The organism is Rheinheimera texasensis DSM 17496, from assembly GCF_000711985.1.
Taxonomy (GTDB): domain Bacteria; phylum Pseudomonadota; class Gammaproteobacteria; order Enterobacterales; family Alteromonadaceae; genus Pararheinheimera; species Pararheinheimera texasensis.
Genome location: NZ_KL544005.1, coordinates 834,356 through 892,026, shown reverse-complemented (window position 1 = coordinate 892,026; position 57,671 = coordinate 834,356). Strand labels below are relative to the sequence as shown.

The following is a 57,671-nucleotide window of genomic DNA, read 5'->3' as shown; positions in this document are numbered from 1 at the left end:
TGACGGAGTTTGACCTCGATGCGGCGCTGTCGCGAAAGCCAAAACTGATTCTGGTCGACGAGCTGGCGCACACCAATATTCCCGGTAGCCGGCACAAGCGGCGTTATCAGGATATCGCCGAATTGCTGGCGGCCGGCATCGATGTTTATACCACGATGAATATCCAGCATGTCGCCAGCCTCAACGATCTGGTGTTGCAGGTCAGTGGTGTGCGGGTGCGTGAAACTGTGCCGGACCAGTTTATCGACAGCGCGCGGCAGCTGGTATTTGTCGATTTGGAACCGGCGCATTTATTGGAGCGGCTGGCGCAGGGCAAAGTCTATCTCGGCGAATTCGCCGAGCAGGCGCAGCAGCAGTTTTTCCAGCTAGAAACCTTAACCGCGCTGCGGGAAATGGCGATCAAGCTGGTGATGCACCATGTCGACAGCCAGCTGAAAACCGAACAGCAAGCCAAAGCTACATGTCAGGACTACACCATCGCTGACAAATTGTTGGTACTGATCTCAAGCCGGCGCGACCACGAATACTTAATTCGTATTGGCCGGCGCGTGGCGGAAAAACGCCAGGTGCCCTGGGTGGTGGTTTGGGTCGACACCGGTGCCATGCAATATCAGGCACAGCAACAACGGCTGCAGGCCGCTTTTGCCTTAGCGCGGGAACTCGGTGCCAGCACCGATGTGCTGCGCGGCCCTTCAACTTTGCAAACCATCGGGCCTTATATCACCGAGCAGCGCATCAATGCGGTGTTGGTTGGTGCCGGTACGCCGCGCTGGTGGCAGCCATGGCGCCAACCTTTGTATCAGCAGCTGGTCAACAGCGGCTTGCCGCTGGAAGTGTCGGTATATCGGGCCGATGCGCAAGGCAGTGCTGAATTACCAATGCCCACCAGCCCTTTTGGTCAGACCGCCGGTTATGGCGTGGGCCTGCTGTTGATGGCGCTCGCCAGCAGTGTCGCTATTCTGCTGCACCGGGTTTTGGATAACGACAATCTGGTGCTGATTTATGTATTGGCGGTGGTGGCTTGTGGCCTGAAATACGGCGCGCGGCCGGCGATTTTCACTGCGGTTTTATCGTTTTTCAGCTTTAACTTTTTCCTGACTGCACCTTATTTCAGTTTTAACGTCAACAAAAGCGACGACATCGCCACGCTGATTTTTCTGCTGGTGATTGGCATGATTTGCGGGCCCGCCGCGTCGAAAATCCGTCAGCAGCTTTTGCTGCTGAAGGCTGCCAATCGTTATTCCGAATTTCAACGCGATTTTGCCGCCAGGCTCACCGTGGTGCATCAGACCGATGAACTGGCGCAGGTGCTGGCGGCGCAGCTTAGCAGCGCACTGCAGGCTCCGGTGCATCTGGCATTGCCGGCGGAAAATCAGTGGCTGTTGCTGCCGGCGCCGCAAACGCCGTTGTTGCCGATTGACGGTGCGGTGCTGGACTGGTGCGCGCAGCATCAGGCGATAGCCGGGCGTTTTAGCGAAACCCTGACCGCCAGTGTCTGGAGTGCGTTCCCGCTGCGGGTGCAGCAACGCACGGTGGCTGTCCTGCTGGTGCGCTTTGCGCCGGAAATGGCCGTGCTGCGGCCAGACGATGAACGTCTTATTACCAGTTTGCTGCAACAGGCCGGCTCGGTGTGGCAACGCATTAGTTTGAGCGCCGAGCTGGAAAGCTCGCGCGTGAAAGCCGAAATGGAGCAGCTGCGCTCGGCGCTGTTAAGCTCAGTGTCGCATGACTTACGCTCGCCGTTGTCGGCGATGATGGGCTCGGCGGAAAGCCTGCTGGTGCTGGAACAACAGCTGAGTGCGGCCGATCGGCACGAACTGCTGCAGACTATCCTCAGTGAAAGCCAGCGGCTGGACCGTTATATTCAGAATTTACTCGACATGACCCGGCTTGGGCATGGTCAGCTGAAGCTGGAGCGCGATTGGGTGTCGGTCAATGACATCCTGGCCAGTGCGCGGCAGCGATTAAAACGCTTTTTTCCGCAGCAAAGTTTGATTTGCCAGGTCAGCGCCGACTTACCGCCGCTGTTTGTCCATGCGGCGTTGCTGGAACAGGCGCTGTTTAATATTCTGGAAAATGCCGCGCGTTATAGCCCGCCCGGCGCGCCTGTGGTGGTGACAGCGGAACTTAGAACCGGTCCGGAGCGGCATTATTGCCATATCGAGATTGAAGACGAAGGCCCCGGTATCGCCGCAGACTTACGCGAAAAAGTCTTTGATATGTTTTACGTGGTGGCCGACGGCGACAGCAAACGCCACAATACCGGCATGGGGCTGGCGATTTGCCGCGGCATGATTGGCGCACACGGTGGGACTGTTGAAGCCCACGCCGCTAAATCCGGCCAGGGCTCCTGTTTTGTTGTCGAGTTGCCGCTGCCTGCACAGCAGCAGGCCAGTGAGGAGATGGTGTGAAGGCAAAAGTGCTGGTGGTTGACGACGAAATGCAAATTCGCAAGATGCTGCGCATTGCGCTGAAGAGTGTGGGCTATGAAGTCGTTGAAGCGGACAGTGTCGAGTCTGGTCTTGCCGCCGCCGTGCGCCAGCAACCGGATTTATTGGTGCTGGATTTAGGCCTGCCCGACGGTGATGGCAGTGACCTGTTGGCAGAGCTGCGCAGTTTCAGCAAAGTGCCGGTTATCGTGTTATCTGTACGTTCCGGCGATCGCGACAAAATTCAGGCGCTTGATTTGGGCGCACAGGATTTTGTCACGAAGCCATTCAGTGTCGAAGAATTATTGGCACGGGTGCGGGCGCAACTGCGTGACCGCCAGTTGCAAACCACATCGCCGCTATTAACCGACGGTCATCTGAGCATCGACTTAGCGCTGCGTCAGGTGCAGGTCGCCGGGCAGCCGGTAGAGCTCACGCCCAAAGAATATGCCGTGCTGGCCGCCTTAGCGCAGCAAGTGCACAAAGTGGTACTGCAAAAACAGCTGTTAGAACAAATCTGGGGCCCGAGCCACGGCGAGGATACGCATTATTTACGCATTGTTGTCAGTCACTTACGGCAAAAACTCGGCGACGACCCGACCGCACCACATTACTTGAAAACCGAAGCTGGCGTGGGTTATCGCTTATGTCTGTAATTGCCTTGGCAGCTTAAAAAACAATCAGGTCAATGGCTTATGAAAAGGTTAAAAAACATACTGGTCAGACCTAAAGCAAACTGGTAGCATGCGCGCCTCATTCAGGTTGTACAGAGGACTGTGTTGTATGAAATGGGCTGCAATTTCTGCGTTATTTTTGGCACTGGCTGGTACTTCAGCGCAGGCATCTGTGATCACTAACGGCAATTTTGAAGACAATGTGATTGGCAACAACAGCTGGCGCTGGTTCATTGCGGATCAGGTCAATGGCTGGGATGGCAGCAATCTGGAGATCTGGCGTGGTTATGCCGGTGTTGAGGCATACAGCGGCCAGCAGTTTATCGAGTTAAATGCCCACGGCAATAACAACGGTGACTGGTCAATTTTCCAAACCTTTAATACCGTCAGCGGTGCGCGCTATCAGCTGAGTTTTGCTTACCGTGCCCGCGCCAACAGCAATGAAACTTTCAGTGTCAGTGTGGCAGATTTGAACCAAACCCTGACTGACCATATCACTGGTGAGTGGCGTCTGTTCACCGGTTATTTCACGGCAGGCAATACCAGCAGTTTGCTGCGGTTTACCTCTGGCACTGCGGGCACTGTCGGTAATTTTATTGATGATGTACAAATCACTGAATTGCCGCCGCAGATCAGCAGCAATTCAGTGCCGACAGGCCCAACAGGTGCATTGCTGGCTATCGCAGCCGCCGCGTTGTTCTGGCGCCGCCGCAAGGCCTGACTTTCGTAAAAAAAGCCGCAGCACAGACTGCGGCTTTTTTGTCTCTGCTTTCGGATATTCCATATCAGAGCAACGGCAAATGACCGGTTTTCACCAGAATGACGGTTTCTTCACGGACAAAAGGCGTGTGCTGACTCTGATGCGGGCTGCGCAGCCAGCTTAGCGCCGGATATTCACCGAACTCATCACAAAAAGTGCCGCTTAACACCAGAATTTCCTCGCCACCAAAATGGCGGTGCGGCAGAAACACTTCGCCGGCCGGCCAGCGCACCAGCGCGGTATGTTCACCTTCAAAGCTATGCAAAGGCATCACCTGTAAACCGCCATGGCCGGGCAGCCATTCGGCATTGCTGGTATCTATCCGCACTGTGGCCTGATCGGCCGGCGCGAACTGATGCAGTTTGACAAACAAAGTACAGCCATCGCGGCTAAAAGGCGCGTGCTCGCTACCGGGCGGATTACGCAGATAACTGCCGGGGCCATAATCGCCGGATGCATCACTGAACACGCCATCCAACACCAGAATTTCTTCACCGCCCGGATGGGCATGTGCTTTAAAACTAGAGCCTGTCGCATAACAAACTATGCTCGTGGCATGACCGGATTCTTCGCCGCCGCGTGACAATGGTTTACGTAGTACACCCTGCATCGGGCTTGGTAGCCACGGCTGCGTGGCGGTATTGATCACCACGCGTTCGGCAAAATTCATATTCAGCATAGACGGCTCCGCTTTGACTCATCTGCGGCTGATTGTACAGCACTCGATTCCACTCAGATCAATTCAGCTATTGAGCCACAAATAAACACTAAAACCTGAAACATTTTCAGATTTAACTTGTGTTTAATTTTTCTACTGCGGTAAAATCTGAAAAATATTCAGATTTAGGGGGGTTCCTGATGGACCAATCCCACAACAACCCAGTACGGGCGCCGCAGCAACAGCGCAGTAAACAGCGCGCGGACCAAATTCTCGCTGCGGCGCGCGCCATCATTTTGCAAAAAGGCTGTGCCAATCTGACTATCAGTGAAATTGCTGAAGTAGCCGGTGTGACACCGGGTTCTATGTATCAATACTACCGTAACAAAGCGGCGATAGTGTTGGCGCTGGGGCAGTATTACGTCGAGCTGTTCCAGCAGCAGCTGGCAACGGTTTTCGCTGTGCCTGTGACCAGTCGTGAGCAGCTGGCTGACCTCTTTTTGCAGGTGCTGGAACAACACTACCAAATGTTTCGTGACGACCCGGTGGTGCGCGATGTCTGGGCTGGTACTGCGACCGACAAAGATATGCAGAATCTGGAGCAGCAGGATAATGAACGCCATCTGCAGTTTTTTTGCACTGTGGCCGCGCCGTTTTTTCCGGCTTCCGCCACAGCTGAACTCTATCGCACGCTGAATTTGCTGCTGCATTTTGGCGTCGCCGCGTCGCGGCTGGCGCTGGAACAGGATGAGCGTGAAGGCCGCGCCACCCTGGATGCGGCGAAAAAAATGCTGGGGCAGAACTGGCAACAATTCTGCCGCAACTACACTGTTTAGGTTTGCCAACATCTACCGCCAACTATCAATACCATCATCTGGAGCGCTTATGCCTGCTTTCCCCGCTGTTTCCCGTCAACTGGCCGCCTGCTGTGTGCTCGCGACTGTTGCTTTACTGAGCGCTTGTTCTGACGCGCCCACAGCGCCGGCTGAAACTGTCCGTCCGGTCAAAACTATTGTGGTCAGTGCCGGCACCGGTGCAGAGAAACTGGTGCAAACCGGTGAGATTCGACCTTCGGAAGAAACCAGCCTCGGTTTTCGCATCGATGGCCGTATTGTCAAACGGCTGGTTGATGTTGGCGCAGTAGTCAAAGCCGGCGATGTGTTGGCAACGCTGGACCCCAGCGACAGCGAAAACCAGCTCAAGGCCGCCAAAGCGCAGCTCGACAGTGCGGTGACGGCGGAAAAACTGGCGTTGTCGAACTTCAAACGGCTTAAGCAATTGGCTCCGGGCGGTGCTGTGTCGGCGGCGCAGCTAGAACAGGCCGAGTCAGATCATGAAGCCAGCCTGTCAGCGCGTAAAAGTGCTGAAGCTAACGTTACCAGTGCACAGGACCGGTTGAATTTTACCGCGCTGACCGCAACCAGCGACGGCGTGGTGTCAGCGGTGACGGCCAATCCGGGCCAAGTGGTCAGCGCCGGACAGGAAGTGGTGCGGCTGGCGGCGTTGGCCGGGCGCGATGCAGTATTTGATGTGTCAGAAAGTCTGGTTAACAGCAAAGTTGACCATCCAACAGTGTTAGTGACTTTGTTGTCCGACCCGAGCATTCAGGCGCAAGGCCGCATCCGTGATGTCAGCCCGGTGGCTGACCCTGTGACGCGGACCATCCGGGTGCGGGTCACACTGGAGCAGCCGCCGGCGGCCTTTGGTTTTGGCGCCATAGTGCAGGGCAGTATCGACAAACCGGCGTCGGACCAGCTGATGGTGCCGGCCAGCGCCATGACCCGCGACGGCTCAGAGCCTGCGGTCTATGTGGTCGACCCGGCCACCTCACAGCTGCAGCTGAAAAAGGTCAGTGTCAGCCGCTATTCCGACACTGAAGTTTTTATCAGCGCCGGATTAGTTGCCGGTGAGCAGGTGGTCGTAGCCGGCGTCGGCAAATTGCGGCCAGGCCTTGTAGTGAGCTTGTTGCCGGAGCCAAAAGCATGAGTTCAGCCCCTCAAACTGCCGGTAGCACCGGCTTTAACCTCTCAAGCTGGGCGCTGGCCAATCAGCAGTTAGTGGCGTTTTTGCTGCTGGTAGTGATGGCCTGCGGTGTGCTGAGCTATGACCGGTTGCCACGCAACGAAGACCCGGCGTTTACTATTAAAACTGCTGTAGTTTCAGCGGGTTGGCCCGGCGCGACCGTGCTGGATACAATGAATCTGGTTACAGAACCGATCGAGAAAAAGCTGCAGGAAATTCCATACCTGGATTTTGTCGAAAGCTACACCAAAAGTGGCGAAGCCGTGGTGTTTTTAGCGCTTAGGGATGACACGCCGCCGGAAATGGTGCCGGATATCTGGTACAAAGTGCGGAAAAAAATGCAGGATCTGGCGCCGAGTTTGCCCGCAGGGGTGTCGACACCGGGCGTCAATGATGAGTTTGACGACACCTTCGGTACTATCTTTGGTTTTGTCGCTGACGGCTTTAGCCCGCGTGAATTGCGCGAATATGTTGAAGATATGCGCACCGCGCTGATGCAGGTACCAAATGTCGGCAAAATTGACATTTTAGGTGTGGAAGAAGAGCAAATCGTCGTCGAATTTTCACCCCGCCGCATGGCCGGCCTGGGGCTGGACCCGGCGCAGGTGATGCAAAGTATTCAGGCGCAAAATGCCGTGACACCCACAGGAGTCGTGCGCACCGACAAAGAACGCATCAGTCTCCGGGTCAGCGGCGCTTTTACTTCTGAGCAAAGCATTCGTGATATCACATTGCGCCTGGGCGATCGTTTTATTGCTTTGTCGGACATTGCCACAGTGTCGCGCCAACTGGCAGAACCGCCGGTGCCGCTGTTTAAAGTCAATGGCGACAAGGCGCTTGGCCTGGCGATTTCGATGGCGCCAACCGGCAATATGCTGGAATTTGGTCAGGCTATCCGCGCCAGAATGGCAGCGCTTGCGGCAGATTTACCGCATGGTATTGAGCTGCATGTGGTGGCTGACCAATCTGCCGTCGTCAAAGAAGCCGTCGGCGGTTTCCTCAAAGTATTAATTGAAGCCATTGTCATTGTACTGGCGGTGTCTTTTGTCTCGCTTGGCACCCGCGCCGGTTTAGTGGTTGCGGTGTCAGTACCGGTGGTACTGGCGATGACTTTTGTTGGCATGGAGCTGGCGGATATCGGCTTGCAGCGTATTTCGCTCGGCGCTTTGATTATTGCGCTCGGGCTGTTGGTGGACGATGCGATGATAACGGTCGAGGCGATGGTCTCCAGGCTGGAAGCCGGCTGGGATTTACGCCGCGCTGCGACTTATGCCTATGAAACCACAGCCTTTCCGATGCTAACCGGCACCCTGGTGATGATCGCCGGTTTTATTCCGGTCGGCTTTGCCTCGTCCAGTGCCGGCGAATATTGTTTCTCGTTGTTTATGGTAGTGCTGATTGCGCTGATGAGTTCCTGGATTGTCGCAGTGCTGTTTTCGCCACTGTTAGGCGTCTGGCTGCTTAAAGCCACGCCGGGCGCGGCCCATCCGGCACCGGGCCGTTTTATGCTGGCCTATGACCGGCTACTGGCGCAGGCGCTGGCGCATCGTGGCAAAAGTATCGCGCTGGCATTGGGCGTTTTTGCGCTGGCAGTGGTTGGTTCGGGCCAGTTGCAGGAAGAGTTTTTCCCGGCCTCAGACCGGCCTGAGCTGCTGGTCAGCATCAACCTGCCGCAAAACAGTGCACAGGCCGAAACTGCTCGCCGGACGGCGCAAATTGAGCAGATGCTCAAAGCCGATCCGGATGTCAGCTATTTCTCCAGTTACATCGGCTCCGGCGCCATCCGCTTTTATCTGCCGATGGACGTGCTGTTAAGCCATGAACATGTGGCGCAAATTGTGGTGGTTACCAAAGGTCTGGCCGAGCGCGACGCAGTGCGTCAGCGCCTCGATACACTGGTGCAGCAGCAATTCAGTGATTTAGTGGTGCGGGTGTCGCCGCTGGAATTAGGGCCGCCGGTCGGCTGGCCGCTGAAATACCGCGTGATGGGACCGGACATTGATGTGGTGCGGGCGCAGGCGCTGGCGCTGAGTGGCATTATTGGGCAAAACGCCAACACACGCGATGTCAATATGACCGCCGGCGAGCCGGAGCGCACTGTGCTGGTCGAGGTCAATCAGACCGAAGCCCGCGCCGCCGGTTTTAGTTCAGAAGACGTGGCGTCGGCGCTGGCGACCATTTTTTCTGGCCAGACCTTAACCTCGGTGCGCGACGGCAAACGGCTGGTCAATGTGGTGGTGCGCGGGCAAAGCAATGAACGCGAGGACTTAGCCACAGTGGCGAACTTACAGATCCGCACTGCTGATGGCCGTGCTGTGCCGCTGCGGCAGATCGCCAAAGTCAGTTATGGCCTCGCTGATCCGATGGTGTGGCGTCGCCAGCGCCAGGCCTTTATCACAGTGCAGGCCGATATCGCTCCCGGCATGACCGCACAAGGTGTGGTGAATAGCCTGGCGACGGACGTCGCGGCGTTCAGCGCCAAACTGCCGGCCGGTTATCAGCTGGAAGTGGGCGGCGCGGCGGCGGAGTCGGAAAAGGGCAATGCGTCGATTTTTGCTGTGTTGCCGGTGACGATGCTGGTGATGCTGGTGCTGTTGATGATCCAGCTCAAGCGCATTTCGCGCACTGTGCTGGCCTTTATCACGGCGCCTTTTGGCCTGATTGGGATTGTGCTTGCGATGTTACCAACCGGCACGCCGATGGGTTTTGTCGCGTTGCTCGGTTGTATTGCGCTCGCCGGTATGATTATCCGCAATGCGGTGATCCTGATCAGCGAAGTGGATACCAATGTCGAACAAGGTATGGCGCGCGATGAGGCCATTATGGCGGCAACGCGCCATCGCGCCCGGCCGATTCTACTGACCGCAGCCGCAGCGATTTTGGGCATGATCCCGATTGCCACTCAGGTGTTCTGGGGGCCGATGGCCTACGCCATTATTGGTGGTTTGTTTGCCGCGACTATCCTGACGTTGACGGTATTGCCTTGTGCGCTGAGTTTATTGATGCAGCGGGAAAGCAAAATCAGACCCGGCACTGAGACAGCTGCAACAGGCGCTGTAGGTTTGTGATCTGGTCAGCGCGCTGAAAACGTTGGTTGGTTGCCCGGTCAGCGCGGATGTTGAACCGTGGTAAAAATTCATCCGCAGCACAAAACAGTGCAAACCGTTCCGTAAACAGGAGAACATCATGGTTGCAGCAGTGAAATCCCATCCGTTTGACGAACTGGTGATTAATCCGGGCACCGCTGCCACCGCAGCCTTGCTGTTTACGCCATGCCCGGGCACTCAGGGCGTCGACATCAAAACGGCGCTGACACAATTAAAAGCCGCCGGTGCTGTGGCACTGATTAGCCTGACGCCGGACAGCGAAATGCAGCAGTTGCAGGTCAACGACATTCCGGCGCTGTGCCGCGAACTGGGTCTCGGCTGGTTTCACTGCCCGATAGAAGATGATCAGGCGCCAGGCCCGATGTTTGCCATCAACTGGCAGGTTGCCTCTTCGCAGGTGCATCAGTGGCTGCGTTTTGGCGACAAAATTGCCATTCACTGTAAAGGTGGCTCAGGCCGCACCGGCTTACTGGCAGCGCAAATCCTGCTGGAACTGGGGCTGGATAAAACCGAAGCAAAAAGCCGGGTGCAGGCGCTACGGCCTTATGCCCTCAGGCTGCAGCAGCATCTGGATTATTTTAACAAATTAAAATAAAAGGCTTTTGCTGGTGTATTGCGATAGCACTGACAGCGCTGAGCCTGGGGTACCCAGGCAAAACCGGTACCCGGATCAGCAGGAGCAATTTCTGGCTCAGACCAGCGATGTTTCGCGCGGTGATAACCAAGGTTGTAAGCGGGTGTGCCAGCTATGTTGTTGTCTGATCAGTTCCTGGCTGCGAAGGAGCTGAGAGCGGTAATCGTCATCGCTGCATGTTGCCAGTTCAGCCTGGAGTGCGCCGGCGTGACTGAAAAACCGCACCGCACCATGACGGCTAAACATCTGTTCGAGGTATGGGGTTGGTTCAGCTAATACCTGAGCGCCGGCGGCAACAGGATAAAGCAGCCGCTCATGCAAGCCGGCGTCGAACCCCGGTGAATGGTGCAGCACATAACGCACTTTTTGCATCATCTGCAGCAAGTCTGGAAAAGGAACTGCCGGCAAATATTGGTGCTGTGGTAGCTGTTTTGCCTGCTCCCAGCCATTGCCAATCACCTGAAGTGCCAGGCCGGCATCGGCGAATTGCTGCAACAGCCGGTCGCGTCCAGTTGCCCGCAGATAGAAGTCACAGTGGCACAAAATTGTAATAGTATTTTTATTCAGCTCCAGCAGCGGCGTGCGGCCGGCCTGCATAAATCCCAGTTGATACAGGAAATCGCTGATAGTTCGCACGGCCGGATTGTTTAACCATTGCCAGGCCTGCGGGAAATGCTTGTCGATAATAGCTTTGGCCTTGTCTGCCGAGAAAAAGCTGGCCGGAAATAAGATACCCTGCTTGTCAGTTTCAGGGCTCATTGTCGGATTGACTGAGGATGTATTGAGCGCATGCGGACAAAACTCCGCTTGCATGCCAACGGCCCGGGCGAAGGCGACATGGGCTTGATCCACACACAACAGCCGTAACGGCGTGCCGAAAAACCGCAGCAGCGAATGTAACGGATGGTCCAGCAACAAGGAATAAAACGGCACCTGACGTAATTTCGGGAAATAGGGCAGCAAATCAGCGCCGAGCGCATTGACTGAAAACACCAGTTGAACATCGCGAAAAGTGTCCTCGCTCAACTGTTGCTGTAAGGCGGCTTTGTCACTCAGGTTAATCTGCTGCACCTGATATCCGCATTCTCCGAGCGCGTGGGCAATACCCTGGATAAAATCGGCAACTACACCGTATTGAAACGTACCGGTAAATAGGACGGCTTTTGACATGCGATTGAATCCATTCAATAAATAATTCTATATGGCCTTTAAATTTAACATAACTATTAATTTGATTGTTAAATGTATTTTGCGGGAAAAGTTGCTCTGGCCAACCCTGTGCAATGGTTGCGCTGCTTTTGCTGCAAACCCGCGACACTGTACTTTATCGAGTCAGCTGGGCTTTGCGGTGATGATTCACTTTGTGGTTTTTTATATATGGCGAGTGCTGTGTTGTAGACCGAGTATCAGTAACTCCAGCCTGCGGGAACTGCTGACAAAGCGATTTTGTTGAACAGAGTCTATGCAACAAGTCTGGCAAGACGGGACTGGCGGAAAACAAAAACCCTAGTATAAACCAGGGTTTCGTATCTATCGAACGCCACTAAACGGTGGTTATTCTTTTTATTAAACTTACTTAAGCGCGACGGCGACGTCTAGAGGCTGCGATACCTGCTAATCCCAGTCCAACCAGAGCCAGACTCAGTGGTGCAGGAACCTGCGATGGCTGGGCTGCATCAAAATAACCATAAGTCTGTTCCGGACCTCCACCATCCTGAGTATTGCGAGCGCCATAGACCAGTGTGTATGAACCTGCAGTTTGAGCGGTGAAAGACCATGGCGTCCATGGACCATTAAAACCATCTGTGAGGCCTGTACCATCGAGGTAAAATGGTGTTGCTACTACAGCACCAAGTGAGTTCAGCACCTGTACCTGAACACCATCTAAAAATGGGTTGTAATCACCCCAGTTAAATGCAGCATAGCCCTTAATTTTCTGGCCTGCAGATAAGTTCATCATCTGACTGACTGTCTGCCATACGTTTGCAGAACCGCTTTGAATTGCAAGGAAATACTTACCTTCGGTTGGTGAATAGGTCGTCTGACCGCCGTAGGTAGTTAAGTGACTGTTTACTACTGTCGCAGTGCCGCCAGACAGATTGCTTGTCCACCCTGTTAACCCGGATTCAAAGCCGCCATTAATCGGTGCAGCTTGCACTGAGCCCATTACCAGACCAGCTAACAAAGATACTAACGCGTATTTCTTGTTCATATACAGCTCTCTGCATTTTATTGAAGGTATGCCATGCTTCTTCGCATGACTGACGGACAACAAGCATAAAATGAACCAATGCAGTTAATGTAATAAATATCAACACCTTAATGTGATTAAGTACTCCTTGATTTAGAGGTGTGTAAAATAAAGTGACATGTAAAACTGTTAGCTTTACGCACTATTTGGAGGGATGTAAAATTTGCTGGTTTGTACTTGTGTTCAGTGTAGCTTGCAGATAAATGGTGGCAATTATTAACACCATGGTTTCTGGCTCCGCCTCACAAAGAGCTATCGAATCAGCAAGTACCGATGCAAAGCGTGCCAGAAGATTTTCCTTCATACTCAGCGCATCGTCACAAACTCTTCAGCCGAGGTCGGGTGAATAGCCACACAATTATCAAAATCAGCTTTAGTCGCGCCCATTTTGATGGCAACCGCAAAGCCTTGCAGCATTTCGTCGGCGGCGTAGCCAATCACGTGCAGGCCCACTACTTTTTGCTCGGAGCCGGCGCAGACCAGCTTCATCCGCGTGGGCTCACGGTGTGACGTTAGAGCGCGGTACATCGCAGTAAATTCACTGTTGTAAACCTTGACCGCGGCATCGCCGTATTCGGCGCGTGCTTCGGCTTCGGTTTTGCCGACCGTGCCAATGGGCGGGTGTGAGAACACGACTGTTGGCACTAAGTCGTAGTTCAGGTGTTCGTCGGTTTTGCCGTTAAACAAACGCTCGGACAAACGCCGGCCGGCGGCCACTGCGACTGGTGTTAAAGCTAGCCGGCCTGTGTTATCGCCGATGGCATAAATGCCCGGCACATTAGTATTCTGGTATTTGTCGGTCGGAATAAAACCCTGCGCATCGGTTTCAACGCCAGCGGCCGCCAGATTGAGGTTTTGCGTATTCGGCGTGCGGCCAATGGCCCAAATCAGGCAATCGACCTGCAGCACGTGGCCGGTATTAAGTTGCAGCATTAAAGAGCCATCGGCTTCGCGGCTGACGGCGGTCACTTCAGTATGCGAATGCACCTGAATGCCATTGTGCTGCATCAGCTGATGCAAAGTGTCTGACAACATGGCATCAAAGCTACGCAGAGCTTTGTCGTGGCGCACCAGCAAATGCGTTTCGCTGCCAAGCGCCTGTAACACTCCGGCAATTTCTACCGCAATATAACCGGCACCGACCACGGCGACCCGTTTCGGGCAATGGTCTAATGCGAAAAAACCATCGCTGTCGATGCCAAGTTCAGCACCCGGAATGGTTGGCCAGGCTGGCACGCCGCCGGTAGCGATGCTGATATGGTCCGCGCTGTAACGCTCGCCATCGACTTCGATGGTATGGGCGTCGACAAAACGGGCAAAGCCTTTGATCACTGTAACCTGATTTTTGCCCAGCACCCGCTCGTAGGAGCCATGAATACGCGAAATATAAGCTTCGCGGCTTTCAACCAGCTTGCCCCAGTCGAGTGCCGGCGCTGTGACGTCGTAGCCATAATCCGGTGCCAGCTTCAGCGCATCGGCGATTTGCCCGGCAAACCACATGGCTTTTTTCGGTACGCAGCCGACATTGACACAAGTGCCGCCCAGGGCTTTGGCTTCCACAATTGCGCAGTTTTTGCCATAGCTGGCGGCTCTGTTGGCGCTGGCGATACCGCCGCTGCCGCCACCGATGGCGATGTAATCAAAATGTCGGGTCATAACAGTACCAAAAATACCAAAATGTGATTGGGTTATAGGGATTTCGCCGGCAGAAAACAAGGGGCTTAAAGTGTTTGCGAGCTTTGAGGACTGTTTTTTTACTCGCTTTTCATTTTGTTGTGTTTCCGAACCTTTGCTTTAAAAATCAATAAAATGTCAGCAGTCTTGGTTTATTCGCTGGAAAAATAGCTGAGATTGCACCGCCTTAGCCAAAAAACTTTGTTTGACGAATGGCTGGCCAGCCGCTAAAAAGTCCGCCTTTGCACAGCTGATCCCAGCTGTTTGTTTTTGACCGGAAAGATGGCGCAAGGTCACGGCTGTATGCCAAATGCGACCTACCAGAATCCGTGGCAGAGCTGATCTGCCCTCCAGAGGAACCGCAGTCGATGCAAGAAATGCTCATGGCGATCTGGCACCAGAATTTTGATCAGCTGATCCAGCTGGGGAAAGTGGATTTGCTGATTTGGTGTTTATTACTGATTTTGTTTCTCGAATCAGCTTTTGTGTTTTTGCCATTACCCGGCGACAGTCTGGTGCTGATGGCCGGTGGCTTGATGGCCGCCAAAGTGATTGAGCCGGAAGTGGTTTACATCTATATGCCGCTGGCGGCGGGGCTCGGCAGTCTGTTAGCGTACTGGCAGGGGTATGCGCTGGCGCATACCCGGTTTATGCATCACATCGGGCGTATCGTGCCCGATAACAGTTTGCCGCGTGCAACATCTTTGCTGGAACGGCACGGCTTGCTGGCGATGTTTTCTTCGCGTTTTATTCCTTTTGTCCGCGTCTTGACCCCGATGATGATGGGCATGACCCGGCTGACCTTCCTGCATGTGACCATGATCAGCCTGGTCAGTGCCTGGTGTTGGACTTTTGTGCTGAGCCTGGCCAGCGAGACACTGATGAAACTGCCGTTTCTGATGCAGTATCATCAATTGCTGGGCAAAGGGCTGGTATTGGTATCGCTGGGGCTTTTTGTCGTCGCAGTTCTGGCTATCGTGTACCGGCTGATGCGTAAACCAGCCACAGCGGCCAGCGAATAAGCCCGGGGTGTTGATTGATGGCACAGTTGCGACTATGCACAACCATAGCGTTTTTGCATCGCCGCAACTGAGCCGCGCAGTAACTGTTCCAACACCTGCAGGTTGATATCGCTGAGGCGCCTTACCGACAAGCAGGCTTTGCCCATTTTATGTTTACCCAGCTGCGCCAGCAGCTGTTGCTGCAGTTCGCCTTCAGCCACCAGATAAATACTGATATCGGTTTTACGGCTGGAAAACCCCACCATACACATATCACCTTCACGGCCGCTGTCGTAGCGATAATGATATTGGCCAAAACCGACAATACTGCTGCCCCACATGGTCGCTGCACAGCCGGTGATCTCCTGCATCATCGTCTTTAATTGCTCACAATCGGCCCGGCGCTGAGGATCTGTGATTGCCGCCAGGTAGTCCGACACCGGGACAGCAGTGGCAATAGTTTTATTGGCGGTCATCAAGGCACCTTGTAAAAGTTCTCACTATCAAACCAGCCTAGCTGATTTCGGCCTGAGCTCCAACTGACACAGGCGCGACAACGGCCTAAAAAGCTGTATAGTAATACAGTGGTAGGGCTAAGCCGTTGAAACGGAGGCAAAATGAACGAATTCAATACGGTCAGGCTTGGGCTGGAAGTCCTGCTGTTGACCGGTGTTATTAGCGCCTTAGTGGCCTGGTGGCGGCAACAACAATCAAATCGGTCGCTCAGCGAGCAACTCATTCGCCAACAGGCACAGCTGGAGCACCAGCAAAGTTTGCTGAATGACCACCGCATGCAGCTGCAGCAAAGCCAGGACGAAGTGCGGCAGCAGCAACAGGATTATCTGCGCTTAAAAGAAAAACACGACCGGCTGCAGGTACTGCTGAGCGAAAAACAAAGCCAGTATCAGCAGCAGCTGGCGTTGTTGCAGGACAGTAAACTGCAGTTAAAACAAGAATTTGAAAACCTCGCTAACCAGATCTTACAGCAAAAAGGCGAACAGTTTGCCCGCCAGAGCCAGCAAAGCCTGCTGCAGCTGTTACATCCGTTACAGGCTGATATGAAAGGCTTTCGCGACAAAGTCGAAGCCATTCACACTGAAGATTTAAAACAGCGCAGTGAGCTGAAAACTGAGCTGTTAAACCTGCAAAAACTCAATACCGCCATCACCGACCAGGCTGCGCGTTTAACCAGTGCGCTGCAGGGCCAGAAGAAGCTGCAGGGCAACTGGGGCGAGCTGATGCTGGAAAATGTGCTGGAAAATTCCGGTCTGCGGCCCGGCGTCGATTACCGGCGTGAAGTCAGTTTTCAGACTGAGCAGGGCCGGCGCCGGCCCGACGTGATTGTTGACCTGCCGCAACAAAAGCATCTGGTGATCGATGCAAAAACCTCATTGCTGGCCTATACCCGATATGTCAACGCCGAACAGGATCTGGAACGGGCTGAGGCGTTAAAAGCCCATTGTCAGGCGGTCAGTGATCGAATTGCTGAGCTCGCCGATAAAAGCTACTACCAGCTCGACGGGCTGAATTCGCCGGAAGTGGTGTTTATGTTTATTCCGATTGAGTCAGCCTATGTCGAAGCGTTAAAACATGACCCGCTGTTGTATCAAAAAGCGCTGGAACGTAATGTGCTGGTCGCGACGCCCACCACGTTGCTGACCAGCCTGAACATAGTGCGGCAGCTTTGGCGTTTTGAGCAGCAAAACCAGCACAGTGCTGAGCTGGCGCAGCGTGCGGAACGATTCTATGCCAAGTTGGCGGCTTTTCTGGAGTACATGCAGGGTGTTGGTAAACAACTCGACAAGGCGCGGGAAAGTTACGACAAGGCGTTAGCGCAACTTTATAGCGGTAAAGGTAATCTGATAAAACAGGCGGCAGAATTTAAGGAGCTCGGCGTGGCAGTGAAACAGGAACTCGACCAACAGCTGGTTGAAAAAGCCCGGCTTGAACTGTCGGCAGATGCGCAATGAAGCCAGCCAACTGGAGTATTTTGTGGTTCTGCCTGGCTTTTGGCGCTGCTGCAGAAGAACTGCTACCGGCGCAGCCTGCAACCACAGCTCTATTGCCTTGCCATCTGGTTGCCCATCTGAACGAGTCAAAAGAACTGACGGCCGCTGCTGGCCTGCAATTACCGCGCTGGTACGATTTACATCACCGCCTGCTGAAGCTGCTGACTGACAAAGCCGGCTGCAGTCTCGAAGTCGTCGGCAGCCCCTGGCCCCGTAGTCTGGCCTTGCTGCGTGACGGCAAAATCGATTTGATGCTGACCATGTCCTACACCTTAGAGCGCGAGTTATATGCTGATTTTATCGGCCCGCATTATCTGGAAGAAACGGTGCTGGTGCTGGATAAGCAATATCTGCCAAAGGTGAAAAAGCTCAATGATATCCTGCTGTTACCCGGTGCGATTGGCGTGCTGCGCGACGCCTGGTATGGCGATGAATTTGCTCGGGTGAGCCTGGAAACTGAGTTTCAGCCCTATCTGCAGTATGCTAACAGTCTGACGCAAAAACTGAATTTGCTGCAAAAAGAGCGGGTGGTCGGCATGCTGGAAGATAAAACTCAGTATCTGGAATGGAGCCGCACTTATCCTGATCTGGCTGCGCGCTATAAAATTGCATTCCGGTTAAACAGTAATCCGGTTTATATAGTAGCCAGTCGTAAAGGTGTGCCTTTTGCGGTGCGGGAACGCCTGAAAAAAGCCTGGTTTCAGGTGTATGGCGGGCCTGAACATCGGGCCATCTTAAATGAATTTGGCTGGGTTCTGGAGTAGTCTAAGGCGGGTGACGCATGGGCCATAACAGCAGTGTGACCGAGTTGCGCCGGGTGATTTGGGTTGGCGGTGCGCTGGACAAATATACCGGGCTGGTGCGCCAGCACGTGTTGCCTGGCCAGCATTATTTTCAGTGGTTTGAATCCCGCGCTTTAAGCCGGTTTCTACAGCAACATGCCGGTCAGCCGGTGTTGGTGATTGCGCACAGTTACGGCGCCAGTACTGCGGCGAGGGTGATTGCCAGCGGTTATCGGGTGGATGAACTGGTGACGATAGATCCGGTCAGCTGGCGCAAACCTAATGGCGAGATGCTGCGCAAACACTGCCGGCACTGGCGCAATTATCTGGCCGGCGACACGTCGGTGAATTTCGCTAACCTGGTCGCCCGCTGCGGCGGCTGGTGGCAGCACTGGCCACAACTACACGCCCACCAGCACCTGGTGCTGAACGCCGATCACGCGTTGATTGTCGATGCTGTTTTGCAGTCGTGGCGGCAAGGGGCAGCCCAGCGCGTGGCTTGATTTTTTGCCCCACGGGCGGCGGTTTTGGTTGTAATAATCATTTATTGCCTGCTGCCGCAAGACCGTCTAGCAAAGAATTCACCTGTCGGTGAGTTCCTTTCTTTTGCCTTGCCAAAAGAAAGGAACCGAAAGAAAAGGCGCACCCGGTTCCGCTCGAAAGCCCGCTGAAAATCAACAGTTTGAGGCGCCAGGGTAACTCGCGGGCTGCTACCGTCAGCCCGCTCAGACACCCCCTGGCTTAAAACCTCAAACTATTGATTTGCATCGGCTCGCTCCAACGGGCGATTGGTTTTCTTAGTGGTTGCTGTTTTTAGCGGAAGAAAGTTAAAAGCCAAGTCAGCTATTGCAGCAGGTTGCTTTCGGTTGTGTCAGTGAGACCATCTACAAAACCCTGTCCCCGTTGAAGCGAGCCGGCTGAAAATCGTTGGCCAAGGTTTTAAAGCGCAGAGTGTTTGAGCGGTGCGACGCTAGCGCACCGCGAGTTGCTGCGCTGCCTTGGACGGCGACTTTTCAGACGGGCTTTCGAGCGTAACCGGGGTCGGTTTTTCTTTGGTTACTTTCTTTTGCTGAAACAAAAGAAAGTGACTCACCGACAGGTGAACTCTTTGCTAGACGGACTAGTCGCCAAGGAAAAAACGAAAATTAAACCAAACAGCCGCCCGCAGGGCAAAAAACGCAGCGTGAACAGCAGACTGTTGCTGCAAGCCAGACTTGCTTAGCGCGCCGCGCTGCCGCACTATCCGTCAAAGATGTAATTTCACAGGAATATCCATGCAAACCCTCCTGCAACACCCGCAGTTTGCTGGCAGCTGGCGCATGCTGGTGGCGATGCTGCTGTCCGGCACTATTGGCCTTTTTGTCGTTGAAAGCGGCCAGGATACTGCGACTGTGGTGTTTTACCGCTGTTTGCTCGGTGGGGCGGCTTTGCTGGCCTATCTGAGCTGGCAGCGTGGTTGGCAAAAACTAAATGCCCGGCAAAGCGGTTATCTGCTGGCTGGCGGTTTTGCTTTGGTGGCGAATTGGTTTTGTCTGTTTGGTGCCTACAAACTGAGCTCGATTTCAATTGCCACTCTGGTGTATCACACCCAGCCGTTTTTCCTGTTATTGCTGACCGCTTTTGGCACTAAACAATGGCCGCCGGCGGCGAAATGGGGCTGGCTGGCGCTGGCTTTTGTTGGTGTGGCTGGCACCACTGGCCTCGGGCAGGACCAGCACAATCCGCTGTTGTGGCAAGGTGTGGGCCTGGCTGCCGTTGCCGCTTGTTTGTATGCGGTGGCGACGCTGACCACGCGGAAACTCACCGGGGTGGCGCCGGCGCAAATCGCTGGTTTGCAGATGGTGTTGGGTGTGCTTTTGATGTTACCGCTGGAGAAAACCGCGTTGCTGCTGATGCCGGCGCTCAGTGTCGGCGCATTGCTGACACTTGGCCTGGTGCATACCGGCCTGATGTACAACCTGATGTATAGCGCCTTTCAGCGTCTGCCGGTCACCAGCATCGCGTTTTTGTCCTTCATCTATCCGCTGTTAACGGTGCTGATTGATTTCTGGTACTACGACCTGACCTTAAGCTGGAGCCAATACGGCGGGATGGCGCTCATTGTGCTGGCACTTATTGCCCATCAGCGGAACTGGGGCAATCCCCGACAGCTTCAATGATTGAGGGGATATGATTTAGCGGGCTTTGGCGGCGAAAACCGCCTGCCGCGCGCCTAGTCGCGGCGTACCGCATTTGTCTGCTGTGAAAAATTTGTTATCCTCGCTGCCTGAACAAAAAAGCAAAGGGGAGCTTTGATGAAACGTTTGATGCTGGGCGCAGTGGCGCTCGCTGTTTTAACCGCCTGTGGACCAAAACCAGAACAAGCTGCCACTGCAGCGGCAGGCACAACAGTCGCGGAGGCTGCACCTGTGGCAAAACTGCAATATGCAGCAACGAAACAGGGCGACGTGGTCGATACCTATTTCGAAACTAAAGTGGCGGACCCATACCGCTGGTTAGAAGATGACCGCAGCGCTGAAACCGCTGAATGGGTCAAAGCACAAAACAAAGTCACTTTTGATTATCTGGCGCAAATTCCGTACCGCGACCAGATCAAACAACGATTAGAAGCGCTGTGGAATTATGAAAAAGTCGGTGCGCCAATGAAAGAAGGCGCTTACACCTACTTCTATAAAAACGACGGCCTGCAAAACCAATATGTGGTTTATCGCCAAAAAGACGGTGGCCCGGCTGAAGTGTTCCTTGATCCAAACGGATTCTCTGCCGACGGTACCACCTCACTGGCCGATTTACAGTTCACTGACGACGGTTCTATCGCCGCTTATGCCATTTCTGAAGGCGGCAGCGACTGGCGCAAAGTCTTTGTGATCAATGCCGAAACCAAAGAAAAACTCGAACCAGAACTGGTCGATGTGAAGTTCTCCGGCATTTCGTTTAAAGGCAACGAAGGTTTCTTCTATTCCAGTTACGACAAGCCAAAAGGCAGCGAACTGTCGGCCAAAACCGACCAGCACAAGCTGTATTACCATAAAATCGGCACGCCACAAAAAGACGACCAGCTGATTTACGGCGGCACTGACGCCGAGAAACACCGTTATGTCGGTGGCGTGGTGACCCAAGATGGTAAATATCTGGTGGTGTCTGCGGCCAACGCGACATCCGGCAATAAATTGCTGGTGAAAGATTTAACCAAACCAGACAGCGCTTTTATCACGCTGGATGGTGAAGGCAGCTCAGATTACAACCTGATCGACAGCAAAGGCGATGTGCTGTACTTCTCGACCAACTTCAAAGCGCCAAATCAGCGGCTGATCGCCATTGATATGACCAAACCGGCGCAAGACCAGTGGAAAGATGTGATCCCTGAGACCGCCAATGTACTGGAAGTCAGCAAAGGCGCGGGTTCTTTCTTCGCCACTTACATGGTCGATGCCATTTCCAAAGTGCAACAATATGACTACGACGGCAAGCTGGTGCGTGACGTACAGCTGCCGGGCGTTGGTAGCGTCGGCGGTTTTGACGGCAAGGCCAAAGACAGCGTGTTGTACTTCAGCTTTGCCAACTACAACACCCCTGGCTCGATTTACGCCTATGACCCGGCCACCGGTGAATCCAAAGTACACTTCAAACCTGCCGTGAAATTTAACAGCGACGATTATGAGTCTAAGCAGGTGTTCTACACCTCCAAAGACGGTACCAAAGTGCCAATGATCATCACGCACAAAAAAGGCCTGCAGCTGGATGGCTCCAACCCAACCATGCTGTACGGTTACGGCGGCTTTAACGTCAGCCTGACGCCAAGCTTCAGCGTCGCCAACCTGGTGTGGATGGAAATGGGCGGTGTGTACGCGGTGCCAAACCTGCGCGGTGGCGGTGAATACGGCAAAGCATGGCACGAAGCCGGTATTCAGCTGAAAAAACAAAACGTCTTTGATGATTTTATCGCAGCTGGTGAATACCTGGTGGCGCAGAAATACACCTCAAACGACAAACTGGCTATTCGCGGCGGCTCCAACGGCGGCCTGTTAGTCGGTGCTGTGATGACACAACGGCCTGATCTGATGAAAGTCGCACTGCCGGCTGTGGGCGTATTGGATATGCTGCGTTATCACACCTTCACGGCTGGCGCAGGCTGGGGCTTTGACTACGGCACAGCAGAGCAGTCCAAGGAGATGTTTGAATATCTCAAAGGCTACTCACCGGTGCATAACGTGAAAAAAGACGTGGCGTATCCGGCGACTTTAGTCACCACCGGTGACCACGATGACCGCGTGGTGCCAGCGCACAGCTTCAAGTTTGCTGCTGAGCTGCAGGCTAAAGCCGGCGGTACGAATCCGCAACTGATCCGGATTGAAACCAATGCCGGTCACGGTGCTGGTACGCCGGTATCGAAAACCATTGAACAAACCGCCGATACCTTTGGTTTCACACTGTGGAACATGGGCGTGAAAGAAGTGGCGAAAGTGCAATAACACTTTGAGTTCTTGGGAATCATCAGGCCGGCTTTTGCCGGCCTTTTTTATCCCGTGCGTTGATCACGATGAAGAATACTGCATTCAGCTTACAGAGGCTGTGCTTGCTCTGGCGCAGTCGTTACAATCCCCGCAGTTCACTTAAAGGAGTCTGTTATGGAAATGAAACCACCATCTGATGTCAGTTCGCTACGATCGCGCGTGCAAACCTTTGTCGAATTACCGCGTTTTGGCCAGTTTATCCTGGCGCTGATTTTGCTCAATGCCGTGTTGCTTGGCATGGAAACCTCGCAGGCGCTGATGGCGCAATATGGCAGCACGCTGCTATTGCTGGATAAGTTGTTGCTGGGCGTGTTTGTCGTGGAGTTACTGCTCAGGATCTTTGCCTACCGTGCGGCATTTTTTAAAGATCCCTGGAGTTTGTTTGATTTTGCCGTTGTTGCTATTGCCTTAATTCCGGCTTCTGGCCCCTTAGCTGTATTGCGGTCCTTGCGTGTGCTGCGGGTTCTGCGGGTGCTGTCGATGGTGCCATCGATGCGTCGGGTGGTGTCGGCGCTCTTGGGTTCTTTGCCCGGCTTGTCGTCCATCGCACTGGTGTTGATTTTGATTTATTACGTCTTTGCCGTGATGGCCACCAAGATTTTTGGTGCCGCGTTTCCGGAGTGGTTTGGTAGTATCGGCGCATCGTTTTATACCCTGTTCCAGGTGATGACATTAGAAAGCTGGTCGATGGGCATCGCCCGGCCGGTGATGGAGCAGTTCCCTTATGCCTGGCTGTTTTTTGTGCCTTTTATTTTGGTCGCAACTTTCACCATGCTGAACCTGTTTATCGCGATTATCGTCAATACCATGCAAACCTTCAGCGAAGAAGAACATGCGCTGGAGCGCGAGCAGGATAAACAGGCCGAACAGCAGGAACAACAACAGCTGCACGCCGAGCTGAAAGCGATTCGGGAAGAATTGCAGCAACTGCGTGCGGCGTTAAAGCCTGGCGATGATAGCGGGTCCTGAGGTTATAAAAAAATGGCCCCTATGCTGTGTTGGACAGCGGCATGTTGGGCCTTCTGGTCGTCACACGCACACCTTGAATACTCCCGGGTCTCGCAGACCAAAACCCGTTCAGTCGGCGGCAAGTCAGATGTCTGATTTGTTGACATCCCACCAGCACCCTGCGGCTGACGGTCTGCTGTAGTCATCGACCGGCCGTTTTGATGGGCAGTTGAATCGTCACTTTGTGCCAAAAGCTATCATCCAATATATCTTTCAATTTAATTCTGCTTCCACTGCTAAGCAGTCATTGTTATCGCTGCCGCAAACAGTTTTTTGAATTTTTATAGCATTTATTCCCCAGACTTTTTAAGCAAAAATCTCGCCGCATTAACACAAATCGGTGGAATTTTGATGCAGAAACAGACAACTTTCAGCTTGTCACGTCATGAACTTAGTCAAGACATATTGCTGAACCGAAAATCGAACAAAGTACAAAAAGGATTGGTTTTGCGTCCAGTTGCGCTTGCAGTGTTACTGGCTTGGAACAATGTTTACGCAGCCGAGACTGAAAGCCATTTTTACGGGAAAATTGATGTACAAGCGCTGCATACGACAAATGATTTATTTCGCTATGCAGATCAAGGTTGGCAACTGGACTTCCCCCTTTCACGCCTTGGATTTAAAGCCCAAACGGCGTTGTCAGGGGATAACTCAATAGTTTCAGTATATGAGTGGCAGGTCAATAGTTTGGACAGCGACAACAAACAGCATCCTGTTGCTAGTCGCAATACCTATATAGGTATTAACAGCTTAATATTTGGCGAATTGTCTTTCGGCAAAAATGATACCCGCTTTAAAAAGTCTGAAGGAAAGGTAGACCTTTTTCGCGAAACAGTGGCTGACAAGTCTCAAGTTATCGCGGGGCAGGACCGCTTGGAGAATATTCTCACCTATGTCAGTCCAAAGTCTGAGCAGTTTCAGCTGAATGCGTCTTATCAAACTGGGATAAGCGATGAGAAGGCGGGTGGATATGACCTGTCAGTGACTTATGGCGACGATGCTTTAAAGCAGACAACGATGTATCTTGGTGCAGCCTATGTAAATGGATTAAACAATCTGCGTGGTCATCGGGTCGTTTTACAGGTGAGAGTTTATGAAAATACACTTGGTACTGTTTCGCTAGGTGCGATGGCGCAACATCTTGAAAACCTAACTTCACGACAGGGTGGGAATTCATGGCTCCTGAGTGCTCAGCTAGCCACAAAGCTGGCATTGTACAAAGTCCAGTATGTTGAAGATCCAACGCATATCCGGCATCAGGGGCATGCCAGAACATGGTCTGTAGGGCTGGATTTATTGCATAGCACAACATTGAATACATATGGTTTGGTGACTTTGCTTAAGGTTCAGCCTGATACGCAAATGGAACCGGCTGCGCAGGCCCGGAATGAAGTTGGGCTTGCTATTGGAGCCAGATGGTATTTCTGAAGACGTAGTGCAGAAGTGTTGCTTTGCCACACATTACTCGCCCAGTTGAAATTAACTTCTCAAGTTACCACTAGTGATCCAACCATTTTGCGTATACCTGCTGCAACTTCTGGGGGATCCAATCTATGAAAGCCCGCACTTGCTGTGGGACATAAGCTCTGTTTGGATAAAGCAGAGAAACCTGTAACGATTCTGGTCGATGCTGCTCTAGCACTTCGACCAACAGTCCTGTTTCGAGGTAACTGTTCACGACAATTCCCGGTGCTTGAATAATGCCAAAACCTGTCAGGGCCGCTTGGATATATGCGTGGGATTCGTTCACTGTGAATCCTGATGGGCTGGTAAATGACTCGTCTACCCCATTGGTCAAAAAATGCCATGGCATAGCTCTTTTACTCTGGCCAGACAGAAAGCTGACTGTTTTATGCTGGTGCAGTTCTGCAATACTTTGTGGCTGACCATACTGATCGATATAACATGGCGCAGCGCAGGTGATCATTTTGGCATGCCCGATCCGTTTCGCGATAAGGCTCGAATTACTTAACTCACCGATGCGCAGCACACAATCAACCCCTTCCGATATCAAGTCTACGGCTCTGTCTGTGGCACCTAAAACAATCTGGACATTCGGGTGCTCAAGTGAAAACTCTTTCAGGCAAGCCATGAATCCAGCGTGGACAAAAGCAGTGGGGATGTCGATCCGCAGTTTGCCACGAATAGCCACGGGTGCCCGGTTAAACATCGATGTAGTGTCACGGATGTCGTTCAGGATAGCATTGGCCCGTTGGTAAAATAATTCCCCTTCATTGGTCAGCTTTACTTTTCTGGTTGTGCGCTGAAACAAGCGAACGCCCAGTTCTGCTTCAAGTTCCTGAATCACCTTAGTGACTTGTGGTCGGCCCGTTTGTAATGCATCCGCAGTTTTAGTAAAGCTTTCCAATTCGGCGAGACGAATGAACACCTGCATCGTTTTTAACAGTTCCACAATAGTCACTCCCATGGTTTTAAAGTCTTATTCTGACCGAAACCAATGCATTGATTGTTTCTTTTAACGATAACAATTATGTGCTTTTGCGCTGATTTATCAACGTCCTGATGTGTAGAAAAATAGCGTCAACTTCGCAGCCGCTTCATTTAAGTGCGTGCGACGAAGAGAGCGATGGCAGGCGATTGAGCGGGTCGCAAACTGACCGATGAAGGCATCAACCTTGATTCGTCATGTCGCCCGTATCCGAGCCATACAACACATTCAGATGCAATTAAATTGCAGGAGAAGCGAAATGACGTTTAGTAAATTTGCGAAGAAACTGGCAGCTATTGGTGTAGTCACATTAGCGTCAGCCGCTCAGCTTGCTGTTGCGGCACCAACCGATAAATTCCAGCAAGCCGCTGGTTTTTACCGCCAAATGGTGGGTGATACCGTGGTGACGGCCATCTACGACGGGTATATCGGCCTTGACCCAAAACACTTATCAGGAATGTCACAGGAAGAAATCCATCAGTACATTTTTAATGAATATCAGAAAGCATCCCCTTTGGTGCAAACGGCTGTGAATGCGTTTTTAGTCGATGACGGTAAGTCACTGGTATTAGTCGATTCTGGCTCTTCTGATTGCTTCGGGCCGACGATGGGCAGAATGGTTGATAACATCCGTGCTTCTGGTTATGCGCCAGAAGAAGTGGATGCGGTGTTATTGACACACATGCATCCTGACCATGCCTGTGGTATCAGTCTGCCAAATGGTTCTGCTGCTTTTGTGAATGCCACTGTTTGGGCATCTAAAAAGGACGCAGATTACTGGCTGGATGTAAAAATGGAAAATACGCTGCCAGAACCGCAACGCCCATTTTTCAAAATGGCACGCGACGCAGTAAAACCTTACGCCAGCAAAGGCAAATTCAAAACCTTTACTGACGGTCAGGCGATTGCCGCTGGCTTTCAAATTTTACCGACAAACGGTCATACACCGGGACATACTTCTTATTTGCTGACATCAGGTCAGGACAAGGTGCTACTGCTGGGGGATTTAGTGCATGTGCATGCGGTGCAATTACGCCATCCGGAAGTCACTATTGCGGTTGATGTGGATTCTAAAGCTGCCATTGCATCACGGACTAAAATGTTAGCTGCTGCGGCTGAAAATAAATGGCTGGTTGCAGCGCCACATTTCCCGTTCCCCGGTATTGGCCACATCCGCAAGGAAACACAGGGCTACAACTGGATCCCGGTTGAATACCGCAACCCAATTAACTCAGAACGTTAATTGCACTACAGGCAGGCAACCACAGTTGCCTACCTCGCTTTTCGTCACCGCTACCATATTGATGAAAGAAGAGATCTATCTGATGACCAGCCAAGCCCATTCGCAACGCAGCAGTTTTAAACAGGTATTGAGTACCAACAAACTGACCTTTGGTTTACTGACGCCCATTGAGGGCTATCCGCAAAGTGACATCCCGACGCTGCATCAGCATCTTGAGCTCGCTAAACTGGCTGATGAGTCTGGTTTTGCTGCCTTATGGCTGCGTGATGTTCCATTCAGAGATCCGACTTTTGGTGATGTGGCGCAGGTATTTGACCCTATGGTTTATGCCAGTTGGCTTAGCGCTTCGACGACTAAAATCAGCATAGGCACCGCTGGGATGATTTTACCTTTGCGTGATCCCATCGCTATTTCCAAACAAGCGTTGTCGGTTGATCAGTTATCACAGGGACGATTTATTCTGGGTGTCTCCAGTGGCGACCGTCCGTCAGAGTATCCTGCGTTCGGTATTCAGTTTGAAGAGCGTGCCAGTATTTTTCGGGACTCGTTCGAAATGATAAGAGTTCTGTCGCAGCAGACTTTTCCGAGGCACAAGTCTCAACACTTTGGCAATTTGGATGGTTCATTGGATTTATTGCCTAAACCATTTACAGGCCAGTTACCGATAGTCGCTGTTGGTCGCTGCGGACAAGAGCTGGACTGGTTGGCTCAACATGCTGATGCATGGATTGGTCACCAGAGCCATTTAGAAAGCTTACCTGCGTTGATACGGGCATGGCACACCAGTAGTTTGTCGGAGCCCAAACCTTATGGTTATGGCACTTTCTTTGAACTGGACAGAAACCCTAATGCACCGCTGATTTGGGGTCGTGGCATCCGGGCAGGAAGAAATACACTGATTGATTTGTGGCGTCGCCAGCAAGAGCAAGGGGTGTCACATGTGGCATTAAACTTACGGGTATCGCATCGTCCGGCCAAAGAAACGTTACTGGAATTGGCTGAATATGTGTTGCCGCAGTTTGCATGACATCCAGTTCTCGTTATAGCTTGTGATGAACGAGCTCTGCCAACTTTTTCTGACGATCTTGTTGTCTTCTTTAGTCCACACTCATTTTATCAAGTGGCAAGCCTCAGAATAACTGGGGCTTGTGCCGCTATCCGCCGTGATTATCCATACATCTCATCACGTGGTTTCAGTAAAACTCAGCTGATTATTCTGTTTCTGAGAAACAAATATGTGTCTATTTGTCTACTTAATCCATCCAATCAAAAAGGCTACCATGTTACTCAGCAGTACGAAAGTTGAGCATTGGTGCAGATTATTGATGCTTGTTCAAATGATAGATAAGCCTTTTATCGGGCGCAGAAATTGAAGGAAATATTATGGCTCGTCATGTTCGTTTTCATCAAACCGGTGGTCCGGAAGTATTAAAAATTGAGGAAGTAACAACCCCTGAGCCCAAAGCGGGTGAGGTACGGATCCGGGTTCATGCATTGGGTTTGAACCGGGCGGAAAGTATGTATCGTTCGGGGCGTTATGTGATTGAAGCGCAATTCCCAGCGACTTTAGGGTACGAAGCCTCTGGCTACATTAATGCGCTCGGCGAAGGCGTTACAGAATTTGCTGTTGGTGACGCAGTCAGTGTGATCCCGGCTTTTATGTTTGACGAGTATGGTCTTTACGGGGATTTAGTCGTCGCTCCGGCACGGGCTGTAGTGAAAAACCCTGTCGGCGTTAGTTTCGAAACAGCTGCTGCGACATGGATGCCTTACACTACAGCTTGGGGCGCATTGATTGATATTGCCAAATTAAACAAAGGTGATTTTGTCGTATTAGGTGCGGCCTCAAGCAGTGTCGGCTTAGCCGCCGTCGAAATCGCTTATGCCGTCGGTGCTGAACCTATCGCCATTACCCGCAAAGATGAAAAAGTGCAGGAGTTAAAGAAAGCCGGTGTTAAGCATGTGCTTCAGGTGGGCGTGCATGATCTGGAAAAAGAAATTCTGGCGATCACTGAAGGCAAAGGAGCCCGTGTCGTATTTGATCCTGTGACCGGACCTGATTTTGAAAAGGTGATTAAGGCAACCTGTCGCGATGCTATCGTATTTATTTACGGTGCATTGAGTCACGAGACCACTTCAATTCCGGTGATGCACGTACTGGGTAAACACACCACCATTCGCGGCTATGAGTTTATCGAAGTGACAGCAAATGATGAAAAGCTAGCCAGAGCCAAACAATTCATCACGGAAGGTATGGCGTCAGGCCAATTCAAAGCCAAAGTCGCCAAGGTATTTCCGTTTGAACAGATTGTCGCTGCAACCGAATATCTGGAATCAAACGCCCAGTTTGGCAAGATAGTGGTATCAATCGACTAACTGTTGCATTGGGACGTGGCTGTTGAGCTGTTGCATTTAAATAATGTTGCTCTACAGCCACATTGTTTTGGTGGGTAACGGAAGGTCTCTTTTTGTTGCAGCTGGTCAGATCAAGGTAAGTTCCGCAACTGGTCGTTGAGCAGACATCTGAAACCTCAAAGTTTTGGATTTGCTAAGTCTCCTTTTCGCTCATAGCAGTCTTCTGCAATCCCCAACAAAGCCAGCGCCGGCTGCCGCGGAGTGAGCGATCAAGAGTGAGCGCGGGAGGCGCGAACGGGCGAACGCAGTGGTGGCGGTGTTGGCTTTGCCGCGATAAAACCGCTTTTCGCTCTTAGTCGCCATCCCGAACGCCTGCCAACTCAGTTCCGGCAACGCACTGTTACCAAAACGTCTACTAGCGATTTTTGTAGGCAGGCGGCATCATGCTGAATCTATCTGTGATTGCTGTGCCCGGCACTAAGGTTTTGTCATGTTTCAAAGTGTGCGTCGCCCAGATCTGCTGGTGATAGTGCTGGCGGCGGCCGGGATTTTGATGGTGTCGATGGGCATCCGCCAGTCGTTTGGTTTGTTTGTCAGCCCCATCAGCAGTTCAACCGGCATGGGCATTGCGGCCATTAGTTTTGCCATGGCGATTGCACAGCTGAGCTGGGGCGCTGCGCAGCCAGTGGCTGGCGCTTTAGCCGACCGGTTTGGCGCAGGGCCGGTGTTAGTTGGCGGTTTGTTGCTGCTGGCGGCCGGTTGCGCGCTGACGCCTTTTGCCAGCGGTACTTTGGGGCTGGTGTTGAGCGTTGGCTTACTGACGGCCATCGGCTCCGGTATCAGTGGTTTTTCGGTGCTCATCGGCGCTGCATCGCAGCGGTTGCCGGCTGAGGCGCGCGGCGCTGCGTCGGGGATCATCAATGCCGGCGGCTCTTTTGGTCAGTTTGTGTTTGCGCCGTTGTCGCAAAAGCTGATTCAAAGTGTCGGCTGGATGGGCGCGATGTGGGCCTTAGCGCTGGCGGCACTGGCAACTATTCCACTGATTGCCAAATTCACCGGCGGCAGCGCCGCACCGGTCAAACACGCTGATGACAAAGGCATGCGCCATGCCATCGGCGAAGCGCTTAGTGATCGCAGTTATGCCTTATTAAGTTTTGGTTTTTTCACCTGCGGTTTTCATATTGCTTTTCTGGTGACGCATTTACCCGGTGAAGTCAGTTTATGTGGCCTGCCGGCCGACGTGGCCAGCTGGTCGCTCGCCATCATCGGTCTGGCGAATATTGCCGGCAGCCTGTACGCCGGGGCCTGTGTGACGAAATTCCGCAGTAAATCGGTGCTGGCGGCGATGTATGGCAGCCGCGCTTTGTTAATTGCGGTTTATTTGTTACTGCCTAAAACCGAATGGACCTTCTACATTTTTGCTGCCGGCCTTGGCTTCACCTGGCTGGCGACGGTACCGCCGACAGCTGCGATAGTCGGCAAGTTATTTGGTACCCGGTATCTGGCAACCTTGTTTGGGATTGCCTTATTCGCCCACCAGATTGGCGGCTTTTTTGGCGCCTGGCTCGGTGGCATCGCGCTGACGGTGCAGGGCGACTACAGCTGGATGTGGTACGCCGACATGGCACTGGCGGCGCTGGCAGCGCTCGCTAACCTGCCCATTCGCGAAGCTCAAGTCACGCGGCCGGCTAGGGCTTGATCTCCGGCCTCATAATTCATTTATACAACTAAGCTGCATTGCAAACCGGGTCGTTGCCACCATTGACACAGCCATATCGAAATTCACTTTTTGCTTAACTGCCCGGCGGTCGATTTGGTGAACGGCCGTGCGGTACAGGCCCGCATGCACTATGCGGCTGATGGTTTGCTTTAGTAATGATGCAGCCGTTTTGCGAGTTCAGTTGAATCGTCGCTTTGTGGTAAATGCAGATATTTTAAAATCTGTAGGGGTAGGCTGGTCGTCTCAAGATTGTGCCTACCCGTAGTACGTGGCATTCATTTAGACGCTAGGCCTACCTCTACAACGTAACAAATTTCTGTTCTTCGCTCAGGCTACAGTGTATCAACTAGTTAGAAGGTTGTGTTAAAGCACCTTACTCATAAAATATTTAGCGCCGCCGGCGAAAGGGTAGTCCTGCTGCGTCCATTGCAGTTGATAGCCGTGTTTCTCGTAAAATGGCCGCGCCTGAAAATCTAAAGTGTCCAGCACCACATAACGGCAGCCGCGTTCGCGGGCGATGTGCTCGGCGCGCTGTAACAGCGCTGAACCCTGGCCTTTGCCGCGTAATTCGGGTGCCAGCCAAAACGATTCCAGATAAAACCAGTTGCCAAAAGTGCGGCCGGCTAAGGCGCCGAGCAAAGTGCCGTCGTCAGCATGGATGGCAAGGCCGAGCGGCTGGCGCAGGCTGGCGTCCCAGTGTAAGGCATTAAATTCGGCAATTTTTTGTTTGGCAATGTCGCCAAACTCAGGGTGATGTTGTTCAGTCAGCTGCATTGATGCGACAATCCGCATGGAAAAATATGCGCTTGTTATACGGGATTTCGCCTAAACCGCCAAGCCAATAACAGGAAGGTCTAGGGTAGGTACCGGCAAGCGCCAGCGTCGCCGTACGAACACCGCTCGCTGACCACCACGTGGCGTACATGCGCCAACGTAAACTTCCGCCGAAAAGCAACAACTCAAAAGGAAGCCCATTGTTCAGCAATATTCTCTGGTTAAGCCTCGGCGGTGCGCTGGGATATTGGCTTAGTGGCGAACTGGCAACTTGGCTGTTGTCCTGGCTGACGCCGACGCTGGGTGTTGTCGATGCGCTGTTATGGACCCAGCTGACGCAGCTGGTGCTGCTGATCTTACTGGCGTTTGGTCTGCTGCAACTGGCGAAACGGCAAAAAACACTGCATGCGCTGGCGGGTGCCGTGTTACTGCCGCTGGCGGTTATCGTCAGCTGGAGCGGCACTTTATCGTTGTACCGTGCTGAACTGGATTTGGCATTGACGCCCGCGCTGACGCAGGCCCGTGCTGTCGAAATACCCGCCGCGCAGCAGTTGCAGCTGGCCTTGGAATGGCAACAACAGCAAGCACCTAACGCAGCGCAGCTGTATGTAGAATTCGCTTCAGCGCGCAAACCTTATCTGACGTTGCATCTGCAACAACCCGGCAGCTGGACTTTAACCCGTTATTGGCTACAACTTCCCACAGATCCTGCGCAGGCGGGTCTCACCGCCCTCGGTTCGCCGCAGGAACTGACGCCAGGTAACAGCCGGCATAGCGTCGGTGAATTGGTTTTCTCGCTGCATTATCAGCTGGCGGGCTTATTGAAAAGTGCGGCGCAGCCGCTGTTAATCGGGCTCTCGATTGCGCTGCTGGCGTTAACTTTGTCTGGTATCTATCTGCTCTGGCAGCGCAGGCGGCAAGCCGGTACTACGCAGTTTTTTGGCCGCGGGCCGTTACGCTGGCACTTAGCCGGGGCGCTGCTGAGCCTGCCGTGGCTTTGCTGGTATTTTGGCTCGGCGCTGCTGACGCAATACGGCAACTGGGCACCGGAACTGATTAAACAACACAGTGCCGCCTACTATCAGGCCTTGTTTCCAACACCGCTGCCACAGCCAATCGCTGCCACCAAAGAAACAGCCACAACATTCACCCGACCAGAACTTTCGACCTTGCTGGACACACCGGGCTGGCCCGTCGCCAAAGTGCAGCTGGATTTAACCAGCGGCAAATGGTTGTTAACTGAACAGCCGAACTGGCCGCAAACTGCGCCTTATCAACTGCGACAACAATCACTGAATACACAATTGCAGGTGCTGCCACAGGCCGATTACTGGCAAAGCACGCCCTGGTCGCTGCGAAATCTCGGCTACGCGGCGCATCAAAGCCTGTATGCCGTGCCCGCGCTGCGCGTTTTGCTGGCGCTCGGCGGCGTATTGGTTGTCCTGATGCTGTGCGGAGCGGCGGAATCTTATGGCCGTAAACAAGGCTGGTGGCTGCTGGCACTGCTGCGTGCGCTAACCTGCGGTTTTGTACTGGCGACAAGCTTGTTGATATTGCTACAACTACTGCGCTTGTCACCCAGCGGCCTGGCTTTGCTACCACAACTAGGCCTGTGCTGGGCAATTTGCACTGTGGCGCTGACCGGCTGGACCTGGTGGCAGTACCGGTTACAGCGCTGAAGTTGCGAGCATAACTTTTGGTTATAGCTCCGCACTTTTTGATTCTTTTTATCTTGACCGAATTGTTTTAGTCTTACTCCCATCAAGAGATGTTCAGACGTCTGTATATCTGAAACTGCCGGAGCCTCGCGACCGGTGGTCAGCCCTGATTGCGGAGTACAAGTTGCAATTATTCAGTTCAGCCCTGCAGGTCAGCGCAACACGGCGCCACTTGCAATTATTCAGGCACAGCAGCATCGTCCGCCGCTTTTGTCAGCTGTTGCCAGTCTTGTTCTTGACGGTTACAGCACCACAGCTGCAGGCGAATACACAAACGCAAGCCAAAGAAGTACGGCTGCTGAACGTGTCGTATGACCCAACCCGTGAGTTCTACCGCGATATCAATCAGCAATTCGCCAAAGTCTGGCTGGAAAAAACCGGCCAAAAGTTGATTGTTGAACAGTCGCATGGTGGCTCTGGTAGTCAGTCCCGCGCGGTGCTGGACGGTCTGCGCGCTGATGTGGTCACTTTAGCCTTAGCTGCGGATATTGAGCCGCTGGCGCGTGTCGGCAAGCTGATTGACCCCAACTGGCAGCAGCAATTACCGCATAACAGCTCGCCGTACAGTTCGACCATTGTGTTTTTGGTGCGTAAAGGCAATCCGCTGAACATCCATGACTGGAACGATTTGGTCCGTGACAACATCGACGTGATCACGCCCAATCCAAAAACGTCCGGCGGCGCGCGCTGGAATTACCTGGCCGCCTGGGCTTATGGCCTGAAAAGCAGCGGCAGCGAAGATGGCGCCAAAGCCTTCGTGCAAAAGCTGTATCGCAACGTGCCGGTGCTCGACAGCGGTGCCCGCGCCTCGACCGGCACCTTCGCCCGCCGCGGAATCGGTGATGTGCTGTTGAGTTGGGAAAACGAAGCTTATCTGGCGGTGAAGGAACTGGGTGCGGACCAGTTTGAAATTGTGGTGCCGTCGATTTCAGTGCTGGCCGAGCCGCCGGTGACTGTGGTGAAGAAAAACACCGAACGCAAAGGCACCACCGCGTTGGCGCAGGCTTACCTAGAATTTTTATACACGCCAGCGGCGCAAAAGTTAGCGGCTGAGCATTATTTCCGGCCTTTGCAGCCGGTGCCGGGCGTGGCGGCGCTGCCACAGCTGGAGCTGAAAACCATCGCTGATTTTGGTGGCTGGGATTTGGTGCAGCAACAACACTTTGCCGAAGACGGTATTTTTGACCAGATTTATGCGCGCTGAGTCCGGTAACAGGAGCATTCGTTTTGTTTAAAAAATCGACGCAAAAACCGGTATTGCCGGGTTTTGGCCTGAGTATGGGCTTTACCACTTTCTATCTGAGCTTGCTGGTGTTCCTGCCGCTGTCGGCGCTGGTGCTGAAAAGCTTCGAGCTGGACTGGGCCGGTTTTGTCAAAGTGGTGGCGAGTGAGCGCGCCATCGCCAGCTATCAGTTGACCTTTGGCAGTTCTTTTATTGCCGCGCTGATTAATCTGGTGTTTGGCTTGCTGGTGGCCTGGGTGCTGGTGCGTTACAGCTTTCCGTTTAAAAAAGTCATAGATGCTTTGGTTGATTTGCCCTTTGCGCTGCCGACGGCAGTGGCCGGTATTGCGCTGACGGCGATTTATGCGCCAAACGGCTGGATTGGCCAGTATTTTTATCAGTGGGGCATCAAAATCGCTTATACGCCGATTGGCGTTACGCTGGCGTTAGTGTTTATCGGCTTGCCTTTTGTCGTGCGTACGGTGCAGCCGGTGCTGGAAGATTTAGAGCAGGAACTGGAAGAAGCGGCCGCCAGTTTAGGGGCAAACCGGCTACAGATTTTTTGCCGGGTGATTTTTCCGGCGCTGATCCCGTCTTTGCTGACCGGTTTCGCTTTAGCTTTTGCCCGCGCCATCGGCGAATACGGTTCTGTGGTCTTTATCAGCGGCAATATGCCGTTTCGCACTGAGATCACGCCGCTGCTCATCATGTCCCGCCTCGAAGAGTTTGATTATGCCGGCGCCGCGGCGCTTGGTTCTGTGATGTTATTAATTTCGTTTGTTTTATTGCTCCTGATTAATGCGTTGCAGCATTGGAGTCAGCAGCGGCACGGAGGTGGACGGTGAGTGCTTCAGGACAGTTTCAACCAAGACGCGCCACCACAGAGCCGCTGTGGTTGCGCGGCATTTTATTAACTCTGGCGCTGGGCTTTCTGGCGTTGTTTTTGCTGTTGCCGTTGGTCATAGTGTTTGGCGAAGCCTTCAGCAAAGGCTGGCAGGTTTACCTGGCGGCTATTACTGAACCGGCTGCTGCGCATGCCATCAAGCTGACGCTGATTGCCGCAGTGATTGCGGTGCCCTGTAATGCGATTTTTGGTCTGGCGGCGAGCTGGGCCATTGCCAAATTTCAGTTCCGTGGCCGGCAGTTTTTAATCACGCTGATTGATTTGCCAATTGCGGTGTCGCCGGTTATTGCTGGTCTAAGCCTGATGCTGATTTTTGGTGCGCGCGGCTGGTGGGGCGAATGGCTGAACGACCATGACTTACAAGTGATGTTTGCGGTGCCGGGTATAGTGCTCGCCACCATCTTTATCACTTTTCCTTATGTGGCGCGCGAGCTTATTCCACTGATGCAGCAGCAGGGCCGTGAAGCCGAAGAAGCTGCGCTGACGCTGGGGGCGAGCGGTTGGCAGACCTTTATCCGCGTCACATTACCGTCAGTGAAATGGGCGCTGCTGTACGGACTGATTTTGTGTAACGCACGGGCGATGGGCGAGTTTGGTGCTGTGTCTGTGGTGTCCGGTAAAATCCGCGAACAGACCAATACCATGCCGCTACATATTGAAATCCTGTACAACGAATATCAGTTTGCTGCCGCTTTTGCTGTGTCATCTTTGCTGGCGTTATTGGCGCTGCTGACGCTGGTATTAAAAAGCAGTCTGGAATGGCGCGCTGCGCGCGATTTAGCTGAGGCTGAGGCGTGCCGGCGGCCGGAATGACGTGCATTGACACTGAACCAGCTATGTAGCGAAATCCGGCAAAAAGGTAACTATTTGTCGCTTTTTTGCCGGTATTCGACGGAATGTCGCAAAATTCTGTCCAACATTAGCTTGTTCTGCTCAATCTGCTCGTTACACTCAATAAGAATTATTTTCATTGAGGGTAGGCTATGCAGTGCTGGCGTATTTTGCTGATTGGCATTGGTTTGTTGGCCTGCAGCCCGAAGTTGTGGGCGCAGGAAGTCACTATTGCCACTGAGTTCTCAGACAGCAACGCCAAGGCCTACAGCACACAGATGCAACACTGGCAATTATTGCTGCAAAGTGCGCCGCAATTGCAGGTGAAATACGTCCATGTCGCTATGCAGCGTGGCTTTGAATTATTGACGCAAAGCGGCTATTGCACCATCAACAAACTGAAAACTACCGAACGGGCAGCACGCTGGTTATACAGCGCAAGGCCATTAAATGTCTCGCCTTCGCTGCGTCTGATTACCTTAGGGCAATCCGAGCCCGGCACAGTCACGGGCGAAGTACAGGCCGCTCAGGATGAGGTTGATTTGCAGAACTGGTTGCGTCATCCGGCGCGGCGCAAAATCGGTATTACAGCGGGAAGCAGCTACGGTGCCACGATTGACCAGCTGATTAAATCCAGACCCAATCAGTTTTATCTGGTGCATGGCCAGGATGTAACACTCAAACTCTGGCAAATGTTAAAACGCGGGCGTATTGATGCCATCATGGATTATCCGGTGCGGATAGATCATTTACGTCAGGTTCAGCAAGACAACACCACTTACACCGCTTTGCCTCTACAAGGGCTGCCGCTGTATCTGGAAGGATTTGTCGTCTGTAATCGCGAGGCACATGGCCAGCAATTGATGCAGTATATTGACGAGCTGATGGCACAGCCGCAAGTGCAGCAGCGTTTAGTCGCCAGTTACCGGCAATATTTTACTGATGCGCAGTGGCAGCAGTTACAGCCTTATTTGCAGCAGACCTTTAGCGCCGCTTTTTAATCGGAGTGAGTTTGCCGGCGCAATAAAGCTTCATAGTCATTGAGCGGCAATGGCCGCGACAACAAATAGCCCTGAATAAATTCACAGCCGGAGCGCTGCAGATATTGCAGCTGCTCTTCGGTTTCCACCCCTTCTGCCGTGGTGGTGACCTGCAGCGATTTGGCCAGTTGCAGGATATTTTCCAGTACAGCCCGGCCTTTGCTGCTGCTCATGCCTTTACGGATAAAACTCTGGTCGATTTTTAAGTTTTGTACCGGCAGGCTCAGCACTGTCGCGAGATTAGAATGGCCGGTGCCGTAATCATCGATCGCCAGCGTGATGCCGGCTTTTTGCAACCGATGCATATTGTCGGCCGTGCGCTGTTCGTCGCTGATCAGGCTGTATTCGGTCACTTCAATTTCCAGCAAAGATGCCGGAATATCAAATTCACCAACTTGCTGAAAAATAAAGTTAATCGTTTGCTCGTCGGTCAGATAACGCGCCGACAAATTAATCGATAACGGCAATACGTGGTAACCCTGATCGAGCCAGCGGCGGATCTGCTGACAGGCTGTGGCAATGACATACCGGTCTAGTTCCGGCATCAGATGGCTTTGTTCTGCCAGCGGAATAAACAGGCCTGGTGATACCATTTTGCCGTCCGGTTGCCAGCGGATCAGCGCTTCAGCTGAAACCGGTTGCCGGCTTAAAGCCGAAAACTTCGGCTGGAAGTGGAAAAACAACTGCTGCTCACGGATCGCCAGCTCCAGATGCTGACACAGCAGGGCATTTTGCTGCAACTGCTGAATCAGGCCAGGTTCGACTTGCTGCATGCTGGCGCGACCGTTGGCTTTAGCCTGACGCATCATCAGCTCGGCGCCATGCAGCTGGCGGTCGAAGTCCAGTTCCGCATTGACCAACTGATAAACCACGCAAAAACTCAGTTTGTAATTGATGCCGTCTAACTTGATGTCCTGCTGCTGTAAGTCGCGGAAAATCGCCAGCATCTGCTGCGGTTGCTGCGGGCTTAGCAGAATAAAGTCGGTGCCTTCGTGGCGGGCTAATAGAGCTTCTGCCGGTTTGTGTTGTCGGAGTAACTGACCGCTGGTTTTGATCAGCTGGTCGCCGATATCAAAGCCGAGGCTGTGGTTCAGATTAGACATGCCATCGATATTCAGCAGATACATCCAGTGTAAGTCCGGCCGCGTTGCCGCCTGACGCTTCAGGCCGTTTAAGTTGGCGCAGCCGGTTAAGTTGTCTTTAAATGCCAGGTTTTCAATCGATTGCTGATAGCGGCGCTGTTCGGTGTTGTCTTTTAAAAATGCGATATAGATGGTTTCCCCCAACAACTCGGCTTTGGTCAGTGTGATGTCCAGTGGCACTAAGGAGCCGTCTTTACGCAAGCCTTCAACCTGGCGCAGCCGGTTCAGCACATGGGCCGGGCCTTCAGTTTTGTTTGCCGCGCCGGCCAGGTGTTGTTGATGACCACTGCGGTACTGTGCCGGGATCAGCAGATTTAAATCCTGACCGGTCAGTTCCTGCTGGTGCTGATAACCAAAGATATTCAGTGCGGACTGATTGACCTGCAGAATATGGCCCTGAGTATTGGCACTGATGATGCCATCTGTAGTGCTGTTTAACACCAGCTGGTTAAAAAGTTCACTGTGGCGGCGCATCTCGCGTTGTTGATCCAACGCATCGAAGGTCTGATTCAGCATCAGTTCCAGCCGGCCAAACTCGTTGTTGTCTTCGACCTGAGCCCGCGTCTGGTGGTCGCCGCGGGAATATTGTTGCAAGGCCGTCTCCAGCCGGCGCAGACGCGTATGCAAAATATTGCGCAGCAGCAGATATGTCAGTACCCCACTGAGTAACATGCTGCATAGATACACCGCCATATTTTGCAGGGTGACACTCAAGCCACGCTGCAGTGCCGGTTTCATGTCGTATTGAATGACCAGCCAGCCCTGTTGACTATTAAACTGCAACGGTAATGCCATTTGCAGCATATCGGGGGCAGGTTGTGGCAGTGTCAGCGGGCTGACCATACTTTGCGCCGGTAATTGCTGCAGTTGTCGCTGCAGTACAGCGTCGTGCTGTGCCAGCGGGCTGTCTTCCAGTGCGACCTGATGGGCGGCGAGGATTTGCCAGGTGGGCGACACCACCAACACACTCTGGATATGCGGGCTTTCAGATTTCAGCGAGGCCCAGTTTTTCAGTGCCGCAATGTCGTTTCTGAGCAGATAGCCCTGCAACAACGCATGCTGTTCCAGCAGCCCTGTACTGAGGTGATGTTGCTCGGCGCTGATCAGCTGTTCCCGCGTCAGATGCTGGTGCAGGGCGTATAACAAGGTCACGCCAAGCAGCGTTAACACCAGCGTCAGCAGCAGTGGCAGCAGACTGATGTATAGCCTCATGGCAGCGTTTCCAGATAGGTGGTATTAATCAGCGTGCTGCAGGGACAGGGTTTTTCAATCATGCCAATCTGCAGCAATACGGTTTCATAGCCCTTGATCACTTCCGCCAGCCGGGTTTTGTTACTAAGGATAGTGCGCTGCATCGCGACCGATGGGATCTGCAGCTCGCTGTAGGTTTGCGCCAGTTCAGCCGGTGATAATTTCATCCGTTTATTTAAAGCGTCGTACCAGGCCGGTAAGTCGGCCTCAATCTGGCTGAACAACTGGTGATACTGGCGGATAAATTGTTGCAGCTGGGCTTCGGTGGGCACGTCCGGGCCGTCTTTACGCACAATCAGCACGTCCATGACTTCGCCAGGCACTTCACGGCTGGTAAATAAGGCTTTAGCACCCAGGCGCAGCATTTTGCTTTTTTCCGGTTCGAAGGTCATCACGGCGTCGACTTCGGCGTTGGCCATCGCCTGCGCATGGGCGGCGAGGTCTAGCCCAACGACCTGATAATCGGCAGCGGACAGCTGATGCTGGCTGAAAAACCGTTGCAGCAGATAAGCGCCAAGTGCATTACTTTCGACGCCAATTCTTTTGCCTTTCAACTCGGAGATATTGTTAATGCCAGGGCGGACCAGTAGCTGATCGGCGCCGTCAGAGATATTAAATAACCAGATCACCTCAACCGGAATACCACTGGCGGCGATGCGTACAGCCTCGTCCAGCGTCACTGCAGCCATATTGATAGTACCTTTGCGCAGGCCATTGATAACCTGACCAGCGGCGCGGTATTCAATAAGTTGCACGTCCAACCCCTGAAACACCCGGTGATCGCGGGCGATATACAGCGGTTCATAGCCCGGCCAAAGATTGGTGCCAATCCGCAGCTGTGCTTGTTGTTGTGGCTGACAGCTCACCAGCAGCAGACAGCAGACCAGCAGGCACAATGGACGCAGTATGAACGAACACAAATGCAGCATCTGACAAATTCCGGGCAGCGGGACTTCAGCAATTAAAGCCAAAGACCGGATGATACCGCAAGGGCGAAAAGCTGAATTAAATCAAAAATTAACCATACTCTTGCCAGAGTGAGTTAACGAGCGGACTTTGGCCAGTCCGCTCCGCCTGGCAAGGGTTAGACGAGCAGGCCCCAATCCTCATAGGCCTGCCGGGCCAGTTGCTCACGAAATTGTGGTGCGGCGATGTCGATTAAGGCTTTGGCGCGCTCGTTCAGACTGCGGGCACGTAAGTTCGCCACGCCATATTCAGTGACAATATAGTGGGCATGAGCGCGGGTGGTGACGACGCCAGCGCCTGGGCTTAACAAGGAACTGATGCGCGAGACTGTGCCCCCGGCTGCGGTGCTTGGCAGTGCGATAATGGCACGGCCGCCTTCGGACAAACCAGCGCCACGGACAAAATCCATCTGACCGCCCACACCGGAATAAATCTTAGTGCCGAGGGAATCGGCACAGATTTGGCCGGACAAATCGACCTGCAAAGCACTGTTAATCGACACCACCTGCGGGTTTTGCCGGATCACCGCCGTGTCATTGGTGTAAGCCACATCGAGAAACACCACTTCCGGATTGTCGTCGACAAAGTCGTACAGCGCCTGACTGCCCATGGCAAAAGTGGTGACCACTTTGCCCGGATGTTTTTTCTTATTGCGGTTGTTGATCACGCCTTGTTCCAGCAGTGGTAACACACCGTCGGAAAACATTTCGGTGTGCACGCCTAAGTTCCGCCGGTCGCCAAGGCAAGCCAGCGCCGCATCCGGAATAGCGCCTATGCCCATTTGCAGACAGTCGCCGTCACGGATCAGGCTGGCGACATTGGCGCCAATTTGTTTTGTCACCGGGTCCTGTTCCGCCGGCAGATGCAGCGGGATTTGTGATTCCAGCTCAACGTACGCGGCGAAATCCTGCAAATGGACAAAAGAGTCGCCGTGGGTACGGGGCATACGCGGGTTGATTTGCGCAATGACACGCCGGGCGTTTTGCATTGCAGCGCGGGTGGCTTCCACCGACACGCCGAGGCTACACAGGCCGTGTTTATCCGGTGGTGAGACCTGCACGATAGCGGTGTCGACGCGTTGCTCTTTGCTTCGGAACAACTTCGGAATTTCGGATAAAAAACAGGGCACGTAATCAGCAAGGCCACAGTTCACCGCCGGGCGGGTCGGGCCACCGACAAAAAATACCCGTTGGCGCAAATGACCGGCGAGCTCTGGCGCGCACAAAGCGCCGCTTTTTTCGGTATGCAGGCTGAGTAATGTGAGCTGCTGTTTATCGCGCGCCACCTGGGCTAAAGCGTCCAGCATGCAGTAAGGGGTGGCAGCCATCGAGTGGCTCCAGATGAACTCATTGTTGCCAATCAGATTTAAAGCACTGGCGGCGTTGGGATATTTCATGATCAGGTCCGTGTTGAAGAACAGGCTAAAACTGCGTTGAGTTTAGCCGGTTCTTGTCCAGGCAAAACTGACCTTGATCAACAATGGCTTCAGTCGGTCTGTAGTGCGAGCCAGATGCGCGTTTGTGCCTGATGTGCCGGCACATCCGGAAAAAAACTAACCCGTTCCAGCAACAAAGGCACATCGGCGGGCAGCCAGCCGCGCGCGGGCAGCAGTTCTGTGTATAAGGCACGGATAATGGGTTCCAGCTGAGCATCAGGCCCAATGTGCTCATAACAGGCGTATAAACCGGCCGGCACCGTCACCAGACTTAACTCCGGCTGCTGCAGCAAATCCGGCTGTGGTCCGCTAAGCTGCAGCGCCAGGCCAAAACGGTAGTCATCCGGTGCGCAATCCTGTGGGTCGTCATATAACAGGTTAAAGGTCGCGAAGCGGCTGGGATGTAATTTATTGCTACGGCGAAACTCAATAAAACGCCGGATACTATTGCCGATGCTGGCCGGATGGCCCTGATGCAGCCATTGCAGCAGCAGGGTGCTGTCGCGCTGCTCGGTTCTTAAGCCCGAATCGGCAACATCTCCCTTGTCAGTGCCGGCAATGTGGTTCAGCTGTTCAGTTTGCTGCGCCCAATATTGCCAGTCCGGCTGCTGGCGAAATTGCGCCGGTGCCTGGCCCAGCCAGCGGGCAAAAGCCCGGCTGAAACTTTCGGCATGCTGATAACCGGCGTCTAAAGCCAGTTCGGTGACTGGTGTTTGCCGATAGGCCAGCGCAGTGGCCGCACGTTGCAGCTTCAGTAACCGCTGATAACTTTGTAGCGGCATGCCACAATGCAAGCGGAACTGCCGGTGCAGATGCCAGGCGGAATAACCGCTGCGGGCACTGAGTTCGGTTAGCGTCAGTGGTTCATCGGCGTTTTCAATCAGCTGGAGTAAACGCGGCAACAGCGCTAAAAATGGTTCTGACATCAGCAAGTTCCTTAAGCAAGCAATGGCCTTACTGTATCAAAGTCATCACACCGCCGCCTGACCGTTCTTGCTTTTGTGTCACAACCTTTTAGGGCTTGAGTTTTTCCACCACAGCCACAAAATTCGCCACGCCCTGACCCACATCGGCGATGCCGGCAGCGACTTCCTGGATGCTATGTTGCCCCCGTTCGGCGACACTGCTGATGTCGTTCAGCTGCGTGTCGATAGTTTTAATCAGTTCGGTGTTGGTATGAACAACCCTGGCTATTTCCGCTGTTGCATCGGCGGTGCGACCAGCGAGTTTGCGCACTTCGTCGGCGACCACAGCAAAACCACGGCCGGAATCGCCGGCGCGGGCCGCTTCAATCGCCGCGTTTAACGCCAATAAGTTGGTTTGTTCGGCAATGCCCCGGATAGTTGCTACTATGTCGCTGATGTTTTTTGCTTGCAGGCTAAGCTCAGTGCCATTACTGGCTGCCAGTTGCAGGTCACGGGCAATACGGGCGGAAGTTTCAACGGCTTCATTTAACACCTGTACCGCATTGGTCGTGATTTGCGAGGTCTGCTCTGACGTTGCTGCGGCCACTTCGACCGCCTGACGGGCAGAATGCACGCGCTCGCTGATATCCGAGGCAAATTTAATCACTTTATAAACTTTACCGTGTTCATCGCGAATTGGGTTGTAAGTTGCTTCCAGCCAAATGCTCTCACCGCGGGCATCTTTACGTTCAAAGCGACCGGCAAACACCTGACCGCCGGCCAGACGTTGCCAGAAATCAGGGTGCTGACGGTAAAATTCGTCATAACAAAACATGCGATGATGTTTGCCGCTCAATTGCTCCGGCTGATAATGCATAGTTTGCAGAAAGTTGGCGTTGGCCGTTAGGATCTGGCCGTCAGGAGCAAATTCAATCACTGCCAAAGAACGGTCTAATGCGCTGAGAATGGCGTTTTTATCACGCAGAGCCAGTTGGTCCACGGTGACATCGCTGGCCAGCTTAAACACTTTGGTTACCCGGCCAGTATCATCCAGCACCGGAAAGTAGCTGGCTTGCAGATATACCACTGTGCCGGATTTGTGCAAGCGGGTAAAGGTACCGTTTTGTGCTTTGCCCTGGTTGAGTTGCTGCCAGAATTGCTGATAAGCGCTGCTGCCGGTGTAGGTTTTGTCACAAAAGATACGGTGATGTTTGCCTATCACTTCAGCATATTCATAGCCAACAGTGTCGAGAAATAGCTTGTTGGCATCGAGGATAGTGCCGTCCGGTGTGAAACTGATAAAAGCGATATTGGAGCGGATCGCATTGAGGTCGTTTTCCAGCAATGACAAATCCCGGGCATACAAGGTTGCTGGGTTCTCGCTGGTTTTCTGACGGGAAAAAAACATACGGCCTCCGGATAAAGTTCAACTTAAGGTTCGCACATCGGCTTAATGCATTAAGGATGGCAAAGCTTAAGATAGTCTTAATCGGGGGCTGTGATTAAAAAATACTCAAGAATATTTTGATGCAGGTCAATTGTTCCTAATGCGCTGACAGGCCAAACTTACGTTTCAGGATGCGGTGTAGCAGACTGGCTGGTAATACGGCTTTGAGCAGCGGCAATAACCAGCTGCCGCGGCCAACGCGGATGTGTAGCTGGCGTTGCGGGGTTTGCAACGCATTGGCTAAATCTCTGGCATATTCACTGGCCGGTGTCGGAAAATCCTGAGAGGCACGCGCTCTGGCGCGCACCCCATCGCGGTAGGGCCACCAGCTGGAGTCTTCTGATAACACCTGTTCGGCCAGTTGACTGGCGCGCTCAGCAAAACCGGTATCGACCGCACCGGTCACCGCCAGCACCATCTGTACGCCAAGTGGTTCCAGTTCCATCCGCAGTGCTTCGCTGATGGCATGCAAAGCGGCTTTGGACGCGCAATAAACGCCGGCAAAAGGCGTGACCAGACTGGCACTGACACTGCCGATATTCAGTACAGTGCCCCGGCTTTGCTGCAGCAACGGCAAGGCGGCTTTGGTCATCGCCACCACCGAAAAGACATTGGTCTGAAACTGCAGCGCCAGCCGCTCCGGGCTGATATCCAGCACCGGGCCTATCGCGCCATACCCGGCATTGTTGACCAGCAAATCCAGCCGGCCATGCTGGGCACCGAGTTCGGCAACAGTCGCATTAATTTGCTTTTGGTCGTTCACATCCAGCGCAAAGACGCCAAAGCCTTCGGCCTGCAGCCGCGCCAAATCACCAGGCTGACGAGCTGTAGCAAACACCTGATAACCCTGAGATTTCAGCTCACGCGCCAAAGCCAGTCCAATACCGCCGGAACAGCCGGTAACCAGAGCGATTTTTGGCGAAGGGGCTTGGGACATCAGGAACTCCTGGAAACAGAAAGGGTGCTTGCGCTGTACCTTAACTGCTTTTTTCATTGACAGGAAGGGTGGTCGCCAGTTATCACAGCGGCGGTATCCATGCAGTTGGTCAGAAAAACAGATGCAAAACATCGCGATAGTGGGTGGGGGTATAGCCGGCATTTCAGTGGCTATCCAATTGATTAATCTGGCAAAGCCGGGACTGTTGCTGACAATTTTTGACAAGACAGGCCAGTTTGGCCGGGGTCTGGCCTATCAGCCGCGGCAGGTTGCGCATTTACTCAATGTCCCGGCCGGCAAAATGAGCCTGGACCCAGTTAAACCAGACGATTTTCTGCAGTGGTTAGCACAGCAGCCGGCTTTTGCTGCTGATGAGCCCGCTGTGCTGGCACAGGCCTATCTGCCCCGCGCCTTGTTTGGCAATTATGTGGCGCAGCGCTGGCAGGAAGCGCAGACCCGGGCTGCGCAGCAAGGCGTGCAGGTGGTGTTGCGGCCGCAGGCGGTCACGGCTCTGGACCTGGCAACCCCCGCTGTACCACAACTGCAAAGTGACGGTCAGTGGCTGAGTTTTTCGGCGTTGGTGCTGGCTTGTGGTAATGAGTTACCGCGTCATCCGGCTGGATTACAGGCCCTGACGGAGCATCCGGCTTACGTGCAAAACCCCTGGTCTGATACCTGGCTGGCCAACCTCAAACCCGACAGTAAAGTGTTGATCCTCGGCAACGGCCTGACCATGGTCGATACGCTGTTATCACTGCGCGCGGCCGGCTTAAAAACACCGGTGTTATCGGTATCTCCACATGGTTATGGCATGTTGCCGCACCGCCATCCGGGGCTGCAGTTGCGGCAGTTCAGTGAAGGGTTGCCAGAGCAAGCCAGCCTGCGCCAGTTATTGCGGCTGTTTAACCGGGCGCGACATCAGGTGCGCCGGCTTGGTATCTCCGCAGAGCCGCTGATCGACGCGTTACGACCCCACACGCAGCGTTACTGGCAACAATTCAGCATGGCAGAAAAAACTTTATTTATGCGTCGCTTACGGCATTTATGGGGTGTTGCAAGGCACCGGGTGCCGCTGCATTTACATGACCAGCTGCAGCAACAACGGTTATATGGCTTATTGGAAGTACACGCCGGCCAGGTGGTGCAGGCCCGGGCGGCTGGTGAGCAGCTGAACCTGCAGATTTGCAGCCGGGTGCATCGGGATGTGGCAGCGCAAACTTTTGATTATCAGTCAGATTTTGTTATTAATTGCACAGGGCCGGAACAAGACTACCGCAAACTGGCTGGCCATCCGCTGCAACAAGCCATCGCTGCCGGCGCGCTGACAGCCGGACCGCTGGGGCTGGGCCTTGCAGCCGATGTCACGTCTTTGCGGCTTAAAGACGGCAATGGTGCGGTATATCCGGCAGTCTATGCCATCGGTGCTTTGCTGCGTGGTGAATTATGGGAAAGCACTGCGCTGCATGAAATTCGCCAGCAGGCACAGCTGATTGCCAGTGCGATCACTGCCTGAAAAAAAACCGCCCAGGTTGGTGACAAACGGGCGGTTTTTTAAAGATTTTGGGTTGTCTTAGCGGTAATAAGCTTCAACTTTGCCTTTCATCGTCATCAGCAGCGGCTGGCCACGGCGGTCAACAGCTTTGCCGGCTGGTACTTTGACCCAGCCTTCGCTGATGCAATATTCTTCAACGTCAAAACGTTCTTTGCCGTTCAGGCGGATACCGATATCAAATTCGAACACAGCGGCATTGTAATGCGGGCTGCGCGGTTGGACTGATAAACGGTCTGGTAATTCCGGGCGTGCGGTGGTGTCGTTCATACTGAGCTTCTGCTGAAAAAAAAGAGCGCCATTGTAGGCAATTGCAGTGGGTTGGCTCAAGCGTTAGCAACAGAAATGTACGGGCGGTGAGTGCTGCCGCCCGTGTCGTGATGGCGCAGCTTAACCAGCGACCTGATTAAACCACTGTTGCTGGCGGTTTCTATCTAATTCTTTCAGTTTTTCCACTGTGGCATTTGGCAATTTACGCACTGAGCCTTGTTCAAATTGTTTGATAGCACTACCTAGCTCAAACACCGGTGCGTGGACTGTGCGCTGTTGCTGCAGGGTGCGGCATTCACGTTGGCTTGGCGCATACCCCAGTTTACCGGCATAAGCAGCCAGCAGATTACGCTGATACTGTGAAGTACCTTTCGCTGCCAGCTGGCAGTAACCACTGTTGCTGTAGTTGTGTTGTTGGTCTGCCGCCTGTGCAGCGCCGATATTCAGCAGAACCAGGGCAAACAGGCCGGCCAGCAATGTTGGAGTGTGAGTCAGCAGTTTCATCCGATTTTCCTTCTGAGGTTGACGCTGCAACAGCAGCAACGGGCGTCAGAATAATGGTCCTGCGTGACAGGGCCGTGGCGGAAGCACAAGAAGAATTGTGACGGAAGGATTAGATTTTTTGATGTGCTTTTCGGGGACTTTTGCAAAAACCATAGGCCGAATTCCGAATCCGGCGCGATCAACACCGCCGTTGTCGTCATGCTGCCTGAATAGTATTTACTTCAGGAGTATGTGATGACTGTATCTTCCGTTATCTATGTAGCAGAGACCCAAAGCCGCGCCGATGCGCTGCTAAAGGGCTGTGTCTATAGCTGGTTCGTGCTGGCGCTGTGCGGCCAGTGGTTATTTGCTGTCTATATCATGGCGCGCTATGGCTCGCCGCTGTTGAGTGGCGATTATCAAAGCGTCAATCAGGGCAATCATATTGGCGGCTATAAACCGGGCGAAGGTTTTTACAACCTGGTTTATTTCGGCCATATCCTGCCGGTGGTCTTGCTGGGGCTTGGTGGCATCCTGCAGTTTGTGCCGCAAATTCGCCAGAAAATGCCGAGGCTGCACCGCTGGAATGGCCGGATGTTTATGACGCTTGGCCTGAGCGGCGCTATCACCGGGCTGTATTTAACCTGGGGCGCTGGTAACCGCCTGAGTGATCTTGGCGCTATTGGCATTACGCTCAATGGCTTGCTGATCCCGGTGGCGATTTTCTTCGCCTGGCGTTATGCCATCGCCCGTAACTTCAGTGCGCATAAACGCTGGGCCGTGCATAGCTTTTTGCTGGTCAATGGTGTCTGGAGCTTCCGCTTGTATCTGTATGGCTGGTTTGTGCTGAATCAGGGGCCAAATGGCAACAGCAGCAAGCTAGACGGGCCAATGGATTTGTTCTTCAGCTTCGCCTGTTATCTGCTGCCGATGGCGGTGGCTGAACTGGTGTTTTGGGCAGAGCGCCAGCGCAGTGCCGCCGTGAAATGGACTGTTGCGGGTCTGATGCTGCTGGGGTGTCTGATCACGCTCGGTGGTATTGCTGCCATCGGTTTTGTCAGCTGGGTGCCGGCGATCAGAGCTTAAAGCCCGGGTAGTTGCAAATCTGGCCACGCTTACTGCGCTGGAGTTGCCGGCGACGCCGCCAATTGCTCCAGCTGCTGAATCATCGCTTCACTATAAATGTGTTGATAAAGCCCACGCATGGTGCCATCGCGGTAGCTGTCCAGCAGGGCTTGCTGCCAGCGGGCTACGCGCTCCGGAGCAATTTTTGGAGAGAACGCCATATATAAGCGCGCGGCGGCCAGTTTGTGCACCGGTTTAAGGCTGTCTTGCTGTGCGGCCAGTTGTTGGTTCAGTTCGGCAAATACCAGCTGATTCAGCGCGACTAAATCGACGCGGCCTTTGAGCAGTAACTCATTGCATTCACCGGCTTTAATGGTGACCACCAGATCTCGGTTCTCCTGATAGCCCAGCTGACGGATTTGACTTAACACGGCTGAATCGCGGTAGTCACAGGCGATTGGCCTTGAGTTGGCATTTTTACTGTTGCTGCTGCGACCGTACAACGTGATTTCATGGATTTTCAGTGGGCCCACCCATTGATATTTATCCTCGCGCAACGAGTTCCGCACGGTTTCGAACAGCACCGCATTGGGTTCCTGACTGGCCAGTTGTACCGCACGTGCCCATGGATAGATTTCAATCGGGCCTTCATCTTGCAGCCGCTGTTGCAGGATGCGGATCAGTTCAACTGTGGGCCCTTTCACCTGGCCGTCTTCAGCCAGATATTCTCCCGGCGGGCTGTGTTCAGTGAAAAACTTCAAGGGTTCAGCGCCGGCTTTACCGACGCAGCTAAGCAGAGCCAGTAACAGCCCTGAACTGAGGCAACGCATTTGATGCTTACAACGCGCTGTGACCATGTTCACCCCGGTGCAACTGGTCATGGACTTCGTGGTTGTGCGGCAGATATTGCGGCAATAAAGAGCCAATCAACATACCGGCGAGGCTTGCCAGAAAACCGGCAAATTGCGGGGCCAGCAGTGGGTCTTCCGGCCCAAACCAGACCATGCCTTGCCAAACCAGCAAACCAGAGCCAATGGCGCAAAGCGCGCCCTGATTGCTTGCGCGGCGCCAATACACGCCAAACGCCAGCGGCACAAAAGCGGTGACCAACGTGACCTGATAGGCACTTTCCACCATGGCAAAAATCGACGCTTCGCTATTGAGCGCATAGGCCAGCACCGCGCAGCAAAATACAAAAGTCACCGCCTGCATCAGCCGTAGCAGTTGACGGTCATTAAGCGGGGGCAATAACGGCCGCAGGATGTTTTCGGAAAAGGAGACGGATGGCGCCAGTAAAGTGGCAGAGGCACAGCCTTTAATCGCTGAGAGCAAGGCGCCAAAGAAAATCACCTGGGCGACAAAAGGCATCTGGTCCATGACAAACTGCGGCAGGATCAGCTGGCTGTCGGTTTGCATCAGCCGCGCCACCATGTCCGGTTGCAACATAGTGGCGGCGTAGGCAATAAAGAGCGGAATAAAAGCGAAAAAGAAATAACCGGTGCCACCGCAGATGGTGGCCCAGACGGCGATTTTTTCGGTTTTGGCGCTTTGCACGCGCTGGAAAATGTCTTGTTGTGGAATAGATCCCAGCATCATCGTCAGCGACACGGCAATAAACGCCAACACCGCTTTTAAATCCCAGGCCGGCCAAAAGCTGAATTTACCAGCGTCCGCCGCATGCTGCACGACGGTTGCGACACCGCCGGCCATATCCGCCACTTCATGGCTGATGTATAAAAGCCCCAGAATAATCACCACCATCTGCACCAAATCGGTCACAGCCACGGCCCACATGCCACCGACCAGGGTGTACACCAGAATAGAACCTGCACCGATCCACATGCCCAGTTCCTGGCTGATCATGCCGCCGGAGACCACATTAAATACCAGGCCAAGTGCGGTGATTTGTGCGCCGACCCAACCGAGATAAGAAATCACAATGGCCAGCGAACAAAACACTTCGGCAGTGCGGCCATAGCGGCGTTTGTAAAAGTCACCGATGGTGAGTAAACGCATGCGGTATAAAGGTGCAGCAAAGAATAACCCCACCAGAATCAAACAAATAGAAGTACCAAACGGGTCGGCCACAATAGAGCCGAGATTGCCGTCCAGAAAAGTGGCAGGAATGCCCAGCACAGCTTCAGAGCCAAACCAGGTGGCGAACACAGTGGCGGTGACCATATAAAAAGGTAGATGGCGGCCGGCGACAGCGAAATCCGCGCTGCTGTGCACCCGGCGGGCTGCCCAGATCCCGAGCAGCACAGAAAAGATCCAATAAGCAATTACCAGATTTAATAACATGGGCCGCCCCTTGTGCATTGAATACTCAGCATAGTGCTTGGCAAACAAGTTTCCAACAAGCAGATTGTTTTGCAAAAACATCTGCTTAGCCTTTCATACTCATTGTTTTGCCTGTCAGGCACGGCGCTGCCGGCGCGCTGCTGGCGTACTGAATCAAAGATTGAGTCAGCAGCATATTTTGTTATCATATCCGACCACAATTCCCGCTGAGTTGTGCAAACAAAAAAACAACAAAGGCAGCACGCAGGCGTCAATCTGCCAGAGCCGAATCTGACGACAAGCTTTCTGTTTGTCGTGGTGTTATTGACCAGTCACCTGGAGTTTTTGAAAGGAACCCCTGATGGATTCACCCAGTGCGTTAAGTTTAATCCCACCTATTGTGGTCATGGCGGTAGCAATTTGGTCGAAACGACCGATCCTGTCGCTGGTTGTTGGTGCTGTGGCAGGTTTGCTGCTGTTATCGCCGGCCGATTCTTTTAATAATTTTGCCGAAATCTCGCTCAAAGTGATGCAGGATGAAACCATTGGCTGGTTGATTCTGGTCTGCGGTGGTTTTGGTGCTTTAATCTCATTGCTCATTCACACCGGTGGTGCTTTGGCCTTTGGCCGCTTTGGCTCGCGCCTGGCGACGGGTCAGCGCTCGTCGATGTTTATGACTTTTATCCTGGGCTGCATCATCTTTATCGATGATTACCTCAATGCGTTGTCGGTTGGCGAAGCGATGAAGCGGGTCACCGACAAATACAAAATCTCCCGGCAAAAACTGGCGTATATCGTCGACTCTACCGCAGCGCCTATCTGCGTCATTATCCCGATCTCCACCTGGGCGGTATTTTTTGGCGGCCTGCTGGTCGACAACGGAATCGCGGAAAAAGGCAAAGGCATTGAGGTGTATATCCAGGCTATTCCATATATGTTTTATGCCTGGTTTGCTGTGTTAATGGTGATGCTGGTCGCGTTGAAAATCGTGCCGGATTTGGGCCCAATGAAAAAAGCCGAGCTGGCGACTCAGGCCGGGACGCCGATTGACTGTGAACTGGCGGCTGATGCGAAAAACATCGTCAAAGGCAGCCACGGTCAACACCATGCGCAACATGAAATGCCACACCACACCAGCGACGAATATGCCGTGCAGGCGATTGAGCAGGAGTTTGAACACTCTGATAAACAAGGCCAGCTGCATAACTTTCTGGTGCCGATGCTGGCGCTGATTGCTTTCACTATTTATTTCGACATCGATGTGCTCAAAGGCGTGATTGCGACTTTGTTGCTGATCATTCCTTATTATTATTTCCAGAAACTGATGACCATCAGCGAAATGATGGAAGTGATGATGAATGGCTTTAAAACCATGCTGCCGGCCATCAGCACCGTCATCGCGGCGTTTATTTTTAAAGATGTCTGCGACAAGATCATGCTGCCGCAGTTTGTCATCGATAATCTGACGCCTTATATGAATGCGACTATGTTGCCGGCGCTGGTGTTTGTGGCGATGGCGTTGTTGTCGTTTGCCACCGGCTCAAGCTGGGGTATTTTTGCCGTATCGATCCCGATTGTGATGCCACTGGCGACTGCGGTGAATGCTGATATTCCGCTGGTGATCGGCGCGTTGTTATCGGCGGCGTCTTTTGGTTCGCAGGCGTGTTTCTACAGTGATTCAACGGTGCTGGCGGCGCAGGGTTCAGGTTGTAACCTGATCTCCCATGCGGTGACACAGTTGCCGTACTGCCTGATTGCCGCAGCTCTGGCCTTTGCCGGTTTTATCGGCCTGGCAGCGATGGGCTGATAAGACCTTTGTGATTAAAAAAACCGCCGTCCGGCGGTTTTTTTTCACGTGTTTTTTTATCAGCCCCGCGCTGAACATTGCTGTTGCCAGGCCTGAATGTCGGCGCTGGTCAGCCCTTGCTGCGAGCCATTGAGCTGGCTGTGCATGATGCTGCTGCGATCTGCCAGATGGTCCAAACCCAGCGCATGGCCAAATTCATGCAGCAGCGTTAAGGTCAGATGATGGGCATCTTTATAGGCGAATATGGTCATCATGCGGTTGGCGCCCTGTTGCTCTAACAAGCCCACTTCAGCGAGGCCCGTTGGCTGTTGTTCCGGGATTAAAGCATTGCGATCAGCGATTGTGTTGTTCAGTTGTTGTTGGCGGTCCTGCAGTTTCTCTGTCAGCGCATCGAGTTGTTCCGCTTCCAGCGCATGTTCTTTTTGCCGGCTCAGCAATTCTGCCTGCTCTTTGCCCAGCAAAGCGGCGGCGCCGGGGTCTGCCTGCTGGGCTTTTTGGTTAAACGCCTGAATATCGGCGGCCAGCTGGCGGTCTTTTTCGGCAAACTCATCTTTTAACTGTTGAAATTCAGCCAGTTGCTGTTCGAAATCCCGTTGCTGGTCCTCAATGCGGTTGTCATAGCGGTGCAGATTGCGCTCGAGCATCAGTTGTTCCAGCTGTTGTTGCTGGCGGGCGTCAAAGATAAAACGGACAGGAAAGCCTTGTTGTGGGTCATAGCGCAGCACTTCTTTACCAAGTGCCTGATTCCATTGATTGGCTGCATCCTGCAGCAGCGGCAGTGCCTGCTCAGCACTGAGGCCAAAAGCCGGGTCGATGCTGTCGAGTCGCCAGCTGATCTGTTGGAAACAACTGGCGGTTTTACTGGCAGGCAGCGGTTTGACCGGCGTATTGTCAGGCCAGAATACCCACAGCAGCAAAGCCGCCACTAATAGCAGTAATCGCAGGATCAAAATAAACAGGCTCCGGGTAATAGCAACTGCTGTGACTTTATGGTCGGTGTTGCTGGCTATTGGTCGGCGAAATAATCGCCATAGTTTACCTCAGAGCTGCGGGAGGGTAAAAAATTCCGTGACAGGGCCACTGGCTGACAGAAAAACAGGCCCGGCAAACTTTGCAAGACCTGTCTTTCAACCGCGGAGCAGGATTAAATTAAGCGGTAGTCGCCGCCGGCTTTGTGGGTGTAGCTGGCGCCACTGCGGCATTGTTTCTGCGTGGTGACTACAGTGCCGCGAACTAAGGAAAACCACTCGTCACCGTCGAGCTGCAACTGAATATCTTCGATGCCGGCACAATCTTCGCTGCCGCGCTCGCTGTGCCGACACAGGCTGATTTCCAGATGACGGCTGCCATCGTTAAATAACAGGGTTTGCGGTTGTTCTTTACTGCCGCACAGGGCGACAAACTGTGCCGGATTTTTCAGGCCTGTGCTTTGGCCATCGGCGAAAAATGCCAGCAGATGCTGGTAATAGACCACATAGCTTTTCACCTGCTGATGCGAGCCATGTTCCAGCGGAAATAATTTATCCAGCATGGCTTTGGAGTAATCCAGCACCTGACGGTGGTGCGCGTCGTTCAGCGCTGTCAGTTGTTGCAGTTGTTGCTGGATCATCGGGTCGGTATTTATCTGCAGTGCGGTCATGTTCATGGTTCTATCCTCGCTCACTCTTTGTCTGTTTGGCCCGGTAGGGTGGCGGGCATGGCGGCTGTTGTGATTGCCTGTAAAACAGTCTATGTTGTTTTTAAGCGAAATTTCACAATTAAAACTTCACAGTGTGAATTTTACAAAATGACCAATGCAAAAAGCCTGTTACGCCAGTCACATTTTCTCGGGACTAAAATCAGAAACCTGAGGAAACGCAATAACTTAACTATGGACGACCTGTCCACGCGCTGTATTCGCATCAATGCCGAATACGCGCCGTCGGTGTCGTATTTGTCGATGATTGAAACCGGCAAGCGCGTGCCGTCGCCGGAAATGCTGGCCGTGATCGCCGAAGTTTTTCAAAAATCTCCGGACTGGTTTTTGGACGGCATCGACGCCGGCACTGATCTAACGCCCGCCAAAGGCAGCCGTGGTGGTATTTCCGGCATGGCGCTGGAACCGGGCTTTTTGTTTGCGCCGGACATTCTGCAAATCGCCATTCCGGAGCTGTTGTCACAAACCGGCACAGGTGGCCGCCAGTTTGCGCAGCTGCTTATTCGCGCCCATCAGGAACATCACCAGAACCATTTCCCGGAACTGGAGCGGGCGGCCGAAGAAATTGGCCAGAAACGTATGCCGCTGAGCGCCGATGAGCTGTTGCAAATTGCGAAAAAAGTCGGCCTGCAGGTGCGCTGGTTTACCGAAGTGCCAACTGAATTGCTCGACGAGTTGGGCGTGCGCAGTAAAAACGTGCAAACCTCCTATTTCCTGCCGCCCGGCACTTTGCATTTAAACCGTATTCTGGAACAACATCCGACAAGGCTGAAGTACGAGCTGGCGGTGCATATCGGCCATGCAGTGCTGCACAACAAAGATGGTGTGAAAAGCAGTATGCGGGTTGGTGGCGCGCAGGAAGCTTCAGACGGCAACGCCAACCTGGCGCCGCAGGACATCCTGCATGCCTGGCGTGATTTTGAATCAAGTTTTTTTGCCGGTGCGCTACTGTGTCCTAAGTTGCCATTTCGCCAGTTGCTGGACCGGCACGGTTATGAAATCAGCTCGCATCAGGCGGCTGGCGTCTCAGCCTCGGTAGCGATGCGACGGATGACGGCGGTGTCGCCTTATCAGCACTGGCATTATTTTGATGCCTACACGCCGGGTAAACTCAAAGCTGTGTATCGTGGTAATGGCATTCCGCTGCCTTGGGGCAATATGCGCCAGGTGGAAGACCCTTGCCAGCACTGGGCGGTGTTCCGGATGTTTGAAGCCGCCACGCAGCAGCATTCGGCGCAGCTGTCTTTGCTGGATGTGCAGGGCCAGCCCAGGATTTATTGCTGTGAATCGACCAAAGTGATGGATTTGGCCGGCAACCCGCACGTGTTGTGCGCCGGGGTCGATTTAAACCCGGCCATCAGTGCGCAGGGCATAGACGCCGACAGTCTGGCGCAGGAAATGAAACAGCTGTGTGTCAAAGGGGGGGGCAAAGTGGCGGTGCCGGCGGCTATCCGCTCGACGCTGACGACCATCAGTAACATTCTGAATATCAACTGGGTGGCGCGCTCGCTCGACAAACCGGCGCAGCTGATTTGCAGCCGCGGCAATAGTTGCCCGCGCGAGCCGGGATGTTATTAATAACCAGCACGGCAACGATGGCCGCACTGGCGCGACTGGCGAAGCGCAGCGCTCTGGTATAGGCTCGGTACAGGCCGGATAAAAGGATAAAACTGCATGATCAGACTGATGTTTTTGACTGTGCTGAGCGGGTTCTTGTGGTGTGGAGCGGCGAGTGTTGCGGCATATGCGGCGCAAGTTAGCGACGAAGCAACCACAGCAAAAGAGCCGATACCTGCTTATCAGGCTCAGCCTTGTGATCTGCCGGTTTCATCCGCTGCCGTGGCGGCGCGGCTGCAATGCGGCACGCTGAAGGTGCACAGCCCGGATGGCAGTGAGTTTCAGCTGGCTGTGGTGCGTAGAGCGGCCACTGAACCGAAAGCGGGTGCTGCCCCTGTGTTGTTTTTACATGGTGGCCCGGGCGGAGAAATGACCCGTTTCACCGGTTTGTCCGCGGGCGATTTTTCGCCTGGACATGAATTGATCACCATCGATATGCGGGGCTCTGGCCGCAGCAGGCCGTTGTTTTGCCCGCAGCTTGCCGCAGATCTCACCAAAGCATTGGCAGAAAGCCCGGATGACAGCAGCTTCGTGCAGCAAAGGCGTACAGCGCTATTGCAATGTCAGCAACAGATGCTGGCGCAAGGTTACAGCCCTCAGGACTTCGGCACAGTTCAAACCGTGCAGGATCTGGAATTACTGCGTGAACAGCTGAATATCGAAAAATGGCATGTCTATTCAGTATCTTACGGCACTGTGGTTGCGCTGCAGTATCTGGCGGTGGCGCCAAAAGCGCTGGAGTCTGTCACGTTGGACTCCATCTATCCGCCCGACGAACTGTTGACCTCGTTTAAATTGCAACAAGACCAGTGGCTGCGTCAGCTTGACCAGCTTTGCCAGCAGCAAGTGGGCTGTGCGTCACGGTTTGGCGCTATGCCGGAGCTGTTTAACCGCGCTATCACTGAATTGACGCAGCGCCCGCTGCAGCTGGAAACCGGCACTGGGCCCTTGCTGCTGACGCCGGACAAGCTGCGGCTGGCGGTGATGGCAGCGGCAACTGCAGAAGAACCCTTATCTTTGTTACCCCTGTGGCTGGAGGCGG

Annotated in this window: 48 protein-coding genes (2 of these 48 running past the window's edge); 29 read left to right on the top strand and 19 right to left on the bottom strand. The window is 53.4% G+C overall.

The annotated features are described in order from the left end of the window. The 3 genes from Q399_RS0114435 to Q399_RS0114425 all read left to right on the top strand — a co-directional run. Positions 1–2,411: the 3' portion of a sensor histidine kinase gene (locus Q399_RS0114435; RefSeq protein ID WP_051686019.1), read on the top strand. The gene continues 307 nt to the left of window position 1, outside the view; the window shows 2,411 of its 2,718 coding nt (coding positions 308–2,718); its start codon lies off the left edge, out of view; it ends in the stop codon at positions 2,409–2,411. After that, complete coding sequence (locus tag Q399_RS0114430; protein WP_031569591.1) at positions 2,408–3,085, top strand: response regulator; 678 nt, start codon at positions 2,408–2,410, stop codon at positions 3,083–3,085. Before Q399_RS0114435 ends, Q399_RS0114430 begins: the two co-directional genes overlap by 4 nt. A gap of 127 nt (positions 3,086–3,212) precedes the next feature. After that, the gene (locus Q399_RS0114425; RefSeq protein ID WP_031569589.1) at positions 3,213–3,824 is read left to right on the top strand and encodes a DUF642 domain-containing protein; all 612 of its coding nucleotides are present in this window, start codon (positions 3,213–3,215) and stop codon (positions 3,822–3,824) included. Between the two features lie 64 nt (positions 3,825–3,888). Here the strand turns inward: Q399_RS0114425 and Q399_RS0114420 are convergent, their stop codons facing one another. Continuing rightward, complete coding sequence (locus Q399_RS0114420; protein ID WP_031569587.1) at positions 3,889–4,542, bottom strand: cupin domain-containing protein; 654 nt, start codon at positions 4,540–4,542, stop codon at positions 3,889–3,891. A 179-nt stretch (positions 4,543–4,721) separates the two neighbouring features. Here Q399_RS0114420 and Q399_RS21685 point away from each other — a divergent pair, with 179 nt between their 5' ends. The 4 genes from Q399_RS21685 (at position 4,722) to Q399_RS0114400 (ending at position 10,245) form a co-directional block, all read left to right on the top strand. Continuing rightward, positions 4,722–5,357 carry a TetR/AcrR family transcriptional regulator gene (locus tag Q399_RS21685; RefSeq protein WP_051686018.1) on the top strand — a complete coding sequence of 212 codons (636 nt, stop codon included), beginning with the start codon at positions 4,722–4,724 and terminating at the stop codon, positions 5,355–5,357. Between the two features lie 49 nt (positions 5,358–5,406). Further along, positions 5,407–6,507, top strand: coding sequence for an efflux RND transporter periplasmic adaptor subunit (locus Q399_RS0114410; protein WP_051686017.1), 1,101 nt, complete (start codon positions 5,407–5,409; stop codon positions 6,505–6,507). Then, positions 6,504–9,611 (top strand): efflux RND transporter permease subunit, encoded by a 3,108-nt coding sequence (locus Q399_RS0114405; RefSeq protein WP_031569582.1) that lies wholly within the window; start codon positions 6,504–6,506, stop codon positions 9,609–9,611. The genes Q399_RS0114410 and Q399_RS0114405 overlap by 4 nt, the downstream gene beginning before the upstream one ends. 118 nt (positions 9,612–9,729) lie before the next feature. Continuing rightward, positions 9,730–10,245 carry a phosphatase domain-containing putative toxin gene (locus tag Q399_RS0114400; RefSeq protein WP_031569580.1) on the top strand — a complete coding sequence of 172 codons (516 nt, stop codon included), beginning with the start codon at positions 9,730–9,732 and terminating at the stop codon, positions 10,243–10,245. Between the two features lie 96 nt (positions 10,246–10,341). On the opposite strand, the gene Q399_RS0114395 is transcribed toward Q399_RS0114400, so the two are convergent. From Q399_RS0114395 to gorA, 3 genes are all read right to left on the bottom strand, one after another. Continuing rightward, complete coding sequence (locus Q399_RS0114395) at positions 10,342–11,454, bottom strand: glycosyltransferase family protein (RefSeq protein WP_031569578.1); 1,113 nt, start codon at positions 11,452–11,454, stop codon at positions 10,342–10,344. Positions 11,455–11,860: 406 nt separating this feature from the next. Further along, entirely contained in the window at positions 11,861–12,496 is a 636-nt protein-coding gene (locus tag Q399_RS0114390; RefSeq protein ID WP_031569576.1) for a PEP-CTERM sorting domain-containing protein, read from the bottom strand. Between the two features lie 345 nt (positions 12,497–12,841). Next, positions 12,842–14,191, bottom strand: coding sequence for a glutathione-disulfide reductase (gorA, locus tag Q399_RS0114385; protein ID WP_031569574.1), 1,350 nt, complete (start codon positions 14,189–14,191; stop codon positions 12,842–12,844). Between the two features lie 386 nt (positions 14,192–14,577). Between gorA and Q399_RS0114380 the strand changes: the two genes are divergently transcribed. Beyond that, on the top strand, positions 14,578–15,231 hold the full coding sequence (locus tag Q399_RS0114380) for a DedA family protein (protein ID WP_031569573.1): 654 nt from the start codon (positions 14,578–14,580) through the stop codon (positions 15,229–15,231). A 32-nt stretch (positions 15,232–15,263) separates the two neighbouring features. Here Q399_RS0114380 and Q399_RS0114375 read toward each other — a convergent pair whose 3' ends face one another. After that, on the bottom strand, positions 15,264–15,686 hold the full coding sequence (locus tag Q399_RS0114375; protein ID WP_031569571.1) for a DUF1801 domain-containing protein: 423 nt from the start codon (positions 15,684–15,686) through the stop codon (positions 15,264–15,266). A gap of 141 nt (positions 15,687–15,827) precedes the next feature. Between Q399_RS0114375 and Q399_RS0114370 the strand changes: the two genes are divergently transcribed. From Q399_RS0114370 to Q399_RS21680, 7 genes are all read left to right on the top strand, one after another. Continuing rightward, positions 15,828–17,180, top strand: a complete 1,353-nt coding sequence (locus Q399_RS0114370) for a DNA recombination protein RmuC (protein ID WP_031569569.1) — start codon at positions 15,828–15,830, stop codon at positions 17,178–17,180. Then, on the top strand, positions 17,177–17,983 hold the full coding sequence (locus Q399_RS0114365) for a substrate-binding periplasmic protein (protein WP_031569567.1): 807 nt from the start codon (positions 17,177–17,179) through the stop codon (positions 17,981–17,983). Before Q399_RS0114370 ends, Q399_RS0114365 begins: the two co-directional genes overlap by 4 nt. Positions 17,984–18,000: 17 nt before the next feature. Continuing rightward, entirely contained in the window at positions 18,001–18,504 is a 504-nt protein-coding gene (locus Q399_RS0114360) for an alpha/beta fold hydrolase (RefSeq protein WP_031569565.1), read from the top strand. Positions 18,505–19,275: 771 nt separating this feature from the next. Continuing rightward, complete coding sequence (locus Q399_RS0114350; RefSeq protein WP_031569563.1) at positions 19,276–20,160, top strand: DMT family transporter; 885 nt, start codon at positions 19,276–19,278, stop codon at positions 20,158–20,160. 135 nt (positions 20,161–20,295) lie between these two features. After that, positions 20,296–22,473 carry a prolyl oligopeptidase family serine peptidase gene (locus Q399_RS0114345; protein WP_031569561.1) on the top strand — a complete coding sequence of 726 codons (2,178 nt, stop codon included), beginning with the start codon at positions 20,296–20,298 and terminating at the stop codon, positions 22,471–22,473. Positions 22,474–22,629: 156 nt separating this feature from the next. Further along, complete coding sequence (locus Q399_RS0114340; protein ID WP_031569559.1) at positions 22,630–23,484, top strand: ion transporter; 855 nt, start codon at positions 22,630–22,632, stop codon at positions 23,482–23,484. 312 nt (positions 23,485–23,796) lie between these two features. Continuing rightward, positions 23,797–24,951 (top strand): porin, encoded by a 1,155-nt coding sequence (locus Q399_RS21680; RefSeq protein WP_157836315.1) that lies wholly within the window; start codon positions 23,797–23,799, stop codon positions 24,949–24,951. A gap of 70 nt (positions 24,952–25,021) precedes the next feature. Here the strand turns inward: Q399_RS21680 and Q399_RS0114330 are convergent, their stop codons facing one another. After that, the gene (locus tag Q399_RS0114330) at positions 25,022–25,936 is read right to left on the bottom strand and encodes a LysR family transcriptional regulator (RefSeq protein ID WP_031569555.1); all 915 of its coding nucleotides are present in this window, start codon (positions 25,934–25,936) and stop codon (positions 25,022–25,024) included. Between the two features lie 295 nt (positions 25,937–26,231). Between Q399_RS0114330 and Q399_RS0114325 the strand changes: the two genes are divergently transcribed. The 4 genes from Q399_RS0114325 to Q399_RS0114310 all read left to right on the top strand — a co-directional run bounded on the left by Q399_RS0114325 (position 26,232) and on the right by Q399_RS0114310 (position 31,269). Continuing rightward, positions 26,232–27,215 carry an MBL fold metallo-hydrolase gene (locus Q399_RS0114325; RefSeq protein WP_031569553.1) on the top strand — a complete coding sequence of 328 codons (984 nt, stop codon included), beginning with the start codon at positions 26,232–26,234 and terminating at the stop codon, positions 27,213–27,215. Positions 27,216–27,297: 82 nt separating this feature from the next. After that, positions 27,298–28,242: an LLM class oxidoreductase gene (locus tag Q399_RS0114320; protein WP_031569551.1), complete on the top strand. Its 945-nt coding sequence runs from the start codon at positions 27,298–27,300 to the stop codon at positions 28,240–28,242. Positions 28,243–28,598: 356 nt separating this feature from the next. Continuing rightward, positions 28,599–29,591: a zinc-dependent alcohol dehydrogenase family protein gene (locus tag Q399_RS0114315; protein ID WP_031569549.1), complete on the top strand. Its 993-nt coding sequence runs from the start codon at positions 28,599–28,601 to the stop codon at positions 29,589–29,591. Positions 29,592–30,060: 469 nt separating this feature from the next. Continuing rightward, complete coding sequence (locus tag Q399_RS0114310; RefSeq protein WP_031569547.1) at positions 30,061–31,269, top strand: MFS transporter; 1,209 nt, start codon at positions 30,061–30,063, stop codon at positions 31,267–31,269. A gap of 384 nt (positions 31,270–31,653) precedes the next feature. Here the strand turns inward: Q399_RS0114310 and Q399_RS0114305 are convergent, their stop codons facing one another. After that, a complete protein-coding gene (locus tag Q399_RS0114305) occupies positions 31,654–32,064 on the bottom strand; it encodes a GNAT family N-acetyltransferase (RefSeq protein ID WP_031569539.1) in 411 nt (136 codons plus the stop codon). 200 nt (positions 32,065–32,264) lie between these two features. Between Q399_RS0114305 and Q399_RS0114300 the strand changes: the two genes are divergently transcribed. The 5 genes from Q399_RS0114300 to Q399_RS0114275 all read left to right on the top strand — a co-directional run bounded on the left by Q399_RS0114300 (position 32,265) and on the right by Q399_RS0114275 (position 37,740). After that, on the top strand, positions 32,265–33,743 hold the full coding sequence (locus tag Q399_RS0114300) for a PepSY-associated TM helix domain-containing protein (RefSeq protein WP_031569537.1): 1,479 nt from the start codon (positions 32,265–32,267) through the stop codon (positions 33,741–33,743). 163 nt (positions 33,744–33,906) lie between these two features. After that, on the top strand, positions 33,907–34,986 hold the full coding sequence (locus Q399_RS0114295; RefSeq protein ID WP_281172244.1) for a sulfate ABC transporter substrate-binding protein: 1,080 nt from the start codon (positions 33,907–33,909) through the stop codon (positions 34,984–34,986). Positions 34,987–35,009: 23 nt separating this feature from the next. After that, positions 35,010–35,849, top strand: a complete 840-nt coding sequence (gene cysT, locus Q399_RS0114290; RefSeq protein WP_031569533.1) for a sulfate ABC transporter permease subunit CysT — start codon at positions 35,010–35,012, stop codon at positions 35,847–35,849. After that, positions 35,846–36,721 (top strand): sulfate ABC transporter permease subunit CysW, encoded by an 876-nt coding sequence (gene cysW, locus Q399_RS0114285; RefSeq protein WP_031569531.1) that lies wholly within the window; start codon positions 35,846–35,848, stop codon positions 36,719–36,721. Before cysT ends, cysW begins: the two co-directional genes overlap by 4 nt. A gap of 170 nt (positions 36,722–36,891) precedes the next feature. Beyond that, entirely contained in the window at positions 36,892–37,740 is an 849-nt protein-coding gene (locus tag Q399_RS0114275) for a hypothetical protein (RefSeq protein ID WP_031569529.1), read from the top strand. Here Q399_RS0114275 and Q399_RS0114270 read toward each other — a convergent pair. The 6 genes from Q399_RS0114270 to Q399_RS0114245 all read right to left on the bottom strand — a co-directional run bounded on the left by Q399_RS0114270 (position 37,737) and on the right by Q399_RS0114245 (position 45,862). Continuing rightward, a complete protein-coding gene (locus Q399_RS0114270) occupies positions 37,737–40,133 on the bottom strand; it encodes a putative bifunctional diguanylate cyclase/phosphodiesterase (RefSeq protein ID WP_031569528.1) in 2,397 nt (798 codons plus the stop codon). The two genes, Q399_RS0114275 and Q399_RS0114270, sit on opposite strands and share 4 nt — an antisense overlap. After that, positions 40,130–41,101 (bottom strand): ABC transporter substrate-binding protein, encoded by a 972-nt coding sequence (locus Q399_RS0114265; protein ID WP_051686013.1) that lies wholly within the window; start codon positions 41,099–41,101, stop codon positions 40,130–40,132. The genes Q399_RS0114270 and Q399_RS0114265 overlap by 4 nt, the downstream gene beginning before the upstream one ends. Positions 41,102–41,256: 155 nt before the next feature. Beyond that, positions 41,257–42,534: an acetyl-CoA hydrolase/transferase family protein gene (locus Q399_RS0114260; protein ID WP_031569525.1), complete on the bottom strand. Its 1,278-nt coding sequence runs from the start codon at positions 42,532–42,534 to the stop codon at positions 41,257–41,259. An 89-nt stretch (positions 42,535–42,623) separates the two neighbouring features. Then, positions 42,624–43,499: an AraC family transcriptional regulator gene (locus Q399_RS0114255; protein ID WP_031569524.1), complete on the bottom strand. Its 876-nt coding sequence runs from the start codon at positions 43,497–43,499 to the stop codon at positions 42,624–42,626. An 88-nt stretch (positions 43,500–43,587) separates the two neighbouring features. Beyond that, on the bottom strand, positions 43,588–44,886 hold the full coding sequence (locus Q399_RS22475; protein ID WP_031569523.1) for a methyl-accepting chemotaxis protein: 1,299 nt from the start codon (positions 44,884–44,886) through the stop codon (positions 43,588–43,590). A 136-nt stretch (positions 44,887–45,022) separates the two neighbouring features. Beyond that, the gene (locus Q399_RS0114245; protein WP_031569522.1) at positions 45,023–45,862 is read right to left on the bottom strand and encodes an SDR family oxidoreductase; all 840 of its coding nucleotides are present in this window, start codon (positions 45,860–45,862) and stop codon (positions 45,023–45,025) included. A gap of 121 nt (positions 45,863–45,983) precedes the next feature. Here Q399_RS0114245 and Q399_RS0114240 point away from each other — a divergent pair, with 121 nt between their 5' ends. Further along, entirely contained in the window at positions 45,984–47,375 is a 1,392-nt protein-coding gene (locus tag Q399_RS0114240) for an FAD/NAD(P)-binding protein (RefSeq protein WP_031569518.1), read from the top strand. A 57-nt stretch (positions 47,376–47,432) separates the two neighbouring features. On the opposite strand, the gene Q399_RS0114235 is transcribed toward Q399_RS0114240, so the two are convergent. Both Q399_RS0114235 and Q399_RS0114230 read right to left on the bottom strand, forming a co-directional pair. After that, complete coding sequence (locus Q399_RS0114235; RefSeq protein ID WP_031569517.1) at positions 47,433–47,681, bottom strand: DUF3297 family protein; 249 nt, start codon at positions 47,679–47,681, stop codon at positions 47,433–47,435. Between the two features lie 120 nt (positions 47,682–47,801). Next, on the bottom strand, positions 47,802–48,185 hold the full coding sequence (locus Q399_RS0114230; protein ID WP_051686012.1) for a hypothetical protein: 384 nt from the start codon (positions 48,183–48,185) through the stop codon (positions 47,802–47,804). Positions 48,186–48,419: 234 nt separating this feature from the next. Between Q399_RS0114230 and Q399_RS0114225 the strand changes: the two genes are divergently transcribed. Next, on the top strand, positions 48,420–49,250 hold the full coding sequence (locus tag Q399_RS0114225) for a DUF2306 domain-containing protein (protein WP_031569514.1): 831 nt from the start codon (positions 48,420–48,422) through the stop codon (positions 49,248–49,250). 29 nt (positions 49,251–49,279) lie between these two features. Here the strand turns inward: Q399_RS0114225 and Q399_RS21675 are convergent, their stop codons facing one another. Both Q399_RS21675 and Q399_RS0114215 read right to left on the bottom strand, forming a co-directional pair. After that, entirely contained in the window at positions 49,280–50,086 is an 807-nt protein-coding gene (locus Q399_RS21675; protein WP_051686011.1) for a substrate-binding periplasmic protein, read from the bottom strand. Further along, the gene (locus Q399_RS0114215) at positions 50,067–51,530 is read right to left on the bottom strand and encodes a high affinity choline transporter 1 (RefSeq protein WP_031569506.1); all 1,464 of its coding nucleotides are present in this window, start codon (positions 51,528–51,530) and stop codon (positions 50,067–50,069) included. Before Q399_RS0114215 ends, Q399_RS21675 begins: the two co-directional genes overlap by 20 nt. 340 nt (positions 51,531–51,870) lie before the next feature. On the opposite strand from Q399_RS0114215, the gene Q399_RS0114205 reads away from it, so the two are divergent. Beyond that, positions 51,871–53,316 (top strand): Na+/H+ antiporter NhaC family protein, encoded by a 1,446-nt coding sequence (locus Q399_RS0114205; protein WP_031569505.1) that lies wholly within the window; start codon positions 51,871–51,873, stop codon positions 53,314–53,316. Between the two features lie 59 nt (positions 53,317–53,375). Here the strand turns inward: Q399_RS0114205 and Q399_RS21190 are convergent, their stop codons facing one another. Both Q399_RS21190 and Q399_RS0114195 read right to left on the bottom strand, forming a co-directional pair. After that, complete coding sequence (locus tag Q399_RS21190) at positions 53,376–54,266, bottom strand: matrixin family metalloprotease (protein ID WP_051686010.1); 891 nt, start codon at positions 54,264–54,266, stop codon at positions 53,376–53,378. Positions 54,267–54,460: 194 nt separating this feature from the next. Next, positions 54,461–54,961: an aldolase/citrate lyase/malate synthase family protein gene (locus Q399_RS0114195; RefSeq protein WP_031569503.1), complete on the bottom strand. Its 501-nt coding sequence runs from the start codon at positions 54,959–54,961 to the stop codon at positions 54,461–54,463. Positions 54,962–55,102: 141 nt separating this feature from the next. Here Q399_RS0114195 and Q399_RS0114190 point away from each other — a divergent pair, with 141 nt between their 5' ends. Together Q399_RS0114190 and Q399_RS0114185 are read left to right on the top strand one after the other, a co-directional pair. Further along, on the top strand, positions 55,103–56,590 hold the full coding sequence (locus Q399_RS0114190; RefSeq protein WP_031569500.1) for a DUF3612 domain-containing protein: 1,488 nt from the start codon (positions 55,103–55,105) through the stop codon (positions 56,588–56,590). A 96-nt stretch (positions 56,591–56,686) separates the two neighbouring features. Beyond that, a protein-coding gene (locus Q399_RS0114185) for an alpha/beta fold hydrolase (protein WP_031569498.1) crosses the window boundary here: on the top strand, positions 56,687–57,671 show its 5' portion. Its footprint extends 968 nt past the window's final position; 985 of the gene's 1,953 nt are visible here — the first part of the coding sequence; the start codon lies at positions 56,687–56,689; its stop codon lies beyond the right edge, outside the window.

Bases quoted from the DNA above. Each gene is read 5' to 3' on its own strand.
- Q399_RS0114425 (WP_031569589.1), top strand. From the start codon at position 3,213: ATGAAATGGGCTGCAATTTCTGCGTTATTTTTGGCACTGGCTGGTACT.
- Q399_RS0114420 (WP_031569587.1), bottom strand. From the start codon at position 4,542: ATGCTGAATATGAATTTTGCCGAACGCGTGGTGATCAATACCGCCACG.
- Q399_RS21685 (WP_051686018.1), top strand. From the start codon at position 4,722: ATGGACCAATCCCACAACAACCCAGTACGGGCGCCGCAGCAACAGCGC.
- Q399_RS0114410 (WP_051686017.1), top strand. From the start codon at position 5,407: ATGCCTGCTTTCCCCGCTGTTTCCCGTCAACTGGCCGCCTGCTGTGTG.
- Q399_RS0114405 (WP_031569582.1), top strand. From the start codon at position 6,504: ATGAGTTCAGCCCCTCAAACTGCCGGTAGCACCGGCTTTAACCTCTCA.
- Q399_RS0114400 (WP_031569580.1), top strand. From the start codon at position 9,730: ATGGTTGCAGCAGTGAAATCCCATCCGTTTGACGAACTGGTGATTAAT.
- Q399_RS0114395 (WP_031569578.1), bottom strand. From the start codon at position 11,454: ATGTCAAAAGCCGTCCTATTTACCGGTACGTTTCAATACGGTGTAGTT.
- Q399_RS0114390 (WP_031569576.1), bottom strand. From the start codon at position 12,496: ATGAACAAGAAATACGCGTTAGTATCTTTGTTAGCTGGTCTGGTAATG.
- gorA (WP_031569574.1), bottom strand. From the start codon at position 14,191: ATGACCCGACATTTTGATTACATCGCCATCGGTGGCGGCAGCGGCGGT.
- Q399_RS0114380 (WP_031569573.1), top strand. From the start codon at position 14,578: ATGCAAGAAATGCTCATGGCGATCTGGCACCAGAATTTTGATCAGCTG.
- Q399_RS0114375 (WP_031569571.1), bottom strand. From the start codon at position 15,686: ATGACCGCCAATAAAACTATTGCCACTGCTGTCCCGGTGTCGGACTAC.
- Q399_RS0114370 (WP_031569569.1), top strand. From the start codon at position 15,828: ATGAACGAATTCAATACGGTCAGGCTTGGGCTGGAAGTCCTGCTGTTG.
- Q399_RS0114365 (WP_031569567.1), top strand. From the start codon at position 17,177: ATGAAGCCAGCCAACTGGAGTATTTTGTGGTTCTGCCTGGCTTTTGGC.
- Q399_RS0114360 (WP_031569565.1), top strand. From the start codon at position 18,001: ATGGGCCATAACAGCAGTGTGACCGAGTTGCGCCGGGTGATTTGGGTT.
- Q399_RS0114350 (WP_031569563.1), top strand. From the start codon at position 19,276: ATGCAAACCCTCCTGCAACACCCGCAGTTTGCTGGCAGCTGGCGCATG.
- Q399_RS0114345 (WP_031569561.1), top strand. From the start codon at position 20,296: ATGAAACGTTTGATGCTGGGCGCAGTGGCGCTCGCTGTTTTAACCGCC.
- Q399_RS0114340 (WP_031569559.1), top strand. From the start codon at position 22,630: ATGGAAATGAAACCACCATCTGATGTCAGTTCGCTACGATCGCGCGTG.
- Q399_RS0114325 (WP_031569553.1), top strand. From the start codon at position 26,232: ATGACGTTTAGTAAATTTGCGAAGAAACTGGCAGCTATTGGTGTAGTC.
- Q399_RS0114320 (WP_031569551.1), top strand. From the start codon at position 27,298: ATGACCAGCCAAGCCCATTCGCAACGCAGCAGTTTTAAACAGGTATTG.
- Q399_RS0114315 (WP_031569549.1), top strand. From the start codon at position 28,599: ATGGCTCGTCATGTTCGTTTTCATCAAACCGGTGGTCCGGAAGTATTA.
- Q399_RS0114310 (WP_031569547.1), top strand. From the start codon at position 30,061: ATGTTTCAAAGTGTGCGTCGCCCAGATCTGCTGGTGATAGTGCTGGCG.
- Q399_RS0114305 (WP_031569539.1), bottom strand. From the start codon at position 32,064: ATGCAGCTGACTGAACAACATCACCCTGAGTTTGGCGACATTGCCAAA.
- Q399_RS0114275 (WP_031569529.1), top strand. From the start codon at position 36,892: ATGCAGTGCTGGCGTATTTTGCTGATTGGCATTGGTTTGTTGGCCTGC.
- Q399_RS0114270 (WP_031569528.1), bottom strand. From the start codon at position 40,133: ATGAGGCTATACATCAGTCTGCTGCCACTGCTGCTGACGCTGGTGTTA.
- Q399_RS0114265 (WP_051686013.1), bottom strand. From the start codon at position 41,101: ATGCTGCATTTGTGTTCGTTCATACTGCGTCCATTGTGCCTGCTGGTC.
- Q399_RS0114260 (WP_031569525.1), bottom strand. From the start codon at position 42,534: ATGAAATATCCCAACGCCGCCAGTGCTTTAAATCTGATTGGCAACAAT.
- Q399_RS0114255 (WP_031569524.1), bottom strand. From the start codon at position 43,499: ATGTCAGAACCATTTTTAGCGCTGTTGCCGCGTTTACTCCAGCTGATT.
- Q399_RS22475 (WP_031569523.1), bottom strand. From the start codon at position 44,886: ATGTTTTTTTCCCGTCAGAAAACCAGCGAGAACCCAGCAACCTTGTAT.
- Q399_RS0114245 (WP_031569522.1), bottom strand. From the start codon at position 45,862: ATGTCCCAAGCCCCTTCGCCAAAAATCGCTCTGGTTACCGGCTGTTCC.
- Q399_RS0114240 (WP_031569518.1), top strand. From the start codon at position 45,984: ATGCAAAACATCGCGATAGTGGGTGGGGGTATAGCCGGCATTTCAGTG.
- Q399_RS0114235 (WP_031569517.1), bottom strand. From the start codon at position 47,681: ATGAACGACACCACCGCACGCCCGGAATTACCAGACCGTTTATCAGTC.
- Q399_RS0114230 (WP_051686012.1), bottom strand. From the start codon at position 48,185: ATGAAACTGCTGACTCACACTCCAACATTGCTGGCCGGCCTGTTTGCC.
- Q399_RS0114225 (WP_031569514.1), top strand. From the start codon at position 48,420: ATGACTGTATCTTCCGTTATCTATGTAGCAGAGACCCAAAGCCGCGCC.
- Q399_RS21675 (WP_051686011.1), bottom strand. From the start codon at position 50,086: ATGGTCACAGCGCGTTGTAAGCATCAAATGCGTTGCCTCAGTTCAGGG.
- Q399_RS0114215 (WP_031569506.1), bottom strand. From the start codon at position 51,530: ATGTTATTAAATCTGGTAATTGCTTATTGGATCTTTTCTGTGCTGCTC.
- Q399_RS0114205 (WP_031569505.1), top strand. From the start codon at position 51,871: ATGGATTCACCCAGTGCGTTAAGTTTAATCCCACCTATTGTGGTCATG.
- Q399_RS0114195 (WP_031569503.1), bottom strand. From the start codon at position 54,961: ATGAACATGACCGCACTGCAGATAAATACCGACCCGATGATCCAGCAA.
- Q399_RS0114190 (WP_031569500.1), top strand. From the start codon at position 55,103: ATGACCAATGCAAAAAGCCTGTTACGCCAGTCACATTTTCTCGGGACT.